The organism is Prosthecobacter sp., assembly GCF_014879935.1.
Taxonomy (GTDB): Bacteria; Verrucomicrobiota; Verrucomicrobiia; order Verrucomicrobiales; family Verrucomicrobiaceae; genus Prosthecobacter.
Window position 1 is genome coordinate 57,672 of sequence record NZ_JACSRD010000138.1, and the last position, 55,296, is coordinate 112,967.

At 61.8% G+C, this 55,296-nt stretch carries 55 protein-coding genes and 1 pseudogene (2 of these 56 running past the window's edge); 22 read left to right on the forward strand and 34 right to left on the reverse strand.

Annotation, left to right across the window (positions count from 1 at the left end; all coding sequences use genetic code 11):
• The 5 genes from IAE77_RS12040 to IAE77_RS12060 all read left to right on the forward strand — a co-directional run.
• A protein-coding gene (locus IAE77_RS12040; protein WP_294226695.1) for a cytochrome C oxidase subunit IV family protein crosses the window boundary here: on the forward strand, positions 1-250 show its 3' portion. The gene continues 77 nt to the left of window position 1, outside the view; the window shows 250 of its 327 coding nt (coding positions 78-327); its start codon lies off the left edge, out of view; its stop codon occupies positions 248-250.
• Positions 251-270: 20 nt separating this feature from the next.
• Complete coding sequence (locus tag IAE77_RS12045; RefSeq protein WP_294226698.1) at positions 271-477, forward strand: hypothetical protein; 207 nt, start codon at positions 271-273, stop codon at positions 475-477.
• A 1-nt stretch (position 478) separates the two neighbouring features.
• Entirely contained in the window at positions 479-679 is a 201-nt protein-coding gene (locus IAE77_RS12050) for a hypothetical protein (protein ID WP_294226701.1), read from the forward strand.
• A gap of 49 nt (positions 680-728) precedes the next feature.
• Entirely contained in the window at positions 729-1,583 is an 855-nt protein-coding gene (locus tag IAE77_RS12055) for a cytochrome c oxidase subunit II (protein ID WP_294226704.1), read from the forward strand.
• A 137-nt stretch (positions 1,584-1,720) separates the two neighbouring features.
• A complete protein-coding gene (locus tag IAE77_RS12060; RefSeq protein ID WP_294226709.1) occupies positions 1,721-2,803 on the forward strand; it encodes a COX15/CtaA family protein in 1,083 nt (360 codons plus the stop codon).
• Here the strand turns inward: IAE77_RS12060 and IAE77_RS12065 are convergent, their stop codons facing one another.
• Together IAE77_RS12065 and IAE77_RS12070 are read right to left on the reverse strand one after the other, a co-directional pair.
• On the reverse strand, positions 2,804-6,046 hold the full coding sequence (locus IAE77_RS12065; RefSeq protein ID WP_294226712.1) for a tetratricopeptide repeat protein: 3,243 nt from the start codon (positions 6,044-6,046) through the stop codon (positions 2,804-2,806). It lies immediately after the preceding gene.
• 92 nt (positions 6,047-6,138) lie between these two features.
• Positions 6,139-7,422, reverse strand: a complete 1,284-nt coding sequence (locus IAE77_RS12070) for a GDSL-type esterase/lipase family protein (protein ID WP_294226713.1) — start codon at positions 7,420-7,422, stop codon at positions 6,139-6,141.
• Between the two features lie 155 nt (positions 7,423-7,577).
• Here IAE77_RS12070 and IAE77_RS12075 point away from each other — a divergent pair, with 155 nt between their 5' ends.
• The gene (locus IAE77_RS12075) at positions 7,578-8,588 is read left to right on the forward strand and encodes a dihydrodipicolinate synthase family protein (RefSeq protein WP_294226716.1); all 1,011 of its coding nucleotides are present in this window, start codon (positions 7,578-7,580) and stop codon (positions 8,586-8,588) included.
• A gap of 17 nt (positions 8,589-8,605) precedes the next feature.
• Positions 8,606-9,325 (forward strand): GNAT family N-acetyltransferase, encoded by a 720-nt coding sequence (locus tag IAE77_RS12080; RefSeq protein WP_294226718.1) that lies wholly within the window; start codon positions 8,606-8,608, stop codon positions 9,323-9,325.
• Here the strand turns inward: IAE77_RS12080 and IAE77_RS12085 are convergent, their stop codons facing one another.
• The 12 genes from IAE77_RS12085 to infA all read right to left on the reverse strand — a co-directional run bounded on the left by IAE77_RS12085 (position 9,326) and on the right by infA (position 19,411).
• Positions 9,326-10,336 carry an NlpC/P60 family protein gene (locus IAE77_RS12085; protein WP_294226721.1) on the reverse strand — a complete coding sequence of 337 codons (1,011 nt, stop codon included), beginning with the start codon at positions 10,334-10,336 and terminating at the stop codon, positions 9,326-9,328.
• Between the two features lie 271 nt (positions 10,337-10,607).
• Positions 10,608-11,555: an AEC family transporter gene (locus IAE77_RS12090; protein ID WP_294226724.1), complete on the reverse strand. Its 948-nt coding sequence runs from the start codon at positions 11,553-11,555 to the stop codon at positions 10,608-10,610.
• Positions 11,556-11,621: 66 nt separating this feature from the next.
• Positions 11,622-12,227: a class I SAM-dependent methyltransferase gene (locus IAE77_RS12095; RefSeq protein ID WP_294226726.1), complete on the reverse strand. Its 606-nt coding sequence runs from the start codon at positions 12,225-12,227 to the stop codon at positions 11,622-11,624.
• A 5-nt stretch (positions 12,228-12,232) separates the two neighbouring features.
• Positions 12,233-12,634: a PIN domain-containing protein gene (locus IAE77_RS12100; RefSeq protein ID WP_294226729.1), complete on the reverse strand. Its 402-nt coding sequence runs from the start codon at positions 12,632-12,634 to the stop codon at positions 12,233-12,235.
• Positions 12,618-12,833, reverse strand: coding sequence for a hypothetical protein (locus tag IAE77_RS12105; RefSeq protein WP_294226730.1), 216 nt, complete (start codon positions 12,831-12,833; stop codon positions 12,618-12,620). The genes IAE77_RS12100 and IAE77_RS12105 overlap by 17 nt, the downstream gene beginning before the upstream one ends.
• A gap of 59 nt (positions 12,834-12,892) precedes the next feature.
• A complete protein-coding gene (locus IAE77_RS12110; RefSeq protein ID WP_294226733.1) occupies positions 12,893-13,942 on the reverse strand; it encodes an FAD-dependent oxidoreductase in 1,050 nt (349 codons plus the stop codon).
• Positions 13,943-13,960: 18 nt separating this feature from the next.
• Positions 13,961-14,770 carry a hypothetical protein gene (locus IAE77_RS12115; RefSeq protein ID WP_294226736.1) on the reverse strand — a complete coding sequence of 270 codons (810 nt, stop codon included), beginning with the start codon at positions 14,768-14,770 and terminating at the stop codon, positions 13,961-13,963.
• A gap of 27 nt (positions 14,771-14,797) precedes the next feature.
• Positions 14,798-16,651, reverse strand: coding sequence for a glutamine--fructose-6-phosphate transaminase (isomerizing) (glmS, locus tag IAE77_RS12120; RefSeq protein WP_294226739.1), 1,854 nt, complete (start codon positions 16,649-16,651; stop codon positions 14,798-14,800).
• Positions 16,652-16,778: 127 nt separating this feature from the next.
• Complete coding sequence (locus IAE77_RS12125) at positions 16,779-18,191, reverse strand: DUF1501 domain-containing protein (RefSeq protein WP_294226742.1); 1,413 nt, start codon at positions 18,189-18,191, stop codon at positions 16,779-16,781.
• 42 nt (positions 18,192-18,233) lie between these two features.
• The gene (locus IAE77_RS12130; RefSeq protein WP_294226745.1) at positions 18,234-18,644 is read right to left on the reverse strand and encodes a hypothetical protein; all 411 of its coding nucleotides are present in this window, start codon (positions 18,642-18,644) and stop codon (positions 18,234-18,236) included.
• Complete coding sequence (locus IAE77_RS12135) at positions 18,644-19,189, reverse strand: ribonuclease H-like domain-containing protein (protein ID WP_294226747.1); 546 nt, start codon at positions 19,187-19,189, stop codon at positions 18,644-18,646. The genes IAE77_RS12130 and IAE77_RS12135 overlap by 1 nt, the downstream gene beginning before the upstream one ends.
• Positions 19,190-19,210: 21 nt before the next feature.
• The gene (gene infA, locus IAE77_RS12140) at positions 19,211-19,411 is read right to left on the reverse strand and encodes a translation initiation factor IF-1 (RefSeq protein ID WP_294226979.1); all 201 of its coding nucleotides are present in this window, start codon (positions 19,409-19,411) and stop codon (positions 19,211-19,213) included.
• A 364-nt stretch (positions 19,412-19,775) separates the two neighbouring features.
• On the opposite strand from infA, the gene IAE77_RS12145 reads away from it, so the two are divergent.
• Genes IAE77_RS12145 through IAE77_RS12155 form a run of 3 tightly spaced genes read left to right on the forward strand, consistent with a single transcriptional unit; the run spans position 19,776 to position 22,134 of the window.
• On the forward strand, positions 19,776-20,288 hold the full coding sequence (locus IAE77_RS12145; RefSeq protein ID WP_294226749.1) for a sigma-70 family RNA polymerase sigma factor: 513 nt from the start codon (positions 19,776-19,778) through the stop codon (positions 20,286-20,288).
• Positions 20,285-20,575: a hypothetical protein gene (locus IAE77_RS12150; protein WP_294226751.1), complete on the forward strand. Its 291-nt coding sequence runs from the start codon at positions 20,285-20,287 to the stop codon at positions 20,573-20,575. The genes IAE77_RS12145 and IAE77_RS12150 overlap by 4 nt, the downstream gene beginning before the upstream one ends.
• Before the next feature lie 26 nt (positions 20,576-20,601).
• A complete protein-coding gene (locus tag IAE77_RS12155; RefSeq protein ID WP_294226753.1) occupies positions 20,602-22,134 on the forward strand; it encodes a hypothetical protein in 1,533 nt (510 codons plus the stop codon).
• Here IAE77_RS12155 and nadC read toward each other — a convergent pair whose 3' ends face one another.
• Positions 22,135-22,971: a carboxylating nicotinate-nucleotide diphosphorylase gene (nadC, locus tag IAE77_RS12160; RefSeq protein ID WP_294226755.1), complete on the reverse strand. Its 837-nt coding sequence runs from the start codon at positions 22,969-22,971 to the stop codon at positions 22,135-22,137.
• A gap of 152 nt (positions 22,972-23,123) precedes the next feature.
• On the opposite strand from nadC, the gene rplS reads away from it, so the two are divergent.
• Positions 23,124-23,495, forward strand: coding sequence for a 50S ribosomal protein L19 (rplS, locus tag IAE77_RS12165; RefSeq protein ID WP_294226758.1), 372 nt, complete (start codon positions 23,124-23,126; stop codon positions 23,493-23,495).
• A gap of 88 nt (positions 23,496-23,583) precedes the next feature.
• Here the strand turns inward: rplS and IAE77_RS12170 are convergent, their stop codons facing one another.
• The 6 genes and pseudogenes from IAE77_RS12170 to rpmH all read right to left on the reverse strand — a co-directional run.
• Positions 23,584-25,236 (reverse strand): PTPDL family protein, encoded by a 1,653-nt coding sequence (locus tag IAE77_RS12170; RefSeq protein ID WP_294226761.1) that lies wholly within the window; start codon positions 25,234-25,236, stop codon positions 23,584-23,586.
• A 136-nt stretch (positions 25,237-25,372) separates the two neighbouring features.
• Entirely contained in the window at positions 25,373-25,828 is a 456-nt protein-coding gene (locus IAE77_RS12175; RefSeq protein ID WP_294226763.1) for a R3H domain-containing nucleic acid-binding protein, read from the reverse strand.
• Between the two features lie 104 nt (positions 25,829-25,932).
• The gene (gene yidC / locus IAE77_RS12180) at positions 25,933-27,729 is read right to left on the reverse strand and encodes a membrane protein insertase YidC (protein ID WP_294226765.1); all 1,797 of its coding nucleotides are present in this window, start codon (positions 27,727-27,729) and stop codon (positions 25,933-25,935) included.
• 96 nt (positions 27,730-27,825) lie between these two features.
• Positions 27,826-28,074, reverse strand: coding sequence for a membrane protein insertion efficiency factor YidD (gene yidD / locus IAE77_RS12185; protein ID WP_294226768.1), 249 nt, complete (start codon positions 28,072-28,074; stop codon positions 27,826-27,828).
• Positions 28,071-28,442: a ribonuclease P protein component gene (gene rnpA / locus IAE77_RS12190; RefSeq protein WP_294226771.1), complete on the reverse strand. Its 372-nt coding sequence runs from the start codon at positions 28,440-28,442 to the stop codon at positions 28,071-28,073. Before rnpA ends, yidD begins: the two co-directional genes overlap by 4 nt.
• Before the next feature lie 77 nt (positions 28,443-28,519).
• A pseudogene (rpmH, locus tag IAE77_RS12195) lies at positions 28,520-28,654 on the reverse strand (50S ribosomal protein L34); the annotation flags it as partial.
• Between the two features lie 161 nt (positions 28,655-28,815).
• On the opposite strand from rpmH, the gene IAE77_RS12200 reads away from it, so the two are divergent.
• Positions 28,816-29,676, forward strand: coding sequence for an alpha/beta hydrolase (locus tag IAE77_RS12200; protein ID WP_294226775.1), 861 nt, complete (start codon positions 28,816-28,818; stop codon positions 29,674-29,676).
• A gap of 4 nt (positions 29,677-29,680) precedes the next feature.
• Here the strand turns inward: IAE77_RS12200 and IAE77_RS12205 are convergent, their stop codons facing one another.
• From IAE77_RS12205 to IAE77_RS12220, 4 genes are all read right to left on the reverse strand, one after another.
• Entirely contained in the window at positions 29,681-31,012 is a 1,332-nt protein-coding gene (locus tag IAE77_RS12205; RefSeq protein WP_294226778.1) for a sulfatase-like hydrolase/transferase, read from the reverse strand.
• A gap of 54 nt (positions 31,013-31,066) precedes the next feature.
• Positions 31,067-33,865 carry a [protein-PII] uridylyltransferase gene (gene glnD / locus IAE77_RS12210; protein ID WP_294226781.1) on the reverse strand — a complete coding sequence of 933 codons (2,799 nt, stop codon included), beginning with the start codon at positions 33,863-33,865 and terminating at the stop codon, positions 31,067-31,069.
• A gap of 12 nt (positions 33,866-33,877) precedes the next feature.
• Positions 33,878-34,411, reverse strand: a complete 534-nt coding sequence (locus IAE77_RS12215) for an adenine phosphoribosyltransferase (RefSeq protein ID WP_294226784.1) — start codon at positions 34,409-34,411, stop codon at positions 33,878-33,880.
• A 110-nt stretch (positions 34,412-34,521) separates the two neighbouring features.
• Positions 34,522-35,778 carry an NAD(P)/FAD-dependent oxidoreductase gene (locus tag IAE77_RS12220; protein WP_294226789.1) on the reverse strand — a complete coding sequence of 419 codons (1,257 nt, stop codon included), beginning with the start codon at positions 35,776-35,778 and terminating at the stop codon, positions 34,522-34,524.
• A 158-nt stretch (positions 35,779-35,936) separates the two neighbouring features.
• Between IAE77_RS12220 and IAE77_RS12225 the strand changes: the two genes are divergently transcribed.
• Positions 35,937-36,914, forward strand: coding sequence for a DUF3500 domain-containing protein (locus tag IAE77_RS12225; RefSeq protein ID WP_294226792.1), 978 nt, complete (start codon positions 35,937-35,939; stop codon positions 36,912-36,914).
• A 6-nt stretch (positions 36,915-36,920) separates the two neighbouring features.
• On the opposite strand, the gene IAE77_RS12230 is transcribed toward IAE77_RS12225, so the two are convergent.
• On the reverse strand, positions 36,921-38,294 hold the full coding sequence (locus IAE77_RS12230; protein ID WP_294226795.1) for a neutral/alkaline non-lysosomal ceramidase N-terminal domain-containing protein: 1,374 nt from the start codon (positions 38,292-38,294) through the stop codon (positions 36,921-36,923).
• A gap of 22 nt (positions 38,295-38,316) precedes the next feature.
• Positions 38,317-39,801 carry a sulfatase gene (locus IAE77_RS12235; protein ID WP_294226797.1) on the reverse strand — a complete coding sequence of 495 codons (1,485 nt, stop codon included), beginning with the start codon at positions 39,799-39,801 and terminating at the stop codon, positions 38,317-38,319.
• 52 nt (positions 39,802-39,853) lie between these two features.
• On the opposite strand from IAE77_RS12235, the gene IAE77_RS12240 reads away from it, so the two are divergent.
• The 3 genes from IAE77_RS12240 (at position 39,854) to IAE77_RS12250 (ending at position 42,767) form a co-directional block, all read left to right on the forward strand.
• The gene (locus tag IAE77_RS12240) at positions 39,854-40,636 is read left to right on the forward strand and encodes an SDR family oxidoreductase (protein WP_294226801.1); all 783 of its coding nucleotides are present in this window, start codon (positions 39,854-39,856) and stop codon (positions 40,634-40,636) included.
• Positions 40,637-40,698: 62 nt separating this feature from the next.
• Complete coding sequence (locus IAE77_RS12245; protein ID WP_294226803.1) at positions 40,699-41,841, forward strand: DUF4143 domain-containing protein; 1,143 nt, start codon at positions 40,699-40,701, stop codon at positions 41,839-41,841.
• 8 nt (positions 41,842-41,849) lie between these two features.
• Positions 41,850-42,767 carry a dihydrodipicolinate synthase family protein gene (locus IAE77_RS12250; RefSeq protein ID WP_294226805.1) on the forward strand — a complete coding sequence of 306 codons (918 nt, stop codon included), beginning with the start codon at positions 41,850-41,852 and terminating at the stop codon, positions 42,765-42,767.
• On the opposite strand, the gene IAE77_RS12255 is transcribed toward IAE77_RS12250, so the two are convergent.
• Together IAE77_RS12255 and IAE77_RS12260 are read right to left on the reverse strand one after the other, a co-directional pair.
• Entirely contained in the window at positions 42,706-44,091 is a 1,386-nt protein-coding gene (locus IAE77_RS12255; RefSeq protein ID WP_294226807.1) for a sulfatase, read from the reverse strand. The genes IAE77_RS12250 and IAE77_RS12255 overlap by 62 nt on opposite strands.
• A 36-nt stretch (positions 44,092-44,127) precedes the next feature.
• Complete coding sequence (locus tag IAE77_RS12260) at positions 44,128-47,604, reverse strand: HEAT repeat domain-containing protein (protein ID WP_294226808.1); 3,477 nt, start codon at positions 47,602-47,604, stop codon at positions 44,128-44,130.
• 109 nt (positions 47,605-47,713) lie between these two features.
• Between IAE77_RS12260 and IAE77_RS12265 the strand changes: the two genes are divergently transcribed.
• Positions 47,714-48,640 (forward strand): hypothetical protein, encoded by a 927-nt coding sequence (locus tag IAE77_RS12265; protein ID WP_294226810.1) that lies wholly within the window; start codon positions 47,714-47,716, stop codon positions 48,638-48,640.
• A 56-nt stretch (positions 48,641-48,696) separates the two neighbouring features.
• On the forward strand, positions 48,697-49,296 hold the full coding sequence (locus IAE77_RS12270) for a cyclic nucleotide-binding domain-containing protein (protein ID WP_294226811.1): 600 nt from the start codon (positions 48,697-48,699) through the stop codon (positions 49,294-49,296).
• Here IAE77_RS12270 and mtnA read toward each other — a convergent pair.
• The 4 genes from mtnA to rlmN are packed head-to-tail and all read right to left on the reverse strand — an operon-like array spanning position 49,262 to position 52,170.
• Complete coding sequence (gene mtnA / locus IAE77_RS12275; RefSeq protein WP_294226812.1) at positions 49,262-50,368, reverse strand: S-methyl-5-thioribose-1-phosphate isomerase; 1,107 nt, start codon at positions 50,366-50,368, stop codon at positions 49,262-49,264. The genes IAE77_RS12270 and mtnA overlap by 35 nt on opposite strands.
• Before the next feature lie 3 nt (positions 50,369-50,371).
• The gene (locus IAE77_RS12280; protein WP_294226815.1) at positions 50,372-50,797 is read right to left on the reverse strand and encodes a type II toxin-antitoxin system VapC family toxin; all 426 of its coding nucleotides are present in this window, start codon (positions 50,795-50,797) and stop codon (positions 50,372-50,374) included.
• The gene (locus IAE77_RS12285) at positions 50,794-51,000 is read right to left on the reverse strand and encodes a hypothetical protein (RefSeq protein ID WP_294226818.1); all 207 of its coding nucleotides are present in this window, start codon (positions 50,998-51,000) and stop codon (positions 50,794-50,796) included. The genes IAE77_RS12280 and IAE77_RS12285 overlap by 4 nt, the downstream gene beginning before the upstream one ends.
• 45 nt (positions 51,001-51,045) lie before the next feature.
• On the reverse strand, positions 51,046-52,170 hold the full coding sequence (rlmN, locus tag IAE77_RS12290; RefSeq protein ID WP_294226821.1) for a 23S rRNA (adenine(2503)-C(2))-methyltransferase RlmN: 1,125 nt from the start codon (positions 52,168-52,170) through the stop codon (positions 51,046-51,048).
• 62 nt (positions 52,171-52,232) lie between these two features.
• Between rlmN and IAE77_RS12295 the strand changes: the two genes are divergently transcribed.
• Complete coding sequence (locus IAE77_RS12295) at positions 52,233-52,625, forward strand: hypothetical protein (RefSeq protein WP_294226823.1); 393 nt, start codon at positions 52,233-52,235, stop codon at positions 52,623-52,625.
• Between the two features lie 177 nt (positions 52,626-52,802).
• On the opposite strand, the gene IAE77_RS12300 is transcribed toward IAE77_RS12295, so the two are convergent.
• Entirely contained in the window at positions 52,803-53,666 is an 864-nt protein-coding gene (locus IAE77_RS12300; protein WP_294226826.1) for an AraC family transcriptional regulator, read from the reverse strand.
• A 159-nt stretch (positions 53,667-53,825) separates the two neighbouring features.
• Between IAE77_RS12300 and IAE77_RS12305 the strand changes: the two genes are divergently transcribed.
• The 3 genes in view from IAE77_RS12305 to IAE77_RS12315 are tightly spaced (at most 28 nt apart) and all read left to right on the forward strand, a layout consistent with a single transcriptional unit that may run on beyond the window.
• A complete protein-coding gene (locus tag IAE77_RS12305) occupies positions 53,826-54,179 on the forward strand; it encodes an FmdB family zinc ribbon protein (RefSeq protein ID WP_294226828.1) in 354 nt (117 codons plus the stop codon).
• A 28-nt stretch (positions 54,180-54,207) separates the two neighbouring features.
• Positions 54,208-54,780 carry a hypothetical protein gene (locus tag IAE77_RS12310; protein WP_294226833.1) on the forward strand — a complete coding sequence of 191 codons (573 nt, stop codon included), beginning with the start codon at positions 54,208-54,210 and terminating at the stop codon, positions 54,778-54,780.
• Positions 54,777-55,296, forward strand: the 5' end (the start) of a protein-coding gene (locus IAE77_RS12315) for a hypothetical protein (RefSeq protein ID WP_294226836.1). The gene runs 2,168 nt beyond the window's last position; the window shows 520 of its 2,688 coding nt (coding positions 1-520); its start codon is at positions 54,777-54,779; its stop codon lies off the right edge, out of view. Before IAE77_RS12310 ends, IAE77_RS12315 begins: the two co-directional genes overlap by 4 nt.

The window sequence follows — 55,296 nt, forward strand, 5'->3', positions numbered from 1 at the left end:
CGCCATCACCGTGTGGCTCTCCACCGTGGAGCTCCCCACCCACGGCCTGAACATCCTGGTCGGCATGATTGTGGCCACGTTCAAAGCAGGGCTCGTCGCGCTCATCTTCATGCATCTCAATCACGAGCGTCCCATCATCTACAAGGTGCTGGCCTTCACCGCCGTGTTTGCCATCGTGCTTTTCGTTCTTTTCTACTTCAGCAAGCAGGACCCGCTTGTGTTTGAAGGCTTCTACAGCATTCCCGAGTAACCGTCAGCTCGTCGCGTAGCATGTCGCTCAAGCACTTCCACATCGTTTTCCTCGCCTTCGCAGTCCTCTGCGATGCGGGTATCTGGCTGTGGATTCACCTCGTGCCTGAGGACGCCGCCCGCGCCGGAGCTCTCCCATTGAAGCCCTACGTCGGACTCATCTGTGTGGCCCTGCTCGCCTACGGCGGCTGGTACATCTTCAAAAAAATGCGCAACATCATCGTCTGACATGATCTCCGCGCCGTCCTCCATTCTCGCCTGCGCCACCTGTCTTGCCGACAAAGGCAGTCTCATCGGTCAGGCCCAGGGCTTTGCCATTCTGTTCATGCTCGGCGTGCTCGCCTTCATGTTCGCCTGCGCGGGCGGCATCATCTTTGCCATGGTTCGTCAGCAGCGCAAAGCCGCCCGCCAGGAGCTGGCGGCCGCCTGAAGTCCTCCCTCACTCTTTCCTCAGTCCCGAATTTCCCCCATCTCAACTCATGAGCGTCTCTCAAATCAACGAATTCTTCGGCCAGACACAGGTTGCCTCCGAACATGGCGGCCTCGTTGACCACATGCTTGGGTTTGTGCACTGGTTCATGGTCGTTCTCGCCATCGGCTGGAGCATCTACCTCTGCATCGCCTTCTATCGCTTCCGCCAGAAGAAGACCGCCAATGCTGACTATCATGGCTTCCGCGGTCACGCCACGACCCACATCGAAATCGGTGTTGTCATTGTCGAAGCCATTCTTCTTCTCGGTTTCGCCTTCCCGCTTTGGTCCCGTCAGGCCGACGAGTATCCGACTTCGCCGGACACCATCCGCATGCGTGCGCTGGGTGAGAAGTTCCTCTGGAATTTCCAGTATCCAGGCAGCGACGGCATGCTCAGCACCTGGGATCTTCGCAATGTGACCGGTGCTGACAATCCGACGGGCATTGATCGTCACGACCCGAACAGCAAGGATGACTTCGTCAATCCCGGCACCATGAAGCTGCCGGTGAATCGCCCGGTGATCGTCGATGTCGCCTCCAAGGACGTCATTCACAACCTCGCCCTCGTGCCGATGCGTGCCGCACAAGACGCCACCCCCGGCGTGAAGTCCCACATGTGGTTCAAGCCGACCAAAACCGGCACCTGGGACATCATTTGCGGCCAGCTCTGCGGCCCCGGCCACGCCCAGATGAAGGCCATCCTCGAAGTCATCGATGGCAAGGAGTTTGATGACTGGTCCAAGGAGCAGTCCGCTGGTTCTTTGAAGAACTCCCCGGCTCCTTCGTCCGATGCCGCTCCTGTGGGCGCGGCTCCCGCCACTCCGACCGGCGCTCCCTCCGGCACCGCACCGCCCGCACGCTGAGCGGATTTGTGCTTCGCTGCTGACGGGATGCGTGGTGGGAAAGACAATCTGGGGCGTCTTCACTTCCGAACCGACGCCGTTTGTTTCTGACCCGGGGACAGTGGCGATCTGCATTCCATCCGTTCGCCGCCATCACCATGTCCCGCGCATTCCACCGCTACTCGCTGCTGACCCTCGCCGTGGGCGTCGTGCTTGTCTGGTGGGGTGCGGCAGTCACCACGGAAGACGTCGGTCTCGCCGTGCCCGACTGGCCCTTGTGCTACGGGAAAATCAATCCCGAAGGCTGGTATAAAGTCCCCGCCTTGCTGCTCGAACACGGTCATCGCTGGATCGCCATGACCATCGGCTGGCTGGTGCTGGGGATGTATTACTGGCAGTTCGCCAAATTCAAACCCGGGCTGCTGGAAGGCGTGGGCATCATCCTCTGCTCCCTCGGTTTTCTCATTCTTATCTACATGGGGGCCATTCTGGCAGCTTCCATCATCGCCCTGCTCGGTTTCTCCTGGCTTGTTTTGAAGTGGTACAGCCAGCGATGGCCGCTGCTGCGCGGCTTGACCACCCTGGCCCTGCTGCTTGTCGTGGTGCAGGCCTCCTTGGGTGGTCTCCGTGTGCTCAAAATGTCCGATCCGCTCGGCGTGACCCACGGCACCCTCGGCCAGGTTTTCTATTGCCTGCTGGTCTTCATCGCTTTCGCCTCTTCCCGCACATGGACGGAAGGAAGATTGATCCTGCCGGCAAAACAGGCGGCCAAAGCACGATTCTGGACGCTCGCCTTGTTCCTTTGTGTCTTCGGCCAGCTCGTCCTGGGTGCCACGCTACGTCACACGCAGCGCACCCATCTCGCCGCAGGTGACATCCTCACCACGAAAGGCCACTGGGTGCCACCAGTCTCGCCGCCGGATGTGTTTTTGCTCTTTGCACACAAGTACTGGGGCTTCTTCGTCGCCATCCTCATTCTCTTCGTCGCTGTCCGGGCACGTTCCTGGCTCGTCACACTGCCCAAGGTGCGTGTGGTCGCCAGTCTGCTCATGATCATGCCCACCATCCAGGTGGCTCTTGGCATCTTCGTCATTCTCACCGGCAAAAGCTTCTGGGTCACCAATTTCCACGTCCTCAATGGACTCGCCCTCCTCGCGCTCAGCAGCCTGCTCGTCGCCACCTTTTGGGGTGACACGCTCAGTCGTGACCAGATCGATGACGAGGATGCAGTTGCCGCCTGATCACTGCCCCGCCACTTGCTGACCGCCCTCGAGTTGCGCCATGCGTTGTTTCAAGAGGACCGTCTCGCTCAAACCTCCGGTCGCTTCCGTGAATTGCGTCATGCGTGCGAGCGCTTCACGCAAATGCGGCATCGCCTCCCTTGGCAGTTCGGTGCCGAACGCATTCAAGCCCTCGTAGCCTGAGCGCAGCAACGTCCCGGCCTCCGCAAATCTTTTCTGCGCCAGCAAACTGCCTCCCAGCAGGCTTTCAGTGCTGAAACGCAGCCAGTGGCCGGGATTGTGTTTGCGACGCAGGTCAAGGCACTCCCGCAGTATGGTCTCCGCCTCCCCAAACCGGCCGTTTTCCAGCCAGAAACGGCCCAGGCTCGCGGTCGCTTCTGCCATTGCGCCGGCATCGCCCCCCGGTTGCGCCCGCAGTGTCGTCAGCACCTGCTGATGCAGCCTCTCCGCCTCGTCCAGCCGCCCTTGGTGCTGGTAGGTGGATGCCAGCGCGGTCAAAGTCCGCAGCGTTTCCGCATTCGCCGGACCGAGTGTGCGCATTTGAATCTGAAGCAGGTCCTGAAACATCGTCTCCGCTTCCGCCAAACGCCCATGACGGTCATGCATCAACGCGATCACATGCATCTGTCCCAGCACATCAGGATCGCCCGGTCCGTAGGCCGTTCTCATGCTTTCCAAAGTCTGGAGGTGCAGTGTCCGGGCCTCCTCCGCACGACCGGCGGCATCATAGGCCATCGCCAGCTCCTGCATGGAGCGCAAGGTCTGCGGATGCGAGCTGCCCAGCCTGCGCTGCCGCGCGGCCAAAGTCTGCCGGCGTAAAGTGCCCGCCTCCGCTGGCTTCTCGTGCCGTTCATACGTTGCTGCCACCGTGTCCATCTGCTCCAGGATCTCCGCATGCTCCGGCGGGAAGACGGCCTTCAGGCTCTCCAGCACATCGAGCTGGTGGCTCTCCGCCTCCACCAGTTTCCCCTGCGCCTCATACTCATCCGCCAGATGCCTCATCGACAGCAATGTCTGCGGATGTTCCGGTCCCAAAACACGCCTCTTCGCCTCCAGACTCTGCCGGTGCAGTTGAATGCCCTCGTTGTGCCTGCCGCGTCTTCCCACCATCAGCGCTGCCTTGTCCAATTGCTCCAGAGTGTCCGGGTGTTCGACCCCCAATGCCTGCTTCATGATCTCAAGCGCCCCGAAATACAGCTTCTCCGCCTCCGATGGCATGCCGCCTGCCTCGCAAGCCTCCGCCGTGAGATTCATCGTCACGATCGTTCGCGGATCACGCGCCTTCACCACCTTGCGCGTGCCGGCCAGTTGTTCGTTCCGCAGCCTCATCGCCTCCGCTGCCTTCCCCTGCGCCGTGCAGCACGACGCCAGATTGCCGATGGTCGCCAGCGTGTCGAGGTGGTCCGGGCCCAGCACGCGTTTCTGCACCTGCCAGAGCTGGAGAAAAAGAGTCTCCGCCTCCGCATGCTTCTCCTGCGCGTCACAAACGGCCGCCAGCACCGTGATGGTGACAAACGTGTCCGGATGATCCGGGCCCAGCGCACGCTGCTGGCCCGAGAGAGCGCGGCGCAGCATCAGTTCCGAGTCCGCATGCCGTCCCTGCTCCTTCAAAGCCACCGCCAGGTCCTTCATCGCCCGCAACGTGTCACGATGTGTGCCGCCGAGCGCCAGCTTGCGCTTTTCCAACGCGCCTTGCAGTTGCCGGTGCGCGTCGTCAGGCTGCGAGATCGCCAGATAGGTCAATCCGATCGTCTCCTGCGTCCGCGCACCCGCCTCAGGGTTCGACGCCAGCGTGTCGAGGTTCCCGGCGGCTTCATCCAGCATGTTCTTCAGCAGCGTCGTGTCATGCCCCTCCGCCTTTTCCGCCGTCAGTGTCGCGAACATGTCGTGGAAGAACCGTGCGGTCATCGCACCCGACTCCTCGTTGCGCTTTCGGGCCGCTTCGGCCGTTTCCTTGCGATCCTTCACGATCAACCAGCCGATGAGCACCATCACCGTCGTCGCCACCAGCACCAGGCAGGCTGCCAGCGTGCACAGACCCGGATGATCGCGGAAGAAGCTGTTCGTGACTGGCTTCTGATCCTGCGGCTTCTCCTCCACCGCCGCCGCCTCCGTCACGTAACGCTGAAAATCGTTCACCAGCGCGTTCACCGTGCCGTAGCGTTCCTGCGGCCGCTTGTCGAGCGCTCGCATGACGATCCAGTCAAAGTGCTCCTCCATCAGCCCGATGATGCCGGCAGGCGCCACCTGGCGGGCCAGCGAGACACCCGTCAACTGGGCCTTCGGCATGGCCGAAAGACAGGTGGAAGGCTTCGGAGGAGGCAGATCACACACCCGCTGCCGGATCTCCTCCACATGCTCCTCATCTTCCTTGGGCATCTGGAAGGGCGGCCGGCCCGTGATCAGCTCATACAGCAGCACCCCGAGCGCATACACATCACTTCGCGCGTCGATCCCCGCTCCGCGCACGTGTTCCGGAGAAAGATAAGCCGCTGGCGTGCGGAACACGCCTTCGGGCGTGAGCAGCGCATGATTCATCGCCTTCGAGACTCCGAAATCCGTCACCTTCACCACTGGCTTGCCGTTTTCATCCCACCGTGCCAGGAAGTTCGAAGGTTTCAGGCCGCCATGCACCACGCCGTGCTGATGCGCGTGCTGCACGGCATCACAGGCCTGCGCGAACAGGCGCACGCGTTGCAGCATCGAGAGCTTCTGCTCATCACAGAACTGTGTGACCGGCGTCCCATGCACCAGCTCCATCACCAGATAAGGTTTTCCGCCCGCCGTCATGCCGCCGCTGTGCGGCCGGGCGATGCCTGGATGATCCAGCAGCGCCAGCGAATGCTTCTGCGCTTCGTATCGCATCAGAAAATCGTTCGCGCCTGCATGCACCACCTTGATCGCGACAAAATCCGCCACACGCTGGTTTCGCTCCGCCATCCACATCACGCTGCACACGCTTTCGTCGATGACCTGCAGCAGCCGGTAGGGGCCGACCATGTCGCCCGGCTTCTCCAGCGCCATGCCATTGGGCGGCGTCTTGGCCACCTTGATCCCGCGTGTGCGTCGCTGCCGGCCTCCGGTGGCCTCCGTCACCGGCCGGTTCCGCAGGCGGTCCCACACCTCGTTCCACAGGGCGGTGTCATTCCCGCACGCCGCCGTCAGAAACACATGCCGTTCGATGTGATTGGCACGTTCCAGTGCTTCGTTGAAGAGTTGCTCGACGCGGGCGGAGTCGTTCATGGGGCGGGGAGCGGTGGCTCCGCCGCCATCATAAGATCCTTCACCGTGCCCGGTATTGAATGTGGCCTTAAACCACGCCTAATCCCCCGCGCTCACTTGATAATCTCGCCCACCAGAAGAATCGCGCCCGGATAAAACGCTGTTCCATCAAAGCGCTCGGGCTTGTCGATCTTGTTGCCGTTCTTCGCGAGGATCTTCGCCTTGTCGGGAACCTCAGGGCTGATCTCGATCTTCACGGTGTGAATCGCATCCGGCAGTTCGCTGCCGAGCGATAGTGTGGCCAGACGATGATAGGTGCAGTAAGCGTCGATGCGCGGCACAAGCTTCGCGGGCTGGTCATCGACGGTGACGCTCACCTGGCCGCAATCAGGCCCGATGATGTCGTAGATCGACGCACGGGTGCCTTTGAACTTGAAGGTGATTGAATCCCCGGCGCTCCCGGCTCTGTGCAGGGCGCTCATCCGATTGCTCCAGCGCTTCGCGAACTCGGCTGGCGCCGGCTGAAACCCGCTGGAGAGCGTGGCATCGGTGATGGGCACCAGCTTGGCCTGCTCGTAGTTTGTGGCAATGAACGGAGCGCCCAACGGGTGAGCTGTGGGTGCTTTCGAGGCTGCCTTGATCGGCTCCATTGAGCGCACGATGGCTTCGAGATACAACTCATGACCCGTTTCCGGATGGGGATGCACGCTGTCGGGCGCGAACACGAACTTGCCCTCGAGCGCCTTCTTCTCCTCGTCTGTTTTCGGCAGTTTCGCCCTCCATACGAGCTTGCCTTCCTTCGCCAGTTTCGCCACTTCCATCCCCATGTGGATCGTCGGGATGCCGTAGTGATCGGCGATCTTCTCCATCGCACTCGCCGAACGCTGGAACTTGCCGTCGAGCATCGCAGGCGCGAGCGCCTCGGTCAGCGTATAGACAAAACAGATGTCGCACTCCGGCAGCGCTTTCCAGGTCTGGCGCACGATGCCTTCCATGCAGCGGAAGATCTGTTCAGGCTGCGCTCCACCATCGTTCACGGCGAATTCGACAAACATGAGATCCGGTTTGTGATCCAGCACGTCCTGCTTCAGCCGGAACACGCCCAGGTCCGAGCCCGTGCCCCCGATCGCCGCGTTGATCTCGTTGAACTTCGCCTGCGGAAACGTCTTCTGAAGATACGCCAACGTCTTCGGCCTCCAGCCGCTCTGCGCCGTGATCGAACCACCGAGATAACCAATCTTTACCTCCGCACCCGGCGTGTTCGCCTTCGCGAGGAAATTCGGCAGCCCGTTCCGCGGACGGCATTCCTTGGCCTCGACGAGCGGAAATTCATCCGCAGCGAAGGACGTGGTCGTGAATGAAACGAAGCAAAGCAGGGCAGGAAGGAACGATTTCATGGCGGGACATTCATAGTGGGCCATGACTGCAGCGGCGCAAAGAATTCGTTGTTCCTGCGTGACGAAACGTCGTCCTGTTCTCGTGGTAGAGGGACGCTTAACGGACGAACCGCTCCTTTCCTCTTTCGTGTGTTTCGTGTATGCCGTGGTCAGCCATGAGTTTCCGCCAGCAGCTTCAACACGGCGTCGCCATTCCCGCGCATCCGCTTGCGCTGAATGCGCAGCGCAAACTCGACGAACGTCGCCAGCGGGCGCTCTCTCGTTACTACATCGCTGCTGGTGTTGGCGGACTCGCTGTCGGTGTGCATACGACACAGTTTGCGATCCGCGATCCGAAGGTCGGTTTGTTTCGTCCCGTGCTCGAACTGGCGAAAGAGGAGATGGATCGCGCTGCAAAACCGCTGGTGCGTATCGGCGGCATCTGCGGAACGACGAAACAGGCCGCAAGCGAGGCCGAGCTGCTGCGCGTGCTCGGCTATCATGCCGGTTTGCTGAGCCTCGGCGCGATGCGTGAGGCCTCCGAGGACGAAATGATCGCGCATTGCCGTGCGGTGGCTGACGTGCTGCCGGTCGTGGGCTTTTATCTTCAGCCAAGCGTCGGCGGGCGTGTGCTGCGCCATTCATTCTGGCGTCGCTTCGCCGAAATCGACAATATCGTCGCCATCAAGATCGCGCCGTTCAACCGCTACCAGACACTCGACGTCGTGCGTGCCGTGATCGAGGCCGGACGCGATGACATCGCGCTCTACACCGGCAACGACGACAGCATCGTGGCTGATTTTCTCACGCCGTTCCGCTTCGATGGCAAGGAGCGCCGCATCGTCGGCGGTCTGCTCGGTCATTGGTCGGTGTGGACGCACCGTGCGGTCGAACTGCTCGAACGCTGTCGCAACGCCGATGCCACGCCCGAGTTGCTTCGCCTCGGCGTCGAGGTCACGGACAGCAACGCGGCCTTCTTCGACGCAGCGAATCGATTCCGCGGCTGCATTGCCGGTTTGCACGAAGTTCTGCGCCGTCAAGGCCTGCTGGAAGGCCTCTGGTGCCTCGACGAGCACGAATCCCTCAGCCCTGGCCAGCTTGAAGAAATCGACCGCGTTTATGCTGCCTATCCGCAGCTCAACGACGACGATTTCGTCGCTGGGCATCGCGATGAATGGCTGCGGTAGGTTCGTTTCCCCACCTCATGACTTTTTCCCGCGACACGTGGCTCCAGCACCTGTGGCGTCGTTTCCGATTCGGTTTCCGGCTGCCGCATCCACGTTATCTGGTCGAGCATCAGATGCTGCCCCCGCGAATTCAGGGGGTCGTGCTGCGTCGCTACGAAGACAAAGATTTTGAAGCCTGCCGGGCCTTGCATGACCTCAATGCAACGGACCGCTTTCCGCAGGACAGCGCCTTTGATCAGATCCGTTACCTGCGTTCATCGCCCCGGACGAACCTGGTTGCGGAGGTGAATGGCGAGGTGATCGGCTGCGGCGGCTACCAACTGCATCATCCAGACTTCGCCACCTTTGTGTATGGCCTCGTGCATCCCCGGTGCCAGGGGGCGGGCATCGGTCGTCTGCTCGTCTTTGCACGTGTGGCCCAGTTGCCGCTGATCAAGACGGAGACCTGTGTGCAGATTGCCACGGTAAAACGTGCCATGTCATACTACGCACAGTTTGCCTTCCAGTCGTCAGGCCTCACCTGGAAAGATTCGAAGGGCGTCGAACATCCCCACGCCACGCTTGGCCTGAATGCCTACATCATCTCCATGGCACGACGCTACCTCGAGACATTGGGCGTTCCCTTCCCCGACTTGAGAGATGAGCCGCCGATGAATCCGCAGCTTGTCCGGGAAGCGAATGCCGCGGACGGCCACAGTGCAGTCTCTTCCGGCAACAGCCTGCCTTACGAGCAGTGATCACTGGCGGAAGAAGCGTCGCACGGAGTTCACGGCGTTATCGACGGACCTCTCAAGCTGGCTTTTCGGCGGTGCGGGAGGCGTTTTGCGACGAGTCGCCGACGAGGCACTGCTGCTTTTGCTCGTGCTCGTGGATTTGGGTTTCGCTGTCGTGCTTGCGGCCACGGTCTTCTTCAGCTCCGGCTTGGTTTCCGTCTTTGAGCTTTTCAAGCTGTCTTCGGTCTTTGTGGCTGCCTCGGATTTGGATGCCGGGACGACGACAATCACTTTCTTGGGATCAGGCATCCTTTCTGAAGCGGCTGCGGGCTCATTGGCGATGGCCACGGCCTTCCGCACTTCTTCTTTGGCCTCCGGTTTCGCCACTGTTTGAGGTGCAGTTTTTTCGATGGTCACCGGTTTTTCGACCGGCTTGGAGCTGGCGGCGATGATGACCGGTTCTGGTTGTGCGGGCAGCAGACCGGGCGCGGCACCGTAGCCGTGAAAATGTGTGGTGCCTTCCGGCTTTGGCAGATGAAAGTCAAACACACTGACACCACTACGACGTTGTCCCTCAAAGCTGCGGCCGTCGCTGGCGCCGAAGACGATGCGCTTGCCGGTCTTCTTCTGCTTGCCGAGGTAAATCATGACGTGTGTCACCGGCAGTTTGCGTTTGGTCTCAGTCGTGTTGGTCCAGAATAGCAGATCACCGGGCTTCAAGGCGGCAAATTCGGCGCTGTCGAAGCTGGTGGCGGTGGGTGTGAGGTGGAGCTGCGTCTTCTTTTCCACCCACTGGCACATTTCGTCTGACTGTCGCGGCACGTCCTTCAGGCCCTGGAACTTGAGCACGTGGTAAACGGTGCCGGAACAGTCCATGCCGCCTTTGGCTGGTTCGTGGGAGCCATACAGATAGCCCAGCTCAAGATGCGTCAGGGCGAGTGCGCTTTGCACGAGGCTTTGCACCTGCCTCGGATAATCCTCGAATCCGCTGATGTCCTCGATGCTCATCGTGGAGACCGCGGCTGGACGGGGCAAGACTGGGTCTGTAGGCGAGCCTGCAGGTGACCGGATGGGATCGTTTGCGGACTTGGCGGTGGCCTTGTCTTTTTCAGAAGCCTTCGAAGGCGTTTTGTCTTTCGCTGCCTGCGAATGTGTCTCGCCTTGAGATTCCACCGTCCATGCTGCGAAAAGGATGAACAACAAAAGTCGCTGGGATGTTTTCATGGGCTCAGGAAGTTGAGTGCGATCCTGGTTTGACGCGCTGACGGTGGATTTGATCAATGATGGGGCCTGCGGTGGCCTCGTTTCACGCCCCGGCCAGTTTCAGGCCCCAGGCGATGACCAGTGGTGTGGTAAAGCAACTCACCACCGTCGTGGCGATCACCACCTGTACCGCCGTGGGCGCGTGTCCGCCGTAGAGCTTGGCGATCATGATGTTGAACACGGCGGAAGGCATGGCCCCCTGCACGATGATCACGCGCTTCAGTTCCGTCGAGACCGGCAGCCAGCAAGCTGCGGCGAGAAACGCGAGCGGAATGATGCCGAGGCGCAGAACAGGGCTGAGCAACGCCACATTCCACCGCATGGCCTCCTGTCCCCAGAGATCCGCGATCGACGCTCCGATGAGCAGCACCGCCAGCGGCACCGCGCAGGCTCCCAGCATGGTGAAGGTGTTGTGCGCAAGCTGCGGCACATGCGCGTGCAGCCCGGTGAAGTTCAGCATCAGCGATGTGAGGATCGTGATGACCGGCACATTCAGCGCCAGGCGCCATGGGGCCTTGTCAAATCCCGTCAGCATGCCGACTCCGGCCGTCCAACAGGCGATTTCCACGCCGAGGGTGAAGGTGAACAGCACCCCGAGCGTGCCTTTGTCCGGAAACAAAGCCGTGACGATGGGAATGGCCACGAAACCGTAGTTTTGCAGCCCGCAGGCCACGCTGAACGTGCGGCGGCCCTCGCCGCGCTTCAATCCGATGAGCGGGGCCACGAAATAGGTGAACGCGATCCCCAGCACGACCAGCGTGAATCCAAGGCCCGCCGCGATCACGACGGGCATGGGCTCCATCACGGAAGGATTGCCAACGACGCGCTCGATGATCAGCGCCGGTGTCAGCAGCATGACGGACAGCTTCATCAGGCTGGTGTCCGCCTCCGGCTTCAACAGTCCTGTGCGCCGTGCCATCGCTCCCGCGGCCATGGTGAGATACACCGGCACGGCCACCGAGAGAATGCTGAGGTAGTCGAGATTCGACATGCGCGTCCCTTAGCTAGGCCGCGAAGGGGGCTCGTGCAAGCTTGAGGGGATTCATGTTTGCGGCATTCAGCCGCGCCTCCACACGACCCAAAGCTCTGGTGGCGTGGCCGAGCGATTGATCGGGCGCAGGTGCTGGGCCTCGTAGTGCCGCGAGTTCAGTGCTGCCGCCCAGTCGGCGACACACCGGCCCTCATCGGCACCGCCGTCATGGCCGGGATACACGACGATGGTGAGGATGCCGCCCGGCTTCAGCAGCTCCAGTGCCTGCCAGACAGCCAGCATCGTCGTGTCCGTGTGCGTGATGAGCGTTTTGTCCGTCCCCGGCAGATAACCGAGGTTGAACATCACCGCGCTGATGCTGCCATGAAGCTCCGCAGGCACATGCTCCTTCATCGTTTCATGCCCGGCGTGGATCAAGGTGGTCACCTCCGCCGGAACACGCTTCCGCGTCTCCTCCAGCGCCTTCTCCTGCACATCAAAGGCATACACATGCCCGCCCGGAGCCACGCACTGCGTCAGAAACAGCGTGTCATGTCCATTGCCCATCGTGGCATCGACCACCACGTCGCCCGGCCGCAGACGATCGCGCAGAATCAACTGCGCCCACAGCACCGATGACGGCAGGCCGCCATTGGGACTGGCGAGGTGGGGAAGTTCTGTCTGGCTGTTCATGGGCGTCAGGCCTGGATGATCGTCATCCACTCCGCAAGTTCATCGAAATGGGCGTCCATGCAGTAAAGCGGCAGGCCATGACTCTTGGCAGTCGCAGCAATCCACAAATCGTTTTCCGGGATGGGGCGGCCTTTGGCGGCGAGCGCTTGTTTCAGCTCGGCATACGCGGTGGCGGTGGCGTCATCTGGCTGCAGCACCACGACCTCGCGTGAAAAACGTTCCCACTGTTCGACAGCCCGCCGGCTGTTGCCCACACGTTGGATGCCAAAGCGCATTTCTCCCAGTGCAGTGAGCGGCAGATAAAGCTCTGTGGCCGCCTTCAGCCGGGAGGCAATCGCAACATCCCCGGTCCGCATGTGACGGACGATCACGCTGCTGTCCAGGGCAAGGCTACCAGGCGCTTTCATCGACGGTGCTGCATTCAGCGAGGGCCGTTTCGAGTGCCTCGCCGTCTTCTCCGACCAGACTCCCGGCGGTGGCGTCGATCATGGCTTCACGGCTGCGACGGCGATCCTTGAGCAAGGTGTGAATGAAATCGGCTGTCTCCTCCAACTGGTCGGCTGGGAGGCGGCGCAAATCATCGAGAAATGGCAGCACGGATGTCATGGTGGCGAGAATACGTCCGAGGCAGCCTCATGTCGATGGCCTTTTGCCCGACCAGCCGCTCAAATGTCGTTCTCCTGCAAATCGAAGGCCTCATCAAGCATCGCCCCATCGAGGAGATGCTCGATGAGATGACGGGCCAGCCAGGGGGCGCGGAGAGAGCCTTTGGAACCGAGGCCGTTGAGGAAAGCGACGCGTGGATGGGTGGGATGTGTGCCCATCAGGGCCTGACGGCCTTTGATGATGGGGCGCACGGCGCTTTGGGCGGTGATGATGTCAGCAGGCGTGTGCAGCAGCGTGCCGAGGGTGGCTTCGAGCTGTGCGACTTGCTCCGGCGATGGCGTGTTCGGATCGGTGAAAGTCCATTCGTAGGTGGAGCCGGCACGGCAGGTGCCGTCGTTGCGTGGCAGCAGCCAGCAACCTCGGTTCACGATGCGCTTGTCGCCGTGCAGATCGGCTTTGACGGTCAAAATCGTGCCGAGGGCGGATTGAAACGGCACCCAGCTGAGCAGCGGATGCTGCGCTGCGTTCCAGCCGTTCGCCCAGATCACGTGCGAAAAGCGTTCGCCCCTCCAATCGATGCCATTGGCATCGTCCAGCACCTCAGAGGGACTTGCATCGGCCTGCCGCCATGAATCCAGCGAGTCAAAGAAGCGGCGGCTGGCCTCCAGGAAGGCGGTGGTGTCCAGCCAGGCGGCGTGCCGTTGCTGAAAGCCGTTTTGCGGGTCACGAAACACGTCTGCGCTCAGTTTCGGCTCTCGCGGGTGGAGGAAGCCCTGCATGTCGGCATCGTGACGGCGCTTTTGCCACTTCGTCACCTCCTGCTCGCTCTTCAGCAGACGGACGTAGCCGCGGGGGAAGAAGAAGCGCTGCCGCAGTTGCTTCCCACGCTGGCGATAGAATCGCAGTGCTTCTCGATAAAACATCGCGTAGCGCCAGCTCACAGTGAGGCGCATGCCGGTGATCGGCGTGATCAAGCCGGCGGCGACTTTGGAGCAGGTGACCGGTTCGTCGCGATCCACGATCAGAAACGGCACGCCGCGCTCCCACAACCGCCACGCCAGCGCCGTGCCGGCGAGTCCCTGGCCGATGATGAGGATGCGGGATGCCATTCTCCTGCCGAGTCGGGATTACTTCGTCACCATCTCCTGCATCAGCGCCTTGAGCTTCTCGCTGGTCTCCGCCGCCTGTTCTTGGGTAAGCGGGGTCGCTTCCACATTTTTCCAGGCCTGGCTGGTCTGATCGACCGTGGAGCGAATCCGCGTGAGCAACGGCAGTTCACGCCTTTCCGCACTGATGCGGCCGCAGTTCTCGCGCAAATCTTGAAGCAGGTCCGGCGTGCCGCTGCACAGGCCGCGCACATCGCTTTCCGGGGCGGCGACGATGATGGCGGAGACGATTTCCATGAGGCGCAGACCGACTCCGATGTCGATCAGCAGGGCCAGATCCTCATCCATCTGCTCGCGCAACAGACGCAGCGCCTCCTGATGACCCTCGACCAGCTCCTGCCGCAGCTCCTTCCACGCGTTCTGCTCAGCCAGGTTTCCCTGCGTCATCAATCGCGGCAAAAGCTTTTCTCCCAGGCCAAGCGTGCGGCAGTAGGCGAGCACTTCCTGGTTGTTGTTGCGGAACTGCTGCGCGTCGGTGGCCTGCAAGACGAGGAAACTGTCCCCCAGCAAGGTCCCCAGCACCAAGGCGGAGCGATGGCGCTCAGCGGAAGGCGTCGGCGGTGGCGGGCGAAACAGAAGACGCCAGCGCGCCTTCGTGTGCATCCCCACGGTGTCGAGAAAATCGGCCGGACTCGGCGTGGCCGGAACGGCAGGTGCAGCCGCAGGCTTTTCCTCGGCGGGTTTGTTCTCAACAGCCTGCGAGGGGCTCACAACGCCACCCAGCACGACAAAAAGGGTCACGCGAAGGAAGCGGGCGAGGTCGGCAGGCATGTGTGAGCAGGAGGATAAACCTCATTATTACTCAACGGTCACGCTTTTTGCCAGATTTCTCGGCTTATCAACATCGCAACCGCGGGCGACGGCGGTGTAGTAGCTGAGGAGCTGGAGCGGAATGACATTCAGGATCGGCGTGAGGTAGCTGGGGCAGTCAGGGACGTAGATGACGTCCTGAGTGAGGCGCTCCAGCTCCGTGCGGCCCTCAGTCGTGACGGCGATGACGGGGCCTTTGCGGGCGAGGACCTCCTCGATGTTGCTCACGTTCTTGTCGAAGACGGCGTCGTCGGGCGCGATGAAGATGGAAGGCATGTCCGGCTTCACCAACGCGATCACGCCATGCTTCAGCTCGGCACTCGGATGGCCGCTGGCGTAGATATAGCTGATCTCCTTCATCTTCAGCGCTCCTTCGAGAGCCACGGGATAGTTCGCCTGGCGCCCCATGAACAGCATGCCCTCGGCGTGGCAGTGCTTCTCCGCGATGGCTTTGATCTTGTCGGCCTGTTTGAGGATGGTGACGATCTTGTCCGGCAGCGCTTCGAGCTGATCGATCATTTCGAGGCCATCCACGCTCGAAAGGTGGTGGATGCGGCCGAGAAGCAGGCTGAGCAGCGTGAGAATCGTCACTTGCGATGTGAAGGTCTTCGTCGCCGCCACGCCGATTTCCGGCCCAGCGTGAATGTAAACACCGCCATCGCTCTCGCGGGCAATCGTGCTGCCGACGGTGTTCACGATACCGAGGCAGCGGATGCCTTTGCGCTGGCCCTCACGCATGGCGGCGAGCGTGTCGATCGTCTCGCCGCTCTGGCTCATCACGAACTGCAGCGTGTTCTTGTTCGCCGGAACGTTGCGATAGCGGAACTCGCTGGCGATCTCGACCTCGGTGGGCACGCGGGCGAGCGTTTCGATCAAGTACTCACCCACCATCGCCGCATGATACGCTGTACCGCAGCCAGCGAGGATGATGCGATCAATTTGAGCCAGCTCACGCGGGGTCATGTTCAATCCGCCGAGCACGGCGGTGCATTCATCGCGGGAAAGACGGCCGCGCATCGCGTTGCGGAGGCTTTGCGGCTGCTCGTAGATTTCCTTGAGCATGTAGTGCGGGAAGTCGCCCTTCTCCGCATCGTCGGCGCTAAATTCCACACGGCTGACTTTCACCTCCGTGGGCGTGCCTTGATGCGATTGCACGTCGTAGCTGTCCTTGGTGATCGTGACGATGTCGTAGTCGTTCAGATAGACGACATCGCGCGTGTGATTCACCACCGCCGCCACGTCGCTGGCCAGGAAATGCTCGTTTTTGCCGAGACCGACGATCAACGGGCTGCCAAGACGTGCGCCGACGATCACGCCGGGCAGGTCCGCGTGCATCACGGCGATGCCGTAGGTGCCTTTGACGCGGCTGAGCGCTGCTTTGACGGCACCGACGAGACGTTGCGTGCCGTCTTTCTCCTTGGATTCGTCAAAGAAGGTGCCGACGAGATGGGAAAGGACTTCCGTGTCCGTCTGCGAGTGGAAAACATGGCCTTTGGCGGCCAATTGATCGCGGATCGACTGGTAATTCTCGATCACGCCGTTGTGCACCAGCACCAGGTTGCCGCCCTGGTCGGGATGCGGATGGGCGTTTTCATCGGTGGCAGGGCCGTGCGTGGCCCAGCGGGTGTGGGAGATGCCCATCGTGCCTTCCGGTTTCGCTTCATCGACGGCCTGGCGCAGATTGTCGATGCGACCGGCCTTTTTCACGATCCTCAGCCCGGCCGGGCCGCCGCAAAGCGCCACGCCAGCGGAGTCATAGCCGCGATATTCGAGACGCCGAAGTCCGTCGAGAAGAATGGGGCTGGCCTGACGATTGCCGATGTATCCAACGATGCCGCACATGGGAGAAATAAGGGGGAGTTTGAGGGAGCCTGCCGTGTGACAGGTCCGTACGATACCGCCCTGCAAATTCCACGCCAGCAGTTCATGGCACGACCCTTTTTCTTTATTGGAACGAAGTCTTCACGGCTCACCCCATGATCCCCGGCACCAGCTCGCCGTGGATGTCGGTGAGGCGGTAGTCGCGGCCTTGGTAGCGGAAGGTGAGACGTTCGTGGTCGAGGCCGAGCAGGTTCAGCACGGTGGCATTCAGATCGTGCGTGTGGACGGGATTTTCGGCGATGTTGAAGCCGAAGTCGTCGGTCTTGCCGTAAACCGTGCCCGGTTTGATGCCGCCGCCGGCCATCCACATGGTGTAGGCGTCTTTGTGGTGGTCGCGGCCGGGGGCGGTCTTGGTGCCGTCGCCATTGATGCCCTGACGCAATGGCGTGCGGCCGAATTCGCCGCCCCAAATCACCAGCGTCTCGTCCAGCAGGCCGCGTTGCTTCAAATCACGCACGAGGGCGGCCATGGGACGGTCCACGTCCTTCGCTTTGGCGGTGATGCGTTGCTTGAGGCCGCCGTGGTGGTCCCAGTCGGAGTCAAAGAGCTGCACCATGCGCACGCCGCGTTCGATCAGCCGGCGGGCGAGGACGCAGTTGTTGGCGAAGGAGGCTTTTCCCGGTTCGGCACCATACATGTCGAGCGTGGCCTTGTTTTCCTTCGTGATGTCCATCAGCTCCGGCACACTGGCCTGCATGCGGTAGGCCATTTCATACTGGCTGATGCGGGTGGCGATCTCAGGATCACCCACGACGCCGAGCTGCTGCTCGTTGAGCGCTTTGACGGCATCGAGCACCTTGCGGCGGTCTTTGCTGCTGTGGCCGGCGGGATTGCCCAGAAACAGCACCGGCTCGCCGCTGCCGCGGAATTGAATGCCCTGATACACGCTGGGCAGGAAGCCGGTGCTCCACAGCGAGGTGCCAGCGCCGCCGGGCGGACCGGACAAAAGCACGACGTAGGCGGGCAGATCGCGGTTTTCCGCGCCGAGACCGTAGGTGACCCACGCTCCCATGCTGGGCCGGCCGCCCTGGCCGAAACCGGTGTGCAGAAACATCTGCGCTGGCGCGTGATTGATCTCGTTGGTGTGGAGGGATTTCACCACGCAGATGTCATCGGCCACGGTGCCGAGATTTGGCAGCAGCTCGCTCAATTCGAGTCCGCTTTGGCCATGACGCTGGAATTTGAACTCGGTGCCTGCGAGGGTCATTTCGCCACCGATGAAGGCGAAACGTTTGCCCTTTGTCAGCTCCTCCGGGCACTTCTGGCCGTCCATCTTCTGCAGCAGCGGCTTGTAATCATACAGATCGAGCTGCGAGGGTGCGCCGATCATGTGCAGGTAGATCACATGCTTCGCCTTTGGCGCAAAATGCGGCCGTGGAGCCGGAGCCGCGGGCAGATCCCGCGCCAGCAGTGAACCCAGGGCCGCCGAACCGAGCCCAAGCCCGGACCGGTGGAGAAAATGGCGGCGTGAGACGCGCAGGAAATCAGGCGTGGCAGTCATGATGTGGCTGAAACGGTGCTTTCGGCCCGCAAGTTTCCTGAATCAGGCCTCCGGCCGTCTGGCGAAGCAGCGTGCCCCAAACACGAGCGCCAATGTCGTCATCGCGCCCGTGGCATCCGCGATGAGATCCCGCATGGTTTCGTGGATGCTGTGCTGGATGTGCGTGTGATAGACGACATCGGACAACAGCTCCGCGAACTCCCAGAACAGCCCGACGGTGCAGGCCAGGGCAAAGGTGAAGAGATAACGCGCAAAGGCCGTCAGCGTGCCAAACCACGACGCAAAACAGTCCAGCGCATGCCAGAGGAAGTAGGAGATCGCGACTCCGCCGCTGTAATGCATGACAAAGTCGAGCGGCTGACGCCAAGGTGTGTTGAAGATGACCCGGTGGAAGATCAAGACGGCGACTGGAGCCCAGCCGGCACGTAGCATGAGCCGGATCAGCGGCGTCATCAGGCGGCCCAGTTGACCTTCACGCTTTGTTCGCGGCCGTTGCGGTCGTGATACTTCACGTGGCCGTTCTGCGCGCCGTATTCGTGCACGCACTTGGTCACTTTGACGTCGTAGCAGCAGTATTCGGCGATCTTTGCCACCTCGCCCTGCTGCCACCACTTCAGCGCATCCAGGCCGTCAGCGGTCTTGCCCATGCCCAGCGTGGCGGCGGCGACGGCATCGAGCTTGATGCGATGGCCGAGCGCTTTTTCCAGGTCGATGAGCATGTCGAGGCTGCGCAGTTGATCGCGGAAGTCGAAGATGCTGTGGCCCATGAGCACCTCGTAGTCGAAGCCCACATGGTTGAAGCCGACGACGAGATCGGCCCGACGGAGCTGCTCGATGAGGGCGGAGGATTCATCCTCCGTGTAGATGGTGTACTCGTTCAGCTTTGTGCTGAAGGTGACGGCCACGGAGATGCCCATCATGTGTTTGTTACCCCAGCCGCCCACGTCATTCGCGGTGCGGCGTGTTTCGAGGTCGAAATAAACGATGTCTCCGGCCATGATCGCGATGCAGGGCGAAGATCAGCCGATGCGGTAAACGATGCGTGCCTTGTCCATGTCGTAGGGCGACATCTCGATCTTCACAGCGTCGCCGATCACGAGACGGATGAACTTCTTGCGCATCTTGCCCGAGATGTGGGCGAGCACTTCGTGTCCGTTGCGCAGCTTCACGCGGAACATGGTGCCGGCGAGCACGGCGGTGATGACGCCGTCGAGCTCGATGGCTTCTTCCTTGGCCTTGCCACCTTGTTCGGGTTCCGGCTCACGCGGCGGTGGCGGAGTGTAACGCTGCTGGGGACGCTGGGAGGGGCCGCCGCGATTTGGCGGACCGCCCCGGCCGGGAGGACCACCACGGTTGGGCGGGCCGCTCCGATTTGGGGGACCACTACGGTTGGGTGGGCCACTGCGTGACGGGCCGCGATTTGGAGGAGGAGGCATGCTGGGAAAAAGTAGGCCGTGAGAATGCTGCCACAGACGGGGAATACAAGGGTAAAATTGCCGGGGGCCGGGCGGAGTTGCACTGGTGGGCAGCTCAGGCAGACAAAAACCTCGCCCTCATGCGTCCTGTCCGTGAAACTGTCCTCCGATGCCTGCCGCGCCCACCTTGCCTGAACTCTACGACGCTCATGCGGCCGGGCTGTTTCACTACTTCAGGAGCTTCACGCGTGAAGAGGCCGATGCAAAGGACCTGCTGCATGACTTCTTCATCAAACTGGCCCGGCAGACGATTCCACCGGGCATTTCCAACCTGCGTGCCTGGCTGCTGCGGCTGGCGCATCATCACGCCATCGACTGGCTGCGTCGGCATCGTGTGCGGCGTCGGGCGGAGGACCAGTCGCAGGCCTTGGTGGAAATGTTTGCTCCGCAGAATGATCCGGATCAGGAGGCGCTGGCACGACGCTTGACGCAGGCGCTGGCCATTCTGCCGCTGGAGCAGCGCAGCGTGGCGCAATTGAAGCTCTGGGATGGACTGACCTTTGAGGAGATCGCGGAAGTGCAGGGCATTCCGCTGAACACGGCTGCGAGCCGTTATCGCTACGCCCTGGAAAAGCTGCGCAGCGAGCTGCGGCCGCTCTACGACGAACTGAAACCGTCATGAACATGAATCACGATGCCTTTGAAAACGATCTGCACGCCCTGTGCCGTCGCGAACTGCCCGCTGCCTGGCGTGCGGAGATCCTGGGTGCGGTCAAAACGATCCGGCCGGCCCCACGCACGCCACGCTGGCTTGTCGCAGGCTGGAGCACGGCCTGGGCGGCGATCGTGCTGATGTACTTCACCATGCCGGTTGATTCGGAAACGTCATCGCCATCCGCGCATCGCGCACCGGTCATGCCACTGGATCAACGTGCTGCGCTGATCGATGCGCTGCTGGCTTCCAACTGATCTCCATCCCTTCATTCTCGCTTCTCATGATCCGCAAACTCTTCTCTCGTCGTGCCGCACGTGTTTTGTGCTGGATTCTCGTCACCTTGGTCACTCTCGTCGTGCTTTTGTTCGTGTGGACGAACTGGAGCGGCAAACGTCGCTGGGCGGCGACGAAGGCGATGATTGAGAAAGAGGGCGAAACGCTGGATTTCCGGTCGCTGCTGCCACCAGCACCCCCTGAATCGCAGAACTTGCTGGCGATCAAGCCGCTACAGGGTCTGGCCCACGTTGTCGATGGCGATGCTTCAAAAGGCGAGCCCGGGGCCAAGCGTGCCGCCTTGGCCGCAATGAAGTGGGAGGGTGTCGCCCCTTCGGGCAGCGGTGTCACCGTTGGCAAGGCCTCGGAGATCCAGGCATGGCAGAAGTTTCTGAGCGAGTCGAAGTTCCTCGAACTGCCCGCCAGTTCGCCAACTCCCGGCCGCGACGTGCTGGCTGCGCTCGACGCCAAGTTTCCAGTGCTGAAACAGCTCGCCGATGAAGCCCCCCGTCGGCCGAAAGCGATGTTCACTCCGGCCCTGAGTGAGCGCGAGCTGCCGGACATGCTCTTCAGCCTGAGCATGGCGCACTACACCGGGGCGCAAAACCTGGCCCGGCTGCTGAATCTGCGTGGGAGAGCGGCCGTGGATGCCAAAAATGGCGCTGAGTCGGTCAACAGCATCATCGCGGCACACCGGATTGCTCAAGCCTGCGAACAGGAGCCGCTGCTGATTGGTCTGCTGATCGGCATCGCCATCGAAGCGCAGGCCTCGGAGGTGCTCTGGCTCGGATTGCGGGATCGTGTGTTCACCGAGGCAGAACTGCGGGCGTTGCAGGAGCTTTACACTGGAGCCGATGCTGCGAAAGCACTGCACCACGCGATGCGAGGCGAACTGGCCGCTGGCATGGACACGCTCGAATACATGCAAGATGTGGCGGCCGGCCGGAAGCGAATTGAGAAGCCGCTTGGCGCTGATGGAACGGATCTGAACTCGGCTGCATACGGCTTGCTGCCGAGCGGCTTGTTTGATCACTGGAAAAGCGTTGTCGGTGAGATCGAAGTCAAACACCTCATCCTGCCGTTGAAACAGGGCATTCCTGCCGCCGTTCGTGCCGCCACGGCGCTGGAGCAGGAGATGATGAACCACCACAACTTGCTGCGGCATCCTGACTGGGTGATGGTGCGTCTGATGGTGCCTGCGATGAGAAAGGTCAGCCTGAACGCCTGGCAGACGGCGGCTCGGAATCACCAGGCACTGACGGCGATCGCGTTGGAGCGGTTTTTTGCCAGCAAGGGCCGTTATCCGGCCACTCTGACCGAACTGGTGCCTGAATTCCTTCCTGCGGTACCTGCCGATCCGTGTGATGGCCAGCCGATGCGCTATCGCACGACTCCGGGCGGTCGTTTTGTCCTCTGGTCCGTGGGATTGGATGGCAAAGACGACGCTGGCAAGGTGACCGTGGATGAGAAGAGCTCGGCCAAGCTCAACAAGCCGGACTACCTGGGCGACTGGACCTGGCAGTATGAACCGGTGAAGTGATCAGAACAAATCCAGCGCCAGATCCAGCGCACGAGCGGAATGCGTGAGCGCACCGACAGAAATCGCGTTCACGCCGGTGGCGGCCACGTCTCTGATCGTTTCGAGCGTGATGCCGCCACTGGCTTCGAGCCACAGCCTGCCGTTCACGAGTTTCACGGCCTCGCGTTGCTGGTCGGGCGTCATGTTGTCGAGCAGGAGCATGTCCACGCCTTCGAGCGTGAGAAAATCGGCCACTTGCTTCAAGGTGGCGGCCTCAAGCTGGACGCGGACGCCGGGGCGCTCCGAGCGCAGCTTGCGGATGGCAGCCTGGAGCGCCGGGAGGTCGCTGTTGGCGGCCAGGTGGTTGTCTTTGACCATCGCGTGATCGTAGAGGCCCATGCGGTGGTTCGTGCCGCCACCGTGTTTGACGGCGGCTTTTTCGATCAAACGCCACCCCGGGGTGGTTTTCCGCGTGTCCCAGACCTGGACGGGGTGTGGTTTGACGGCATCCACGTATGTTCGGGTCTGCGTGGCCACTCCGCTGAGGCGCTGGAGGAAGTTCAGGGCCGTCCTTTCGGCGGTGAGAAGGGATCGTGTGCTGCCGGCTGCTTTCATGAGGATGCTGCCGCGCTCGAACGGGCTGCCGTCCGGGATGCAGGTCTCGACTTCCAGGGTCGGGTCGATCTCGTGGAAGACCGTGGCGGCGATTTCGGCTCCGGACACGATTCCGGGCTCCCGGGCCACGATTTCGGCCCTGGAACGTGAGTTTTCGGGGATGAAGTAGAGCGAAGTGACGTCGCCGGTGCCCACATCTTCGGTGATGGCGGCGCGAATCAGGGCAAAAGTCGAGGGTTCCATGGGTGAGGCCCAGTTCTAGGCCCTAAACGGGCCGGTTTCCAGCACAGGGAAAAACCGGTTGCCAAATCGGCGAAACTGTCCACCTTCACCGCCCCCTCGCCCCCGGCCTGACTGATTCACGGCCCTCAATGCGAGGCTCAGGAGAGCGTGTCATGAGCAAAATCATCGAAAAGATCAACCAGGAACAAGTGAAGAAAGAAGTCGCCGCCTTCAATGTGGGCGACACTGTGAAGGTCCATACGCGAGTTGTCGAAGGCGACAAGGAGCGTATCCAGATCTTCGCCGGCATCGTGATCGCCCGTAAAGGCCACGGCATCAATGAGGCCTTCACCGTCCGCAAGATTTCCTATGGTGAAGGCGTGGAGCGCGTTTTCCCGCTGCACAGCCCGAAGGTGGCGAAGATCGAAGTCACGAAGTCAGGCCGCGTCCGCCGTGCCCGCCTGCACTACCTTCGCAAGCGCCAGGGCAAGGAGGCGATGTCTGTGAAGGATCAAACGCAGCAGCAGACCGCCGAGGCGGCTTGACCGGTTTTTTTCAGACCGTGTGTGTTAATCAAAGAAGAAGGGAGGGCCTTGCGGCCCTCCCTTTTTTGGAGTGAAACTGGAAGGTGGCTCAGCCTTTCTTCTTCTTGCCACCTGACAGGGCGGCGATGAGGACGATGACGACGACGCCAGCTCCGATCAGAAGGAGCGTGTTGGTGCTGAGGCCAAGAGTTCCTTCGCTTTCATCAACGGCCGGAGCCGGGGCGACAGGTGCGGGGGCCATCGGCGCACCCGCTGGATAACCGGGCTGCGCCTGAGCCGGATAACCCGGTTGTGCCTGCGCTGGATAACCGGGCTGTGCCTGGGCCGGATAGCCGGGCTGCGCCTGGGTCGGATAACCAGGTTGTGCCTGGGCCGGATAACCTGCCTGAACGCCTGGCTGCACGGCCTGTGCGGCACCTGGTGCCACCGTGCCAGGCATGGCACCTGCGGCGGCGGCGCCTGCGGCAGGCGCTCCAGTGGCTGGCGGCGGGGTGCCACCTGCGGCGGCGGCGAGGGCCGCAGCCACTTTGTCATCCATACCCGGCGTGCCTCCGGTGCCGCCGATGGCGCTGGAGCCGCCTGCGGCCGGGGCTGCGGGGGCCTGACCTTGCGCGGACTGCATGGCGAGCTGCTGCTGGGCGTAGGCATAGCGCTGGCGGTAACCGCCGAAGACGGTCGAGTAGAACTGCCGCGCGTTGGGCTCCGTGATGGCTCCGGCGGCGGTTTCCCCTTCGAGAATGGCCTCACCCATGGTCTTCAGTTCGGCGGCATCCTTTCCAGCCTTGGCATCGGCGCGCATGATGCGTGCGATGGCGTCATTGGCCTTGGTGATGCTGGCGAGGTCGAGCCCCTGGAGGCGGTTCTTCTCGGTCACAATGGCGGTGGAGAGGGCCTTGAGGCTGGGCAGATCGTATTTGTACGGAGTGAACCACTTCCCGGATTTGCGCTCGAGGTCGTAGGTGGTCTTCCACTGTTCCTTTTCACGGGTGATGGCGTCCTTCACCCGGGTGAGATCTGGCTCGATCAGCTTTTTGGTGTTCTCGTCGCGCAGCTTTTGCAGGGTCGGCTGATCTTTGATCATCTGCTCGATCTGCGCCTCGTATTTGGTCAGAACAGCGAGGATCTCCTCGACGGCTTTCGGATAATGAATCGAGGCGACGTAGCCGGTCTGGGGATTGGCCAGCTTGTCGAACTCCTTCAAAGCGCCGCTGTAGTCCTTGGCCTCGGCCTTCTCCAGCATCGCAGCGCGTGCGGCGTAGGCCTTGATGTTGTAGCTCTCTGCTTTCGCTTCGTCGGGCGTGAGCCACTTGCCTTCCATCTTGATGCCGCCGGCAACGACTTTCTCCTTCTCCTCCTGCACCTGGGCGATGAGCTTTTCGACCTCGGCGGCCTCCTTGGTGCCGGGATAGCGGTTCACGAAGGGCCGCAGGCGATCCTGGATCAACTGCTCATACTTCACCGCCGTCATCAGATCGACCGTGGGAAAAAGCTTCTTCAGCTCGATCAGCTCCACCTCCTCAGGCTTCTGTTTGATGATCTCCGCGATCTCGGTGCGGGGGATGTCCTTGTCGTCCCAGATTTTCGGCGTCAGCTTGTAGCGCATGTGGATCGACTGCGGATTCTCCGCAGTGATGCTGCCTTCCAGGCGCTTGCCGTCCTTCAAAACCACGATGTCGGCGTGCAGAAATCCGGCGCTGCAGGCCAGCGCGATCAAGACAGGTCGAAAACGGCTTAATTTCATGAGATGCGGTGTGAGGGTGAAGGGGGGGCTTGGTTGCTGTGCGCGTTGATTCTGCGCGGGTTTTAAAAAATAGCTCAAAACCGCTCGGCGAGTAAAGAACGAACCTGATTTTCCTGCGCTTTGGGCCGCCGGGGGCTCACTTGCTCCGGCGCCGCAGGAAAATGCGTTTGAACCGGGCGGCACCGTCCTGGCTCACGCTCATGACGTCCGGGTCGTTGGCAAAGACGTTGTGAACCAGCCGGCGGTAGTAGCTGTTCATGGGCGGCAGATCGGCGCTCTGGCCGGTGGCCCGCACCCGTTCTCCGAGCTCCCTGGCACGGGCGACCATCTTGTCCTCCCGCATGGAACGATAGAACTCCACATCCACGCGGATGCGTGGTGCGTCCTTGATGTGGCGCTGGAGGACGCGGTTCACCAGGTACTGGATGTCATCCAGCGTCTCGCCCCGGCGGCCGATCAGCGCGTCCGAATCGTCGGTGAGCACCTGGAGCGTGGGGCCATCCGGGCCATTGTCCTCCTCGATCTGGACCACAAAGCCCAGGTAGCCCAGCATGGTGTCGAGAATGTGGCGGGCGTGTTCGATGGGCGTCATGACAAAATTCGCGGTTCGCTGTTCTCTGCTCCCGGTTTACCGCCGCTGGTTCGCGACCACAATCGCGAACTGTGACCGCAGAACCAGGCTCGGGTGCTGTCCGGCTAGCCTCCCAGCTTGGGCGGCTTGGGACCTTTCTTTTTCTCTTTCTGTCCCTGGGAACTGAAGAACGGGTTCTGCGGCGCAGGTCCTTTCGGCTGCTGCCGTGGCGCCACCTTTTCCAGCTTCGGCTCCGGCATGTACAGCTTCATCACCCAGGTCTGGGCGATGCTGAAGATGTTCTGCGTGGACCAGTAGAGCGCCAGCGCGGCTGCGAAGTTGTAGCAGATGAACAGGAAGAAGAACGGCATCAGCATCATGATGCGCTGCTGCGTCTTGTCCACGGTGGCGGGCTGCGGCGTGAGCTTCATCTGGGCGATCATCGTGACCCCCATCAGCAGCGGCAGCGGGTTGATGTCGAAGCCGCCCAGTTGCGCCACTGTGTCGGCGGCGGAGAGGTCATTCACCCACAGGAAACCCTGTCCGCGCAGCTCGGCGGCGTATTCCAGCACCCGGTAGAGGCCGAAGAAGATCGGGATCTGCAGGAACAGCGGCAGGCAGCCGCCCAGCGGGTTCACCCCATAGTCGCGATAGAGCTTCATCACCTCCATCTGCTGCTTCTGCGGGTCGTCCTTGTACTTTTCCTGCAACTCCTTCATCATGGGGCCCAGCAGACCCATGCGCTTCATCGTGTAGGTGGATTTGGCGTGGATCGGCCAGATGCACAGGCGCACAAAGATCGTCAGCAGGACGATCGCCACGCCCCAGTTGCCCGTCACGTCATGCATCCAGCGCATCACCCAGGACAGGAAGATGCTGATCGGTTTGAACCACCCGTAGAACATCGCAAAACTGCGCTGCTTGCCGATCTTGTTCAGCCGGTCGTACTCCTTCGGGCCGAGGTAAATCTGGTAGGTCTCCGTGTGGGTGCCCCCGGGTGCCAGATCGATCGTCGGGAGACCCAGCGAGGCCTCGAAGGCGTGGTCTTCGATCTCCGCCTTTCCTGCGTGCTCCGCATTGATCGGCTTCGCCAGCTTGCGACGGGAGGACCAAACCTTCCCCGGCGCGTCCTTCGCCGCCACACGAGTCACGATGTGGGTGTAAAAGCGTCCCATCACGCCCGCGTAGCGCAGAGCCTCGAAGGATTGACGAAACTCCGTCTTCTGCTCGCTGAACCACGGCTTCGCGTAGTAGTCCGCCTGGTGGAAGTCCGCGTCGCCCGCGTCATTCCAGAAAAAGCCCTCGTAGCGTGCGTCGTCATGCTTCAGCGCGGTCGATGCACCCGCATAGAGATAATATTCCTCCGAGCGATGCTGTGCGGTGCCGGTGTTCTTCAGCGTGATGGCGAGATCGATCAGATGCTCGTCGCTTTCCTCGCCCTCGGTCAGGGTGTACTCCTTCGTCACCTCGATGCCTTCGGCATTGGTGCCCACAAAGGTGGCGCTCTTGTCACTCTTCGCCGTCAGCTTGTAGGAGATCGCATCCAGTCCAGCGGGTTCGCGACGCAGGGCGCCGATGGGCTCCAGCGCGTTCTGGTTCAAGGTCACCTGATCCGTGCCGGCCAGCAGCGCACGGGCGATGCCGCCGCCTTTGGAGGTGAGTTCAAACGTCACGCTCCCGGCTTTCAGCGAGTGCTTTTCCTCCGGAGCCTCCGGCACTGGCGGCTGGGCTGGCGTCGCTGGCGCTGCTGTCTGGGTTGGTGCGGGTTTCGCGGCCGCCTCGGCTGCCTTTTTGGCTTCCTGCTCCTGCTGCTGGCGGGCTGCCTCTGCCTGCGCCGCCTTCTGGTTTTCCTGCATGTAGTGCCAGTTCACCCCCATGAGGATGACACAGAGCGTGACGATGATCCAACCTTTGCGGTCCATGAAACTTGAAGTGGGAGAGGGTTTGAGAATGAAGGGGCGACAGACTGGCAGGCGGGCCGGGTTCTGCCATTGCAAACTGAGCGAAAAATCAATTCATCAGCCAGCGGATGTCTTCCGGGCTGGCACCGGGTCGTGTCCATGTCCGCCCCACGGATGGCAGCGGCCGATGCGGCAGAGGCCCAGCCAGCTCCCACGCAGCACACCGTGAGTCTCCACGGCCTCAAGAAAATACGCCGAGCACGTCGGCGTGTAACGGCAGCCAGAGCCCGGACCTCCGAGGGCGTGGATCACGGGCGAAATGAACACCTGATAGCCGCGAATGAGCAGACGGATGAGCCATTTCATGGAGCGGGGTCGGCGGAGGGCGGCTTTTGCAGCAGATTCATGCGGCGAGCCAGCCGCAGCCAGTCCTTTTCCAGCTCCTCCAGCGTGGCCTGGGGCGCACGCCAGCGGGCGATGACGACCAACTGCCAACCGGGAGCGATCTCGGCGCGATGGGACCGGATCACCTCCCGCAACAAGCGGCGGATGCGGTTGCGCACCACAGCCTTCCCCAGTTTCGCACCCGTGATCAGGCCGAACTGGAACTCCTCCAGCTCCTCCGTCTTCAAAGCACCCAGCACCAGGAATTTCCCGGCCTGGCTGCTGCCCTGCGATTTCACCCGCGCGAAATCACGCGCCAGCTTCATCCGCAGGTTTGAGGGGAGGCGCATGGCAACGGGGCGCCGGGGCAGGATCAGGCGTGCTGCTGCGTGTGACGCTTGAAGTGGATTTCCACGCCCTTCGGCAAGAGACGCTTGCGTCCGGCGGCACGGCGGCGGCGCAGGATGTCGCGGCCGTTCTTGGTCTTCATGCGGGCGCGGAAACCAAACTGCTGCTTGCGCGTGCGCTTGGAGGGCTGGTAGGTCCTGAATGTTTTGGGCATGGGCGTGTGGGGTGGTGAAAACTTTTTGAAATAACAGGCTCAGGCCGGGCAAACCACGACCTCCCTCCGAAAAGGGGGCGGGAGACTAGCGGGAGCCGCTCGTTTGTCAATCAGGCGATCATTTCGCGCGAACTTCGGCCGTTTCAGCGTTAATCCGGCCCATGATCCGCCCCATTCTCGCCCTTTTCACCCTCCAGGCGGCTGTTCTCGCCGCCGAACTGCCCAAAAATCTCCCTCCAGCCATTCCCCTCTGGGAAAAAGGTGCCCCCGGTTCAGAGGCCCGGGCCGCTGAGGCCGAGCAAATCGAAGGCACCAACGTCTGCAACGTCCACAATCCCACCATCACCCCATACGTCCCCGCCGCCGACCAATCGACCGGCACCGCCGTCATCATCTGCCCTGGCGGCGGTCATTCGAAACTCTGCCTCGGTCACGAAGGCTACGCGCTCGCCGAATGGTTCCAGGAGCGCGGCATCGCCGCCTTCGTGCTGAAGTATCGTCTCGCCCGCGAAAAAGGCAGCACCTACACCATCCAGGACCACGCCATGGCCGACGCCCGCCGCGCGATTCGCCTCATCCGCAGTCGTGCAGACGAATGGCACCTCAAAACCGACCGCCTCGGCATCCTCGGCTTCTCCGCTGGCGGAGAACTGGCCGCCTTTGCCGCCATGAAGAACGATCCCGGCCAAAAAGACGCCACTGATCCCATCGAGCGTCAGTCCAGCCGTCCCGATTTCCAAGCCCTCATCTACCCCGGCACCTCCGCCCTCTTCTCCGCCGAAAAAGGCATGCCACCGCTCTTCATCGCCGCCGGTTACAGCGACCGTCCCGACATCTCCGAAGGCATGGCCACCCTCTATCTCAAATACAAAGCCGCCGGCGTGAAGGCCGAAATGCATATGTATGCCAACGCCGGCCACGGCTTCGGCTACAAACCCGACGCCAAACCCAGCGCCGCCGCCCGCTGGCCCGAACGCTTCACCGAATGGCTCACAGATAGCGGTTTGTTGGAAGCGAGGTAAGCGCTCACTCCTTCGCCTTCTTCTTCCGCTTCCCTTTCTTCTGCTCCTTGCGGCTTTCCTCACCATTCCAGCGCTGGTCTTCCCAGCGTGGGGGTTGCATGGCGGCGTTCCATTGGTCGAAGAGCTGTTGCAGGGCCCGGGCTTTCTCCGGCTCCTTTGCGGTGAGGTCGGTTTGCTCGCCGGGATCGGTGGCCAGGTTCACCAGCATCGGCTGCATGTCCTTGGAGGCTTTCACGAGCTTCCAATCGCCCTGCCGCACAGCTTGTTGCACGCCGAAGCGGAAATAGAGTTCACGTGGAGCCAGCTTGTCGGCCTTTCCTTCGAGCAGCGGCAGCAGGTTCACGCCATCGAGCGGGATGTCGGTGCGGGCGGCGGCTGCGGCGAGCGCGGTGGGCAGCACGTCGAGCTGGATGACCGGTTCGTGGCTCACACGACCAGCCGGGATGCGGCCTTTCCAGGCGGCGATCCATGAAACGCGAATGCCGCCTTCCCAGACGAACCACTTGTGGCCGCGCAGGCCGCCCATCTCGGCGCCTTTATAGGCTCCGCCGTTGTCGCTGATCAGAAAGATGAGCGTGTTCTCCTCCTGCTGCGATTCCCGCAGCTTGGTCATCACAGTGCCGACGGCTTCGTCGGCCTCGGCAGCCAGCGCGGCATATTGCGCGTCGTGTTTGGGCAGATGCTGGAACTTTTCGAGCCACTTCGCCGAGGCGACGTGGGGAGAGTGAACCGCATTGAAGGAAAGGTAGAGAAACCAGGGCTTGCCGCGGCTGGCGTCGATGAATTTCACCGATTCCTGCGCATAAAACGGCGAGGTGGCGGGTGCCTCCGGCTGCTCCTCGACCAAATCCTTGCCACGGAAGAAGGACGGGCCTTTTCCCTCGCCCAAATTGCCCACCGTGCCGATGGCGAAGTCGAATCCGCGAGCCAGTGGCATGAACTCGGCGCTGGTGTCGCCGAGGTGCCATTTCCCCACGATGCCGGTGCTGTAGCCGGCGGATTTGAGGTGCTGCGCCATCGTGGTCTCGCTCAGCAGCAGCTCGCGGCCTTCCCGCGTGGGATTCGCATCGTGACCGGTGCGCGCCTGATAGCGGCCGGTCATGAGGCCGACGCGTCCCGGTGAGCAGACGCAGCCGGAGGAGTAGCCGTGGGTGAAACGCACGCCGCCTGCGGCCAGTGCATCGATGTTGGGCGTCGGCGCCATTTTGCCGCCGTAGCAGCCCGGCTGTGCCCAGCCCATGTCATCCAGGTAGAAAATGAGGACATTCGGCTTCGATTCCGCAGCGAGAGCAGAAGACGCGAGCGCGAGGCTGAAAAACAAGGGGATCAGTTTCATGGCGAAGAGCAGTGCGCCCTCCGAACGAAGCCGTGTGGCGGTTATATCAGGGCATCAGGCCAGTTGCGTGTCCGTTCGCAGGTGTGCGGCCACGTGCAGGGCATCGGCCAGCCCGCTCAACTGCTCGCGGTCCGTGATTTTCTGGCCGTGGTCGTCCTGAATGTAGATGGTGTCGATGGCGACACCTTTCTCCGTGTTGATGCGGGCATGCGTGACGCTGTGGCCGAGACGGCCGATGGCCATGAAAAGGTCGTAGAGCAGGCCGAGCCGGTCCACGAGCTGCACCTCCACCACGTTCTGGTTGGGAGAGAGGTTGTTGTTCAGGTAGATGCGCTGCGGGATCTCATCGCCGATTTGATCGAGCATCGTGGCCGATTTGCCCAGCTTTTCAGCGATGGACTGGCTGAAGTCGAAATCCGATCCGCTGAAGGCTTTGCGCACCGACTCCTCAATGCGGTTGCGGGCGCTCTTCGACGTGACGGCGGCGAAGTTCGTGTTGCAGATGCGGAAGATGTCCAGCACGAGGTTGTCGCTGCGCTGGAAGAGGTCGGCGCTGAGAATGTTGATGCTTTCGGCGGCCAGCGCACCGGAGATGCGGGCCAGCAGCAGGTGGCGGTCCCAGCAGACGACGGTGAGCTCGGTGTAGCCCTGGTCCACGTGATCTTCCCACACCATCACCGGCAGCAGCCCGGCCGCGGCTTCCTCGCGGATCAATTGCTCGAAGAAGGTGCGGAAATGCCGGATGTGCGTGGCCACCACGTCCGCCTCGCGGAAATTGAAGTAAGCCGGCGGCATGTGCTGGAAGTGCGCCTCCACCTCGGCCTCGAAATCGCCGCCCAGACGTCGCAGGACGTCGCCCTGCAGCTCATCGAGCGGTGTCTGTACCTGCTTCATGTAATCCGCTGGTGCGTCCATGAAGCGCAGCGTGCTGTGATAGAGCTGGCGGATGGAGGCCTCCTTGTAGCCGGACCAGCTCTTGTCGCTCGTACCCTTTGAATCCGCGTAGGTCATGAGCATCAGCGTGTCCAGATACTCCTTCGTGCGCACCACGGTGACAAACTCCTCGATCACCTGCGGATCTTCCAGGCTCTTCGTCGTCGCGGTGCGGTACATCAGCAGGTGGTTGTCCACCAGGAAGAGCAGCAGGCGGCGGCGTTCGCCTTTGAGCTGGAGACGGCGGCAGACCGCGGCGGCCAGAGTCGTGCTTTCATCGCTGTGCGTCTTCTTGTTCGCCGCACGGCCGGCATCATGCAGCAGCAGCGCAAGATAGAGCACGTACGGCTGCTGCAGGTCATGGAACAACTGCTGGAACAGCTCCACGCCTTTCAGCGTCGGGTCGCTCAACTCGTCCAGCTTGTCGATGGTGCGCAGCGTGTGCTCATCTGCGGTGTAGAGGTGGAAAAACTCGTGCTGCACCAGGTTCGTGAGCGCGCCGAACTCCGGCATGAAACGGCCGAGGAAGCCGACGCGGTGCATCTGCCGCAGCGTGCGGGACGCGTCGCCTTTCTTGGAGAGGATGGTCTCAAAGGTCTCCCGGTTCGCCTTGCTGTAGCGGAAGCTGGTGTCCACCAGCCGGAAGTTCTCCTGGATGAGCTGGAAGAGGTCCGGGCTCAGCCGCAGATGACGCTGCTGCGTGTGCAGAAACAGGCGCATCAGCCGCTGCGGGTCGGCTTTGAAGATGCCGTTGTCCTCCGGATAGACGCGCTCATGCTTGCGGATGAAGCCGTCGAAGCGCTCCTGCTGCTTCTCGGAGCGCTTGCGTGCCAGGAAGCCCATCAGCCGCTTTTTCTGCCCGTCGTGCTCGAGCTGCTCCAGGTGGAAGCGGTCCATGATCTCGCTGCTGCGCTGCAGGATGTCACGGGTGGCGGTGTAATAGTCGTGCATCAGCGCCTCGATGCGGCGCAGCAGTTTTTTATGGCGGTAGCCCAGGTTCGTGGCCACCGGACCCTGCAAACGCAGCGTCAGCAGATCCTCCGCCCGCTTCTCGGTGTAGTGCATCTCATTGCGCACCCGCAGGATGAACTCATACGCCTGCTCCACCTCACGCCAGCCAGATTTCGAAATAAGACCGAGGCCCACGAGGTCCTTCGGGTTCAGCGTCCGATGCTGTGCATACGTCATCCAGATCAGGTTCTGGTAGTCGCGCAGGCCGCCGCAGCCGTTCTTCACGTGCGGTTCCTGCACGAAGGGGGTGCCGCCTTGTTTCTTGTGGCGTGCCGCCAGGTCGATCTGCCGCAGTTTGAGGAACTCCTCGTCACGGCCGTTCATGCATTCCTTGTCAAAACGGGCGCGAAACTCCTCAAACGCCTTCGGCTGGCCGGTCAGGAACCGCCCCTCCATCAGTGCTGTCTTCGTTTCGATGTTCTCGTTCGCCAGATTGATGCACTCGCCCACGCTACGCGAGCCGTGGCCCACCTTGAATTTCAGATCGTAAAAGTAGAGCAGGAAGTCGCGGATCAGTTGCGCCACCTCATTGGACACGCGGCTTGTGTTCCCCGGAAACATGAAGGTCAGGTCCACATCGCTGCCCGGACTCATCACGCGGCGGCCGTAGCCGCCATGCGCCACCACGCTCACGTTCAGCCCGGCCCGCACCGGCTCCGGCAGCGCAGACACGCTCTCCTCCCACAGCACCCGGACCAGGTAGTCGATCACGTCTGAGCGCATGCGGCAGACCTCCGCCCCGCCGCAGTTGCCGCTGCGATGCCGCTGCTTGATGCGCTGCTCCTTGATCTTCAGGAAACGCTTCGCCTGGCGCAGCGCATCGGCCCGGCCACGCGGCAATGCCTCGCCGGGAGGGAAAAAAGCCTGCGCGCTTTTGTTCAGGTGGCGCAGATACTCGCGTTCCGTCATCGCTTTGGGGTGTTAGTAGCTGATGAGCGCGTGCACCGGCCCGTGGCCCCGCAGTTTCTCGCGACCATTGAGGAAGGACAGCTCGATGAAGAACGTGCTGCCCACGATCTTGCCGCCGGATTGCTCGATCAGCGCCAGCGCTGCCCCTGCGGTGCCGCCCGTGGCCAGCAAATCGTCCGCCAGCAGCACCGTCTCGCCCGGCGCAATCGCGTCCTGGTGGATCTCGATCGAATTGGAGCCGTACTCCAGCGAGTAATCCGCGCCCCGGGTCATCCACGGCAGCTTGCCCTTTTTACGCACCGGCACGAAGCCCGCGTTCAGCCGCTGGGCGATCAAAGCGCCAAAAATGAAGCCCCGCGCGTCGATTCCCACCACTTTGTCCACACTCAGGACGCCCGTGGCATCGATCATCCCGTCGATCGAGCGGGCCAGCAGCGCAGGATCGGACAGCACGGGCGTGATGTCCTTGAACAGGATGCCTGGCTTGGGGAAATCCGGCACGTCACGGATCGTGGCGCGGATGTGATCGAGGGTCTGCGAATTCATGCGCCCCGATGATGGAGGAGATGCGTGGATGCGCAAGCCTCATGCACCGCGGATCAAGGCATGAACGATCGACGGTGCGGGCCGGAAATCCGGGCGGCCTCACCAGCCGATCACGCCGCCATCGGCATGCCGTAGGGCAGTTCGTCCGGAATCGGTGCGAACTCGCGGATCTTGGACCACAAACTCGAATAATCCTTGTTCACGTCTCCGCTGAGGCAGTCGGTGATTTCGCCGCCGGCATCGGGATACTTCATCACGACCTCTTTGAAGGAAAAATTCGGGTCGTAGAAGGCATAGACGAGCTTGCGCATGTTCTCGACGCCTTCGCGCATGAGGCGGCTGTACTCCTCGAAACGCTGCGGCGAAAGATCGTTCGCCTGCAAGGCCGCGTGAACCGCATCCGCGGCCAGGACTCCGCTCTTCAACGCCAGCATGACGCCGCTGCTGAAAACGGGATCGAGAAAGGCATACGCGTCGCCCACCAGCAGGAGACCCGGCGAGGCGCCGAACTTCGAATGGAAGCTGTACTCGCTCGTGATCCAGTAGTCGCCTGTCGAGGCGCCCTCGGAGAGATGCTCCTCGATCCATTTGTTCTCGCAGATCTCACGCTCGAACATTTTCTTGGGATCTTTGACTCCCTCGCGGCTGAGGTACTTCCCTTCAGCCACGACGCCGACGCTGACCATGTCATCATGCATCGGAATGTGCCAGAACCAGCCCTTGTTCGGCACAAAGGCGATCGTGGTCGCTCCTTCGTCGATGCCCGTTTCACGCTTGGAGCCTTTGTAGTAGGTCCACACGGCCACTTTGTTGAGGTACGGGTCCTTCATGCGCCAGCCCTCACGCAGGGTGGAGAAGGCTTCCTTCCCGGAGGCGTCGATGACGAGCTTGGCCAGCAGGTGCTCCTTCTTGCCGTCCTTGGTCTGCACTTCGACACCGATCACGCGGCCATTGTCGTCCTTGAGCAGCTTTGTCACGGTCGTTTCTTCACGCACTTCGGCTCCCTTCGCACGCGCGTGGTTCATCAGCATGAGGTCAAACTCCGAGCGCTGCACCTGCCAGGTCTGCGCGATGGTCTCGCGGTCGTAGCGGTTGAAGAAGTAGAAGGGCTGTGAGCGCTTCCCGTCCGGCTGCACAAAGCTGACGCTGTACTTCTTCGTGAAGTGGCTTTTCTTCATCGTGGGGATCAGCCCCAGCCGCTCCAGCGGACCGAAGGTGAACGGGATCAACGACTCGCCAATGTGGTAGCGTGGGAACTTCTCCCGTTCGATGACGAGCACCCGGTGGCCGTGGTCTGCGAGGATGCAGGCGGTGCTGGTCCCGGCAGGACCGCCGCCGATGATGAGGACGTCGTGATGGCTGTTCATATAGATGACAACGCTGTTACGCAGGAAAGCTGTCCGCCGATACCGATGCTCACAATACCATTTCAGCATCGCCTCCATGCCGGTTCGTGATGAGGGCGGTTGCTTGCTGCGGAAAACAAAAACTTCCCACGGCCGGCCGCGTTTGATACAACCCCGCCATGAACACGCACCCAACCTCGCTTTCCCGTCGTGAAATGATCACCCGCGGCGTCCAGGCCGTCACCGCGGGCTTCCTCGGCTCCGCTTTGGCTGAAACCAAGGCCGCCAGCTCCGAAACGCTCGTTCAGCAGCTCTACGGCAGCATGGACGAGGCCCAGCGCAAGACGCTCTGCTTTGCGTGGAGCGACCCGCGTCGCCTGAAGGTCGATAATAACTGGCACATCACCCCGCAGAAGATTCGCGACGTTCTCAAACCCGATCAGCAGGAGCTCGTGCGCGAGATTTTCGACAAGCTTCACAGCGACGAGTACAAATCCGAGGTCTGGCGCCAGTTTGATCACGACAACAAAGGCGACGGCGGCTTCGGCAGCGCCTCCATCGCGCTCTTTGGCGAGCCTGGCACCAGCCAGTTCGAGTTCGTCCTCACCGGACGCCACTGCACGCGTCGCTGCGATGGCGACAGTGAGAAGGGCGTGGCCTTCGGCGGCCCGATCTTTTACGGCCACGCAGCCCAAGGCTTCAACGAGAAGCCGGATCACCCCGGCAACGCCTACTGGTATCAGGCCAAGCGTGCGAATGAGGTCTTCCAGGCGCTCGACGGCAAACAGCGTGATCTGGCCCTCCTCGGCGAATCCCGCGACGAAGACGGCAACGACACCGTGAAGCTCACCGGCAAGACCAAGGGCCTCGAAGGCATTCCGCTGACGGAACTCAGTGCCGATCAGAAGGATCTCGTCAAAAAAGTCATCGCCGACCTTCTGAAGCCCTTCCGCCAGTCTGAACGCGAAGAATCCATGAAGTACATTGAGGCTGGCGGCTTCGACAACCTGCACATGGCCTTCTTCAAGAATCAGGACGTCGGCAAAGACGGCGTCTGGGACGTCTGGCAGATCGAAGGCCCGAACATGGTCTGGTTCTTCCGCGGCGATCCCCACGTCCACTGCTGGGCGCACATTCGTGCGCCGCAGAAGGCGTGATCGCCGTCACTTTGCCGTCTTTGCCTCATTGAGCAGCTTCAGCGCGACCTCGACCAGTTTTTCCCCGCTGCCAGCCTCGCCGCGGGCGCTGACGATCTCGTAGTTGCCCTGCGGGTAGGCTTCCTTGTTGGGCACGTAGCCGATGCTTCCGTTCGAAAGCTCGGCGATGAAGGTGTGCTTGAATGGCGAGGCTTTTTTGAGTGCGAGGCCGAGTTCGACGAAGATCTCACCGGGCAGCGCAACCACAGCGACGTCGTCGCTGATGGCGATGACCTGCACCTCGGCGAGCAGCGGCTTGTCCTTCTTGTCGAGCGTTTCGAGGATGCACACCGTCTCCGCCATCGGCACGGTGCCGAACTTGGTCGTCAGCATGTTCGCCACCATGTCCTTCGCCTTGGCGATTTGTGCCTCTGTGAACGTGCGACGCCTGAGCGTGACCTGCTCGGAGCGGACGCGTGGGGCAAAAGTGCCCACCACTTTGAGATTCGGCCACGCGGCATCCGCCGCATCGGCCAGAGCGGTGCCGAGTTCCAGCGTGCTGCGGCGTTTGCCGGTGATGTAGTCGGTGTGATTGATGTTTCCGCAGGTTCCATTCGCAAAGACGGAGATCATCTCCGGTCCATGGCGTTCGCTGACCAGTTTCGTGAACACACCGGGATAGTCGGCGGAGATTTTCACACCGCCGCCGACCGAGGTGGGATGCATGGCGAAGTTCAGCAGCGACGCGACGGGCGTGGCATCGGTCCCCGCTCCCTGAAACAACAGTACGCCGACCTCGGGATCGACCGGGCCTGCGGGGCGATCCTTCGCCGTGAGCGCCTTTGGCTGCCAGATGGCCTCCTGCTGGCCTTCGCGCAGGATACGGCGGTTGAAACTGATGCCCTCCGCCTTGCCGATGGCGACAGAGGCATTCACCGGCGCGAGCTTCGCCTTCGCCTGCTTCACGGACTCGGTGATGCGTCCCGGCAGGGCGCTCATGTAGGCCACGCCGGGGGGCGAGTTGACCTTCGTCAGGTCATCCATCATCGATCCGCGTGGCTGCTGCGGCCCGGAGTGCGTGTGCGTTCCGGAAATGAGCACGTGGTCGCCTTCGATGCCGCATTGCTCCTGAATCAGCTTCCGCGTGGCCGCCACAATCGGCCGCACCGTGCCAGACAGATCGAGCACGACGATCACCGCGTGTGTGCCGTCCTTCTCCATGACAATCGTCTTCGCATAAAGCGGGTCGAGCACGCCTGCAGAGCCACGAAAGTGATAGTAGCCGCCCAGCGGCGTGCCGTCCTTTGGCGTGATGTCCACACGTGCGGCTCCGACGCGAAAGTCGCCGGCATGAAGTGGGAGTGCGATCAGGGAGAAGCAGAGCAGCAGGCGTGTGGTCATGCGACGAATACGCCTGCGGAAGTCACTTCTTGAACCCCTTCGGTGTGCCAAACCACGCATCCATCTCTTTCGCGAACGGCGCGATGACTTCCGGCGGCTCCGGAATCGCGCCACGGTCGCCTGTTTCGACGATCCAAGTGTCGAGTGCGGCACGCAGTCGCATCAATGCCTCGCGGTGCTCCGGCTTCGTCGAATCGACGAGGTTGGTGATCTCATCGCGATCTGCCTGCGTGTCGTAAAGCTCCTCGCAGGGGCCCGTGCGCTGCATGATCTCCAGCGGCGCTCCTTTGAGCGTGCCTGCGGCCTGCATCTCGCGCATCAGAGGCAGAATGGGGAAGCATTTCTCCTTGTAGCGGTTCAGCGAGGCAAACGTCGGCCCGTTCGTGAAGGTGCGGATGTAATGATAGCGCGCGTCATGCACCGAGCGGATGCACTGCACCGTTTCATCGATGCGATCACGTGCGGCAAAGGCAAACTGGCGCGGTGATTCTGCACGCGGACCGAGGATGACGCGGCCCTGCATCAACGGCGGCTTCGTGATGCCGGCCAAATCGAGTGTCGTCGCCGTGACATCGATCAAACTCACGATCTGATCGCTCACGCTGCCGGCAGCACAGCCTTCGGGCGCGGGGAAGTTTTTCGGCCACTTGATGATCATCGGCACGCGCAGGCCGCAGTCGTAGCACCAATGAATGCCGCGTGGTTCCAGCCGGCCGTTGTCGGCGAAGAAGATCACGATCGTGTCGTCTTCGAGCCCGTCCTGCCGCAGTTGGTCGAGCACCTGGCCGATGCGCACATCCATGCCGGACACGGAGTTCAAGTAGCGTGCCCACTCCTCGCGCACGAGCGGATGATCCGGGTAGTAGGGCGGCGGTGTGACGTTGTCCGGCGTGGCATGCTTCACATGCTCGCGCTCGCCCACCCACTCGACCCGCTCTTTCCTCCAGCTCTGGCGGTCATAGATGTCGTACTCGACCTCGTGCGAGTTGATCTGCGCAAAGAACGGCTGCTTCAATTTCAGCGACGCCCAGTCGTCCGTCTGGTAGATCGGCCCTTCGTTCACAAAGTTCAGATCGAGCTTGCCGGTGCCGACGTTGTGCCCGCCGGCCAGCTTGACGTTCGCCGTCGTGTAACCCGCGTCCTGCAGGCGGTGCGTCATCGGTCGCACGCCCGGTGGCAGCTTGAAATCATCGTCGCGATGCGAGCGCATGTGCTGCGTGTCCGTCGTCGTCTGATACATGCCGACGAGAAAGGCCGAGCGGCTCGGCGCGCAGGCGGGATTCGTCGAAAACACGTTCGTGAAGCGCACGCCGTGCTTCGCAAGTTGGTCGAGATTCGGCGTGTGCACGTTCTTCGCGCCGTAGCAGCCCAGATCATGCGAAAGGTTCTCGCCGACGAGCCAGAGGATGTTGGGCCTGCGCGTTGGAGCCTTGGCGGAATCGGGCTGTTTGGCGTTCAGGCTGCTGATCGCGAAGCAGAGCAGCGTAAGGGGCAAAAGGCGCTTCATGCGCCGATGAAACGCATGAAAGAGTCGTTTCACTCCGCCGATTCCTTGTTCCATGCCCGTCCTCGATCACTTCAACCTCGCCGGCCGCCGTGCCCTGATCACCGGAGGCTCACGTGGACTCGGGCTGGAAATGGCGCGGGCGCTTGCCGAGGCCGGTGCGGAGGTGATCATCACCGGCACGAGCGAGGAGAACCTGCGGCAAGCCTGTGAGTCGATCACTCTGGATCAATGCTGCGCCGTGACCGTCATTCAGGCCGACCTCTCGAAGCCGGAGGAAGCCGAACGCCTCTGCGATGTCGTGCTGCATGATCACGCACCCATCGACATCCTCATCAACAACGTCGGCGGACGTCGCATCAACACGCCCACGGAGGATCTCGCGCTCGAAGACTGGCAGCGCATCGTCGATTTGAACCTCACGCAGGCCTTCATCCTCACGAAACGCATCGGCGCGGCGATGATTCCGCGCCAATGGGGCCGCATCATCAACATCTCCTCCATCAACGCCCTCTGGCCCGGCAAAGCGATGCGCGGCCGCAGCTACGAGACCTCCAAAGGGGCGCTGACGATGTTCACGAAAGCCGTCGCCGCCGATTGGGCCGTGCACGGCATCACCGTGAACGCCATCGCGCCCGGCCCCTTCCTGACGGACGCCAACCGCCGCTGGATCGGCGAAAAGCCCGAGTTTGAAGGCGAAGTCGCCGCCAGCATCCCCATGGGCCGCTGGGGCAGGCCGGAGGAGATCGGCCCGCTCGCCCTCTACCTCGCCAGCGACGCCAGCAGCTACATGACCGGCAGCCTGCTCGTCATTGATGGCGGCAAGCTGCTGTGGTGACGCTTACAACTAAACGAAAGCAGACTTGCGTTTAGTTTAACCAAACGATATTATGGTTTCATATGGTTAAGAGGCGTTTCTGGCTCAATTGCATCGAAAAGCAGTGGAAAGCGCGGCCTGTCCTATGGCTGCGCGGGGTGCGGCGTGCCGGAAAAACCTCGCTCGCCCAATCGCTGGGTGACGTGGAGTATTTTGACTGCGAACTGCCACGCGTGCGCCGGGCGATGGAGGATCCAGAGGAGTTCTTAAAGCAGATGAAAGGGAGACGCATCGTGCTGGATGAGGTGCACCGGTTGCCGAATCCCTCCGAACTGCTCAAGATTGCGGCAGATCACTTTCCAGGCACGCGGGTGCTGGCGACGGGTTCTTCGACCCTGGGGGCGAGCAGCCGTTTTCGTGACACGCTGGCGGGGCGGAAGAGTGAGCTATGGCTCACGCCTATGATCGAGGCCGATTTGGAGGATTTTGACAGCGGTGACTTGAACCAACGGCTGTTGCATGGCGGGCTGCCGCCGTTCTTTCTCTCGCCCGAGCCGCCAGAGCGGGATTTCCAGGAGTGGATGGACGCCTATTGGGCCAAGGACATCCAAGAGCTCTTCCGGTTGGAGAAACGGGTTTCGTTTCAGAAGTTTGTGGAGCTGCTCATGGCACAAAGCGGCGGCATTTTTGAGGCGACGAAGTTCGCGGCACCTTGTGAGGTGTCGCGGGTGACCATCATGAACTACCTCGGTGTGTTGGAGGCAACGTCGGTGGCACTGGTGCTGAGGCCTTTCAGCACGCGTCTGTCGAACGAGATCGTGGCCGCGCCAAAAGTTTATGGCTTCGACACGGGCTTCGTCTGCGCCCACCGCGGCTGGAGCGAACTGCGCAGCGATGACCGCGGGCGGTTGTGGGAGCACTATGTGCTGAATGAAATGAGCGCCCGCGTGCCACTCTCCAGCCTGCATTACTGGCGGGACAAGCAGGCGCACGAGATCGACTTCATCTGGCAGCCGCGCGGCAGGGCGGTGACGGCCATTGAGTGCAAATGGTCGGCGCGGGATTTTGATCCCACGAATTTCCAAATCTTTGCCAAATCGTATCCGAAGGCCACGCTCCTCGTGGTCGCCACAGACGCGAGGCCTTCTTTCACTCGAGAGTACGGCGGCGTGAAGGTGGAATTCATCACGCTGAACACGTTGGTGGAGCGGATCACCTCCAAATGATGTACCACATGAGCACCTCCCACCCACTCCGCGGCGTCCTGCCGGTTTTTCAGACGCCTTGGCTCGAAGACGAGACGCTGGATCTTGAAACCCTCCAGCGGGAGATCGCGTGGCTCTACGAGTGCGGTGCGAACGGCATCGTGATGGCGATGGTGTCCGAAACGTTGCGGCTGGACAGTGAGGAGCGTGAGCAACTCGCTGCTGAGGCATGCAAATTCGGCAAAGACCGCGGTGTCGTCGTCATCAGCGTCGGTGCGGAATCATCCAAGACGGCTGAACGCTATGCGAAGCATGCGGAAGGCGTGGGCGCGGACGCGGTGATGGCGATTCCGCCGGTTTCCATCGGCATCGGCGAGAGTGAACTGCTCGCATATTACACTCGCATCATCAACGCGATCCAAATTCCAGTCATCGTGCAGGATGCGAGCGGCTATGTCGGCAAACCGATGCCCATCGCGATGCAGGCGCGGCTTTTGGACGAGTTCGGACCCGAGCGCGTGCAATACAAGCCCGAGGCGAGTCCCATCGGTCCGAGGCTCTCCGAACTCCGCGACGCGACGAAGGGGCGTGCACGCGTGTTTGAGGGCACGGGCGGCATAGCGCTGGTGGATTCGTTCAAACGCGGCGTGGTGGGCACGATGCCGGGCGCGGATCTGATTCGCGGCCTCGTTCCGCTTTGGAAGGCGCTGGAGGCCGGCGACGCGGAGAAGGCAGATCGCATCCACGGGCCGCTTTCGGCACTGATTTCGATGCAGACGAGCCTCGACGGCTTTCTGGCGGTGGAGAAGCATCTGCTGAAACGGCAGGGCATCTTCAAAAACACCCTCGTCCGCGGTCCGGTGGGCTTCAAACTCGACCCAGAGACTACGCGCGAGGTGGAGCGGCAGTTCGCCCGGATGATGGAAGCCGTAGAACGAGTTTCCTAACTCGTTTCTCAAAGGTCGGAGCGATGGTGCCTTTCTCCCATTCGGCGATGGCGGCGGTGAGCTCCTTCACGATCTCCGGTTTTTCGGCGGCGAGGTTTTTGGTTTCGCCGACATCAGCCGCGAGATCGTAGAGTTCAGGCTCCGCTTTGCCGAGGCGGACGAGCTTCATGCTGCCGCGACGCACGGCGTTGTTGCCGCCGGGACCGCCGCTGCGCCAGAAGAGCAGGTCGTGCGGCGCGGTGGTCTTTTCGCCGGTGAGGAAGGGCAGCAGGTTCACGCCATCGAGGTTCTTCGGCGTCAGGTCGGCCGACTCAGCGGCTGCGAGAGAGGTGGGCAGGAAGTCGAGCGCGATGACTGGCTGGTCGTAGGTGCCCGGTTTGATCTTCGCCGGCCAGCTCACGAGGAACGGCACGCGCATGCCGCCCTCATAGACATCGCCCTTCGCGCCACGGAGCGGCGCGTTGTCGGTGAAATTGGTGAGGCCCCTGAAGGAAAGATTCGGCCCACCGTTGTCGCTGACGAAGAAGATCAGCGTGTTGTCGGTCTGCTTCGTTTCTTCGAGCTTCTTCATCACACCGCCCACGGCTTCATCCATCGCCGCGACCATCGCGGCATAGGTCTGGCGGTTTTTGTCGGCGATCTGGGAAAACTTGTCGAGCCAGGCCTGCGGTGCCTGGAGCGGCGTATGCGGCGCGTTGAAGGCGAGGTAGAGCATCCACGGCTTCACTTCGCCCGCATGACGGCCCACGAAGGCCACGGCCTCGTCGCCGAACTGTTCGGTGAGGTATTTCGTCTGCTTCTCGTCCTTGCCGTTGCGATTGAGCGGGATGGTGTATTCCGCGCCGCCTTTGTCGCCGGGGAAATCCTGATGCCCGCCGCCGAGCGCGCCGAAGTACTCGTCAAAGCCGCGTTGGTTCGGATGGAACTGCGGATGCGCCCCGAGATGCCATTTCCCGACTGCGCCCGTCGTGTAACCGGCCTGCTTCATGAGCTGTGGATAGGTCTTTTCCGTCAGCGGAAGCCCGGCAACGGTGTCATTCGGCAGCCATGCGGGATTGTTCTCATGCCCGAAGCGATGCTGGTAACGCCCGGTCATGATTCCGGCCCGCGTCGGGCTGCAAAACGGGTGCGAGACGTAGCCATTCGTGCAGCGCAGGCTGCGTGCGGCCAGTTTGTCGAGATGCGGTGTGGGAATCTCTTTTGAACCTTGGAAGCCCACGTCGTTGTAGCCGAGGTCGTCGGCGACGATGACCAGCACGTTGGGTTTGGCGGCAAAGGAGGACGCCGTGAGCAGCAAGGAAACGAGAAAAACGAAGGAGCGCATGGTGAGGTGCCGAAACGTGGCGGCTTCAGGCATGTTTCACTTGTCCTTGGTCCTGCTTGGGAGCGGAAAACTGAGCAAATCGCCATTAATTGCGAGAAAGATCGTGTTCGTGCCGGCATCGACCCAAAAATCCATGCTGGTGAAATAAAGGCGCGGGAGTTCGACGAGCTGCGTGAAGGTGAAGCTGCGCAGGTCGTAGCGACCGATGCTGGTGGACCACACATCATCCTGGTCCCGCTTGGGCAAAGCGGCCCAAACCACATTCGGTTCATCCGTGGCTTGCAACGGGCGCCAGGATTCATCTTCCAGAGGACGAAACTCGCCTGTGACACGTTCCAATGAACCATTGGCAGGGTCAAGAAGGTGGTATTCGGGTTTCTCCGGGCCCGCCTCCGGCTCGATCCCTGGAGCATGTTCATCGCGTGAGCGAGAGACGAGGATCCTGCCAGAGTGCGGCAGCCTGGCCACCGGATCGAAATTGTCCGCCGGTGCGAGCTTGAGTGGAATGATTTCACGGGTGGCCACATTGACTCGCACCATGTCATTCGGCTCCGCCCAGGAACTGCCCAGCACACGTCCGGCCACGGCCCAGGCACCGTCCAACGAGGCAATGGGGGTGCCGAATGTTCCTTTCGCAATGAGTTCAGGCTCCTGTTTCTCCCTGCACAGCCAGATGCCGCTCATGTCGTCCTTCTTGCGTCGTTCGGCCCGTAATTGTCCGTCCATGATGGTGCTACGCCAGGAGGTGTTGGGAGAGTACTCGTCCACGGCCAGATGCTCAGTAAAGCCCGCGTCGTGCATCCGCAGCATCGGGCCTCTAACCTGGGATTTCGGTATGAAGGAGCCGTCGGCATTGACGGCCATCCAGCGCCCCTTCCGATCTTCTGGTGCTGCTTTGTTCACCATGAGCACGCCTTCCTGCCGCATCACGGCGTTGATACTCTGCTGCTCGCGCGGAACGACGATCCGCAGCCCTTTCACTTTGTCCGCAATGCCATAAGACACAGTAAGTTTGGATTTGTCCGCCACCAGCTTCTCGAAAAGCTTCACCAAGCAGACATAGACGGAGTCATTCTCGTCTTCGGAGATTTTCTCCTCACCTTGCTCAAGAGCACGCATGGAGTACGAGCCGGGATTGTTCATGAACACACGCCTGCCGCCTTCGGCGGTGAGGTGGACGTACTCGTACTGGATGCCGTCATGCACATCCAGCGTCAGCGGCGGCAGTTCGTCCACACGGTGCCCGGACATGTAAGCGCGAAGCTCGGCGAGTTCGGCCGCCATCAGCGTTCTCGTGCGATACCTCTCTCCGCCTTGATCGTTGACGAGCCGAGCCTTGTCGCCTTCGATCTCGATCCACGTCTGGCCGACATCACCCCAGTAGCCTGCGCTCAGCAGCGCATGAATCTCCAGAGGCTTCCCGGCGGTGAGAACACGCTTGCGCAGCATGTTTTGGAGGCGGCCAAGGTCTCCATACGAATAGTGACCGGGATCATGACGCATGCGGGCGCCGAGAATGCGCGCCTCCCCTTTGAAACGGCGCAGGATGAGCGCTCGCGCCTCCGGGCTGTCCTCCGCCTCCAGAAATCGCTCCGCTCCGCGAGCGCATAGAATGTGCTTGGATTCGAGCAACCGCGCGACTTTTTCCAGAGGAAGAGGCGTGCGCTTCAGCCGGGCGCAGGCCAGTAGCATCGCCTGGGCATCAGGAGCACCCTCATCCAAAATCAGATGCATGCGTTTTTCATCCTTCAACAGCAGCGCAACGATGGCGACGCTGCTTCCAGGCAGTCCTTGAAGCGTTTTGAGTACATCCGCAGGCAGGTGAGTGGTGTGCAGGAGGTCGTGCAGCCAGGATGCGTCATAGCGGCCCTCACGCAGCCGAGACGCCACCAGCCGGATGCCGGCAGGCGTGTGCCAAAGGCTGATCCGCGCTTCAATTGCCTCGGCCAGTTCCTGCTTGTTGTCCTTCCGCAGCTCATCAACTCGTTTGACGAGCGCCTCCGCCAGGGCGGGGGATTGAAATGCAGTTTCGTCAACCAGCACAAGACCTGCGGTCGCCAGCAGCCGCTGCTCCGGGGCGATGATCGACTTCACCTCACGAAAAGGAGGTGAATACCACTCCTCCTGCAAGGCGTCGCGGTTCTCCTTGGTGAGCGTCAGGGATTCATACAGTTCCACCGCCCGAGCCTGCTCTTCGGACGTCAATCCTTCCAGATCGAGCAGAGACTTGGTCAATGATTTCCGATCATGAAGCCCGGCCTCCTGCTCAACTATCTTCCGCAGTCCAGGCACGGCCTGGGTGGCGTGGTAATGGGCCAGCGCGGAGGCGGCCGCCTCCAGTGTATGTTCGGAGTCATGCTCCAACGCCCAGAGCAATCCCTGCACGCTTTCGGGCAGGTTCACCGAGTCCAAGGTCTGCAACAGACGCAGCCGGCCATCGTGATTCTCATCGAGCGCCCATGCGGGATTCGACAACCAAGGCAGCAGCGCTCTCAACGCATCCTCTCGTTTGTTTTCCAGATGGAACTGGGCCAGGCAACGCACGGCATTGTCATGCACAACCCGATTTGGATTTCCCACCCAAGGAATGACCTTCGGCACCCAGAAATCCGGCGCTGACTGCACCATCAAGGCCAGCGGTTCTTCTTTGTCATACTGGTTTACTTGAACGAAGCCGAGGGCGGCGTCCTGGAAGAGGCCCGGCACCCACTCCGCCTTGCCCGGCCATTCCACATTCCGGAGCGCTTTCAAGGCGCGGGCACGGATGACGGCCGGGGCATCGCTGGTGACAAGTGCTTGCAACTCGGCCCGCCAACGGCCGGCCTGCACATCTTGCATGGCATGCAGACGCAGAAGGGCGGTGCAACGTGCGGTGGGCAAGGCCGCTGCCGCTTGTTTTACCAACAGGGCTTTGGCTGCTTCAGGTTCGAACTTTTGATATGCCTCGAAAGCGGCTGCCCGGCCAACGTCGTCGGGCTCAACGAAGTGCGACTCCGCTTCGCGTTGCAATTCATCTCGGAACAGGCCTGCCTCGGTCATCAGCCAGTGGCGCACCTTGGGCAACGCATCCCGGGCCTCCTCGTCTTTTGAGGCAGTGGTGGCGAGGCGGTCATGCAGCTTCAGGATGCGCCGCACCATGCCTTCCTGCGTGGCGGGAAAACGCCCGGCCAGCGTTTCAAACAACGCGGGGTGTTCCTCACAATAGACCAGCAGTCGTTCACGCATGGCTGCGCTCGGCTCACCCATGCTGGGGGACCAGGAGCGGTCAGTCCGCCAGCAGTTGGCGAGCTTGTCGATGTCAGCCGAGTCTTCTGGCGCAAGAGAGGGAAGCGGCGGCGGCACCCAGCCTGCCTGCTTGCGCTTCTTTAGATGTTCCTGCCAGTCCTCCGCAGGAACCGAGTACGAAAGCAGTTCTGAAATGCCCGCGTCTGCACGAACACTGCTGGCAGGTTGTGCCAAAGCTCCGCATCCCAAGCTCGTGAGCAGCAAATGGACAAAGACAGGGAAGCGCATGAGTGCGCAAGTTTGGCGTGAATGCCGCTGACGACGCAATATCAAAGTTCGGGTCACGGGCAGAACTTCAAGCTTGCAACACGGGCCGGATTCCGGCATGCCCGTGGGCATGAAAAGCCGCCATTTGCACCTGCCGCTCGTCGCTTTGTCCATGCTGACGCATTGCGGTGATGAATCGAAGAAATCCGCCGCCTCGCCTGCGCCATCGCCAAAACCGGTCGCAGAAAAGCCTGCCGCGCCTGCTGCCGCCAAGCCGGAGCCGAAAAAGGTCTATTGGACGCAGGAGATGATGCACACGGAGATCAAGTATCACAATCCGGGCTACGAGGGGAACGGGGAGTTCAACATTGAGGGCGGGAATGTGATCGCACTGAGCTTGCGCGGCGCGAAGATCGACAATGTGAAGTTTTTGCAGCACATCGAGCCGCTGGTGCTGGACCTGAGCGAGACACCCATCAACGACCTGCGCCCATTGCAGGGCAAGAAGCTGGTGGAGCTGTATCTGGAGGACACGAAGGTGCGCGACCTCTCGCCGATCCGTGGCATGCCGCTGCAGAAGCTCTACCTGAGCCGCACGCCGGTTGAAAATCTCGGCGCGCTGGAAGGCATGCCGCTGGTGGAATTGAACGCGGTCGGCTGCCCGATCGGCGACATCGCCGGCATCGCCAAATGCCCGATTCAGATGCTCTGGCTGACCGATTGTCCGGTGGAGGACATCCGGGCGCTCAAAACGGTGCCCCTGGTCAGCGTGACCCTGCATCGCACGAAGGTGAAGGACCTCACGCCGCTGAGCGGCACCGCCTTGCAGCGCCTGCACATCGCCGAGACGCCGGTGACAGATCTGTCACCGTTGAAGGGCATGCAGCTCACGCGGCTCGTTTTCACGCCAGCGAACATCACCGCAGGCATCGACGTGGCGAAATCACTCCCGCTCCAGGAGATTGGCACCCGTTTTGACGAGGAAGGCAAGGATTTGCAGCCGCCGCAGAGTTTTTGGGCCGCTTATGACGCGGCGGTGAAGGCCGCCACAAAATGAGCAAGATTTATCTTGTCCCGGAGTGAGGTCTCCTGACAGAATCCCGGGCAAGTACCATGAAAGAATTTGCCTACATTCATGACGCGAAGCAGAACCCGTCGCCCCTGCGCGCGGTGCCTGCGCTCGCCAGTTTCAGCGACGACCAGCTCGACGATGTTTTGAACTCCAGCAGCCTGCTCCAGTGCGAGCCCGGCGACCACATCATCCAGGAGGGCAGCATCGACTCGCGCATCTACGTCCTGCTCAACGGTGAGCTCGAAGTGCGCGTCGGCGGCAAGAAAGTCGCAGCCATCACCCGCATCGGCGAGGTGTTCGGGGAACTGGCGCTGGTGAACCAGGACAAGCGCCTCGCCTCCGTCATCGCCTCCACGAAGGCCGTCTGCCTCGCGGTGGACCAGAAATTTCTCCAGGACATCCATCCGCGCGAGCAGGACCCGGATTTCCACGCCGCGCTGTATGAGTTCGTCGCCCGTCTCGTGGTGCGGAAACTGGAAGCGACGTCGAAACGCCTCGCCGAGGTCGAAAAGGAACTGCGTCAGCTCCGTGAGGCGCAAACGATAGCCCAACCGGCGCCGGTGGCACCTGCGGCGGTTCCGAAGCTCAAGCGGCCGGTGAAACGCGTCAGCGCGGCCCGGAAGCCCGCGAGACGTCGCTGAACGCGGCGCGCAACGCTTCTTCGTCCGCAGGGAAAACGCCACGCTCGGTGATTAAACCGGTCACCAGGCGCGCAGGGGTCACGTCGAAGGCAAAGTTCGCCAGCGGCGCTGCTGCCGGGACGACACGCACGTTGTGCAGTGCGCCGCTGGCGTCGGTTCCCTCCATCCAGGCGACTTCTTCGCCGCCACGCTGCTCGATGGGGATGTTTTTCACGCCGTCAGTGATGGTCCAGTCAAAGGTGGATGACGGCAAGGCGACGTAAAAGGGCACACCGTTGTCCTGTGCCGCCAGCGCCTTCAAGTAAGTGCCGATCTTGTTTGCCACGTCGCCATTCCGCGTCACGCGATCAGCCCCGGTGATGACGAGGTCGACCTGGCCGTGCTGCATGAGATGCCCGCCCGTGTTGTCGGCGATGACGGTGTGCGGCACGCCATGCTGGGCGAGTTCCCAGGCCGTGAGACGCGCACCCTGGTTGCGAGGGCGAGTTTCATCGACCCAGACATGGATTTTGATGCCCGCATCATGCGCGGCGTAGATCGGCGCGGTGGCTGATCCGTGATCCACAAACGCCAGCCAGCCCGCGTTGCAATGCGTGAGCACATTCACGACTTCCCCCGGCTTTTTCGCCGCGATCTCGCGGATGAGTTCGAGGCCGTGCACGCCGATTTGCGCGCAAGCAGCGGCATCTTCGTCGGCAACCGCCTCTGCTTCGCGTTTGGCGATGCTTCCCCACATGGCGACAGGCTGATTTCGCAGCGCGGCGAGCTGCCGATTGACCGCCCAGGCCAGATTCACGGCGGTTGGACGTGTTTCGATCAAGGACCGGGCCAAAGCCTCAAGTTCCGCATCATTTTGCACCTCGATGGCCGCCAAAGCCATGCCGTAGCCCGCTGTCGCACCGATGCAGCCCGCACCACGCACCGCCATGTCACGAATGGCATGCGCCACCTCCGCCACCGACTTCAAATCGATGATTTCAAACGCCCACGGCAGCCGGCGCTGGTCGATGATGCGCACGAGGCCCGGCTCGGGCATCCAGACGGTGCGGTAATGGTGGCCGTGGGCGAGCATGAGTCAGTAAAGCCAGTTTTCGAAACGCAGGCCGGGGACTTGAACGAAGTCGCGGGCATTGGCGGTCAGGAGCAATGCGCCGTGGGCCAAGGCGATCGAAGCAATCTTCAAGTCCATCGTTCCAATGCGCACCCTGGCTTTTCGCAGGGCTGTCGTCGTTGCCGCAGCGGTTTGATCGAACGGAATAATCCTCCAGGCCGAGAAAAAACGCACCAGATCAACCAGCCTTTGATAGTGGGCCGGTTGTCTCATGACATCTACTGTCGAATGAATCTCAGCCAGCCATCCACGCATCTGTTCTTCCAGTGTGACTGCCGACACGACGAAATCCTGGTCTTGAGAGCTGTCGATGCGCATGTGCAGGCGGATGGAAGCCTCGCCGTCACGATACTTCAGGGCTGACCAGTGATCTGTGTCGAGGATGATCATCCTCGTCTGGCTTTACGACCTTCGGAACGCCGAATGGCAGCTCCCTGCGCATCGATGCGCTTCATGAGATCATCTCCATCAAACATGCCGACGGACTTTTTCCAGTCATCACGTCCAGGTTCATGAGGCTGAAGACGGCCCATGAGTGTTTCCATCGTCTTTTCGAGTTTTGCCACACGGGCGGCGAGTGTTACAGTTGCCATGAAAGAAGATGTTTTCGGGAAAACGCATTGCCAGTGGTTTTTGCATCATCCTCCAGCTCCAATCGTGATGCGCTTTGCCGGGATCGGCGATTCGATGATGCCGAGTTCGGTCTCCTGTTTCAGACGGAGCTGGCCGCAGGCGGCGGCGATGTCGTGGCCTTTTTCGCGGCGGAGGGTGGCGGTGACACCGGCTTTCGTCAGCACGTCGAGGAAGGCGTCCTGCTGCGGTTCGCTGGGGCGCACCCACGGCAGGCCTTCGACCGTGTTGTAGGGGATGAGATTGACCTTCGCATTCACGCCGCGGGCGCGTTTCGCGAGCACGCGGGCCTGGTCGAGGCTGTCGTTGATGTTTTCGATGAGGATGAACTCGAAGGTGAGGAACTGCTTCCGGCGTGCATTCCAGTCTTCAAGCGCTTCAAACAGCTCCGCGAGGTTGTGCTTGCGGTTCACCGGCATGATTTTCTCGCGCACCTCGTCGGTGGCGCCGTGCAGGGAGATGGCGAGGCGGATTTGCAGCGGAAAATCAGCGAGTTTCTTGATCTGCGGTGCCAGACCACTGGTGCTGACGGTCATGTGACGTGCGCCGATGCCGATGCCCCAGTCGGCGTTGAGGATTTCGATGGCTTTGGTGACGTTCGAGTAGTTCGCGAGCGGCTCGCCCATGCCCATGAAGACGAGATTGTCCACACGTTCGCCCGCATGGGCCTCGACTTGAACGATCTGCTCCACGATCTCGCCAGCGGTGAGATTGCGCGTGAATCCGGCGAGGCCGCTGGCGCAAAATTTGCAATCGTAAGCACAGCCGACCTGGCTGGAGACGCAGAGCGTGCGGCGGTCGGATTTGCCGCCGTAAAGCGCGGGATTTGCCGGGATGAGCACGGTTTCGACGTAGCGGCCGTCGTGCAGCTTGAGGAGGAATTTGCGCGTGGTGTCGGCCGAACCGGTCACTTTGGCGATCTGCATCGAGCGCGTGACAAATCGCGTCGCCAGGGCTTCGCGCGTCGCCTTAGGCAGGTTCGTCATTTCATCGAAACTGGCGGCGCGTTTGGCGAAAACCCACTCCACGAGCTGTTTCGCGCGAAACGCCGGCTGTCCGAGCTCCGCGAACACGGCGGCGATCTCCTCCGGCTTCATGCCGAGGAGCGCTTGGGGCGTGTTTGCGATGCTCATTCGATGACAGTGGCAATGAAATGACGATTTGAAATTCGAGATTTGAGTTTGATGCTCGCCCCATGGGAATCCCGGGCCTCATCCTGCTGCTGGTCATGCTTGTGCTGATCGGTGTGGGCATCGCCGTGGGTTTGTTCGCCTGTGCGATCGCGGCGGCACTGGTCACGCTGGGCGTGGTGTCGAGTTCGGTGGCACTGGGCTTTTTCACCAAGCGACCGGAGACGGCGGTGCGCGCGTTTCTGCTGCAATGTGGAGTGCTGGCAGGCATCCCGGCGGGTGCGGTGACGGCATGGCTCGGACGTGCGCTGCTCGAAAAAGCGGACCAAAGCTGGTTGGTGGCCGTCTATGGCGGCATCGGCGGCGCTTTCGCGGGTGCCTTGTTGGCACTGCTGCTGGATTTCATCTTCCGCCGCACGCATGCGTGGGTCGAGCAGCGTGTGAATGCGGCGGCGTAGGCGGATGTGTTCGGCGTGTGAGACGAGGCTGCTGGAAGGGTTCTCTTTGCCGAACCATCCGGCTTCGAGGTGTGCGCAAACCGGGCTGCCAGGCGCGACCACCCAGCGCCGGATAGTTTGGCGAAGGATGCTGACGCGGCAGCGCCGACCTTTCCCGCCAAACACATCCGGCCTGCTTTACGGCTGCCGTTCCTGCTCACGGAACTGCGTGGGCGTGAGCTTGGTCATCTTCTTGAAGTCCTTGCTGAAGAAAAACTGGTCGTGGTAGCCGACCTGGCGGGCGATTTCCTTCACCGGGTCGTCGGATTCGATGAGACGGCGCTTCGCCTGGTTGATGCGTTCGCGGCGCAGCCAGTCGATGGGGCTGGTGCCGATGGCGGCCTTGAACTGGCGGCTGAAATGGCTCTCGCTCATGCCGCTGAGGTTGGCCAGTTCGGCGACACGCATCGGCAGGTGGAAGTAGAGCCGCATGCGTTCAAGCGCCTTGGCAACGGCAGTCGGGAGTTCCGGCTGCACGAGGCCGGGTTCGGAAAGTCGCACGTGGAAGGCGAGGCCGATCAGGGCGGCGACGGCGGCGCTGGCGAGCGCGGCATCGCTCGGGCGCGTGCCGCTCATGAACTGGAAGGCGTTTTCAAATTCACGCACCACAGCCTGCTCGTTCACGCCTTCCAGCACGGGCTGGGAGCGCACCTGGAGCAGTTCGGCGATGCGATCCAGCGGTCTGCCTTCGACACGCAGCCAGAAGAGCTCCCAGGGATCGCGATTGTAAGCGCCGTAGAGGTGCGGGTGGTGGCAGTTCACCCAGACGAGGGCACCAGGGCCCACATCATGGCGTTTGCCGCCCACTTGGACCCAGCCGCGGCCGCGGAGGCAGAAGATAAGCTCGTGGCCGGGGTAGGTTTCGCGCTCGATGCGGTGCTCGCAGCCTGCCCGGAGGTGGCCGCCACGGACCACTGAATAAAACAAATCGCGCTGCCAGTCCGCAGGAGTGGCATAGAGATTCTTCAGGAAGACGGTTTCCTGGAACAGCGTGACGGCCATGGCCGGATAATACATTCACCACCACTTCCCTGTCGAGCGCAGATTGCATGCTGCAAAGCGGGCGCGGGGAAAATCCTTTGCAGCCCAGTTCCCGGCACGGCATAATCGCCGCCCTTTGTTGCGCGTCACCCAAACCCCCGCGCACGATCTTCTGAACCTATGCCCACCTACGATTACGAGTGCCAGACGTGCGGCCACCAGTTCGAGGCCAAGCAGTCCATGAAAGACCCGCACCTCACCGATTGCCCGCAGCAGGACTGCGCCGGTCCGGTGAAGCGCAAGATCGGCGTTGGCGCCGGTTTCATCTTCAAAGGCAACGGCTTCTACATCACCGACTACCGCAGCGATTCCTACAAGGCGGCGGCGAAAAAGGATGCCGAAAGCGCCTCGGCTTCATCCAGTGCGAGCACGGCGGCCAGTTCCACCAGCGCGAGCAGCAGCGGCAGCAGTAGTTCCGGCGGTTCGTCGGCAGGCAGCAGTGCCGCGCCGGCAAAGACGGGTGCGGCGGCCTGAGCCTGCGGTCATTCATCCCGACACTGACGTGAAACACCGCCTCCTCCAGACATTCCGGCTGCTGATCATCAGTGCGCTGGCTGGAGCCGTGTGGGTGGCGCATCGTCCTGAGACACTGCCACGCACTCCGGCGGCAAACAACGCCAAGGGGGATGACATGCTCGACATGCTGCGTCAGTCCGCCATCAAGCGCGCGTCTTTGATGGAGATCACCGAGGCGGAGATCAACCGCCACCTTGCCGCGAATGTCTCCAGCAAGATGGCCGCCATGTTCGGCGGCTGGATCAAGTTTGAAGGCGCACGGGTGGATTTGGAGCCGGAAAGCGCCCGTGTGTTCCTCGTCTGGAACCTGAAGGGCCAGATCCGCACCGCCAGCGTCGATCTCGCCATCAGCCGCGAGGGGGAAAACTTCCACGTCGAGCTGCTGCGCGGCGCCTACGGCCACCTGCGCATGCCCCGGGGCATGATGCGGCCGTTGTATCCGGCCTTGGAGGCAGTCGCTGACACTCTGCAGCCGGAAATCCGCGCCTTGTTTCAGATGACGAAGATCACCATCGCCAAAGACAAGCTCGTGCTCGATCCCCGTTTCCCCTCCGCATGATCTGTCGCCCTTCCATCGCCCAAACCGGTTTTGCGCTGCTCATTGGCACCTGGAGCCTTCACGCCCAAACGCCCGCGCCCCCGGTGCCGCCTACGAAGGAGCAGAAGGAAGCCGCCGCTGCTGTCGAGGCGCCAAAGACCTTCGCGCCACCCCCGCTTCCAGGGCAGCTGCAGAACAGCGCTCCGGCTTCGACGCCGAAGACGCCTGAAATGCCGAAGGCTGCGGTGCCGCCGCCAGTGCCGCCATCGGCACCGGCCAGCAATTCCGCCAGCAAGATGCAGGCGCTGGAGGCCGCCACGCAGGCCCCAGCGGTGAAGGAAGTGCCGCGCGTGACCGCACCCTCGGACAAGCTGCCCATCACCACCTCCACCAGCACCAGCGGCCAGTTTGTGGTGCATGGGAAGGTGTTCGAGACGCGCAGCGCCATGTCCTCCCGCTGTGAGGACATCTCCCAGGAGCTGCGCAAGGTGCTCAACGACAAGGAGCCGCATGTCCTGCCGATCGTGGTCGTGCTCA

Excerpts from the sequence above, each read along its gene's own strand:
- IAE77_RS12045 (WP_294226698.1), top strand. The coding sequence starts at position 271 with ATGTCGCTCAAGCACTTCCACATCGTTTTCCTCGCCTTCGCAGTCCTC.
- IAE77_RS12050 (WP_294226701.1), top strand. The coding sequence starts at position 479 with ATGATCTCCGCGCCGTCCTCCATTCTCGCCTGCGCCACCTGTCTTGCC.
- IAE77_RS12055 (WP_294226704.1), top strand. The coding sequence starts at position 729 with ATGAGCGTCTCTCAAATCAACGAATTCTTCGGCCAGACACAGGTTGCC.
- IAE77_RS12060 (WP_294226709.1), top strand. The coding sequence starts at position 1,721 with ATGTCCCGCGCATTCCACCGCTACTCGCTGCTGACCCTCGCCGTGGGC.
- IAE77_RS12065 (WP_294226712.1), bottom strand. The coding sequence starts at position 6,046 with ATGAACGACTCCGCCCGCGTCGAGCAACTCTTCAACGAAGCACTGGAA.
- IAE77_RS12070 (WP_294226713.1), bottom strand. The coding sequence starts at position 7,422 with ATGAAATCGTTCCTTCCTGCCCTGCTTTGCTTCGTTTCATTCACGACC.
- IAE77_RS12075 (WP_294226716.1), top strand. The coding sequence starts at position 7,578 with ATGAGTTTCCGCCAGCAGCTTCAACACGGCGTCGCCATTCCCGCGCAT.
- IAE77_RS12080 (WP_294226718.1), top strand. The coding sequence starts at position 8,606 with ATGACTTTTTCCCGCGACACGTGGCTCCAGCACCTGTGGCGTCGTTTC.
- IAE77_RS12090 (WP_294226724.1), bottom strand. The coding sequence starts at position 11,555 with ATGTCGAATCTCGACTACCTCAGCATTCTCTCGGTGGCCGTGCCGGTG.
- IAE77_RS12095 (WP_294226726.1), bottom strand. The coding sequence starts at position 12,227 with ATGAACAGCCAGACAGAACTTCCCCACCTCGCCAGTCCCAATGGCGGC.
- IAE77_RS12100 (WP_294226729.1), bottom strand. The coding sequence starts at position 12,634 with ATGAAAGCGCCTGGTAGCCTTGCCCTGGACAGCAGCGTGATCGTCCGT.
- IAE77_RS12105 (WP_294226730.1), bottom strand. The coding sequence starts at position 12,833 with ATGACATCCGTGCTGCCATTTCTCGATGATTTGCGCCGCCTCCCAGCC.
- IAE77_RS12110 (WP_294226733.1), bottom strand. The coding sequence starts at position 13,942 with ATGGCATCCCGCATCCTCATCATCGGCCAGGGACTCGCCGGCACGGCG.
- IAE77_RS12115 (WP_294226736.1), bottom strand. The coding sequence starts at position 14,770 with ATGCCTGCCGACCTCGCCCGCTTCCTTCGCGTGACCCTTTTTGTCGTG.
- glmS (WP_294226739.1), bottom strand. The coding sequence starts at position 16,651 with ATGTGCGGCATCGTTGGATACATCGGCAATCGTCAGGCCAGCCCCATT.
- IAE77_RS12125 (WP_294226742.1), bottom strand. The coding sequence starts at position 18,191 with ATGACTGCCACGCCTGATTTCCTGCGCGTCTCACGCCGCCATTTTCTC.
- IAE77_RS12130 (WP_294226745.1), bottom strand. The coding sequence starts at position 18,644 with ATGACGCCGCTGATCCGGCTCATGCTACGTGCCGGCTGGGCTCCAGTC.
- IAE77_RS12135 (WP_294226747.1), bottom strand. The coding sequence starts at position 19,189 with ATGGCCGGAGACATCGTTTATTTCGACCTCGAAACACGCCGCACCGCG.
- IAE77_RS12145 (WP_294226749.1), top strand. The coding sequence starts at position 19,776 with ATGCCTGCCGCGCCCACCTTGCCTGAACTCTACGACGCTCATGCGGCC.
- IAE77_RS12150 (WP_294226751.1), top strand. The coding sequence starts at position 20,285 with ATGAACATGAATCACGATGCCTTTGAAAACGATCTGCACGCCCTGTGC.
- IAE77_RS12155 (WP_294226753.1), top strand. The coding sequence starts at position 20,602 with ATGATCCGCAAACTCTTCTCTCGTCGTGCCGCACGTGTTTTGTGCTGG.
- nadC (WP_294226755.1), bottom strand. The coding sequence starts at position 22,971 with ATGGAACCCTCGACTTTTGCCCTGATTCGCGCCGCCATCACCGAAGAT.
- rplS (WP_294226758.1), top strand. The coding sequence starts at position 23,124 with ATGAGCAAAATCATCGAAAAGATCAACCAGGAACAAGTGAAGAAAGAA.
- IAE77_RS12170 (WP_294226761.1), bottom strand. The coding sequence starts at position 25,236 with ATGAAATTAAGCCGTTTTCGACCTGTCTTGATCGCGCTGGCCTGCAGC.
- IAE77_RS12175 (WP_294226763.1), bottom strand. The coding sequence starts at position 25,828 with ATGACGCCCATCGAACACGCCCGCCACATTCTCGACACCATGCTGGGC.
- yidC (WP_294226765.1), bottom strand. The coding sequence starts at position 27,729 with ATGGACCGCAAAGGTTGGATCATCGTCACGCTCTGTGTCATCCTCATG.
- yidD (WP_294226768.1), bottom strand. The coding sequence starts at position 28,074 with ATGAAATGGCTCATCCGTCTGCTCATTCGCGGCTATCAGGTGTTCATT.
- rnpA (WP_294226771.1), bottom strand. The coding sequence starts at position 28,442 with ATGCGCCTCCCCTCAAACCTGCGGATGAAGCTGGCGCGTGATTTCGCG.
- IAE77_RS12200 (WP_294226775.1), top strand. The coding sequence starts at position 28,816 with ATGATCCGCCCCATTCTCGCCCTTTTCACCCTCCAGGCGGCTGTTCTC.
- IAE77_RS12205 (WP_294226778.1), bottom strand. The coding sequence starts at position 31,012 with ATGAAACTGATCCCCTTGTTTTTCAGCCTCGCGCTCGCGTCTTCTGCT.
- glnD (WP_294226781.1), bottom strand. The coding sequence starts at position 33,865 with ATGACGGAACGCGAGTATCTGCGCCACCTGAACAAAAGCGCGCAGGCT.
- IAE77_RS12215 (WP_294226784.1), bottom strand. The coding sequence starts at position 34,411 with ATGAATTCGCAGACCCTCGATCACATCCGCGCCACGATCCGTGACGTG.
- IAE77_RS12220 (WP_294226789.1), bottom strand. The coding sequence starts at position 35,778 with ATGAACAGCCATCACGACGTCCTCATCATCGGCGGCGGTCCTGCCGGG.
- IAE77_RS12225 (WP_294226792.1), top strand. The coding sequence starts at position 35,937 with ATGAACACGCACCCAACCTCGCTTTCCCGTCGTGAAATGATCACCCGC.
- IAE77_RS12230 (WP_294226795.1), bottom strand. The coding sequence starts at position 38,294 with ATGACCACACGCCTGCTGCTCTGCTTCTCCCTGATCGCACTCCCACTT.
- IAE77_RS12235 (WP_294226797.1), bottom strand. The coding sequence starts at position 39,801 with ATGAAGCGCCTTTTGCCCCTTACGCTGCTCTGCTTCGCGATCAGCAGC.
- IAE77_RS12240 (WP_294226801.1), top strand. The coding sequence starts at position 39,854 with ATGCCCGTCCTCGATCACTTCAACCTCGCCGGCCGCCGTGCCCTGATC.
- IAE77_RS12245 (WP_294226803.1), top strand. The coding sequence starts at position 40,699 with ATGGTTAAGAGGCGTTTCTGGCTCAATTGCATCGAAAAGCAGTGGAAA.
- IAE77_RS12250 (WP_294226805.1), top strand. The coding sequence starts at position 41,850 with ATGAGCACCTCCCACCCACTCCGCGGCGTCCTGCCGGTTTTTCAGACG.
- IAE77_RS12255 (WP_294226807.1), bottom strand. The coding sequence starts at position 44,091 with ATGCGCTCCTTCGTTTTTCTCGTTTCCTTGCTGCTCACGGCGTCCTCC.
- IAE77_RS12260 (WP_294226808.1), bottom strand. The coding sequence starts at position 47,604 with ATGCGCTTCCCTGTCTTTGTCCATTTGCTGCTCACGAGCTTGGGATGC.
- IAE77_RS12265 (WP_294226810.1), top strand. The coding sequence starts at position 47,714 with ATGAAAAGCCGCCATTTGCACCTGCCGCTCGTCGCTTTGTCCATGCTG.
- IAE77_RS12270 (WP_294226811.1), top strand. The coding sequence starts at position 48,697 with ATGAAAGAATTTGCCTACATTCATGACGCGAAGCAGAACCCGTCGCCC.
- mtnA (WP_294226812.1), bottom strand. The coding sequence starts at position 50,368 with ATGCTCGCCCACGGCCACCATTACCGCACCGTCTGGATGCCCGAGCCG.
- IAE77_RS12280 (WP_294226815.1), bottom strand. The coding sequence starts at position 50,797 with ATGATCATCCTCGACACAGATCACTGGTCAGCCCTGAAGTATCGTGAC.
- IAE77_RS12285 (WP_294226818.1), bottom strand. The coding sequence starts at position 51,000 with ATGGCAACTGTAACACTCGCCGCCCGTGTGGCAAAACTCGAAAAGACG.
- rlmN (WP_294226821.1), bottom strand. The coding sequence starts at position 52,170 with ATGAGCATCGCAAACACGCCCCAAGCGCTCCTCGGCATGAAGCCGGAG.
- IAE77_RS12295 (WP_294226823.1), top strand. The coding sequence starts at position 52,233 with ATGGGAATCCCGGGCCTCATCCTGCTGCTGGTCATGCTTGTGCTGATC.
- IAE77_RS12300 (WP_294226826.1), bottom strand. The coding sequence starts at position 53,666 with ATGGCCGTCACGCTGTTCCAGGAAACCGTCTTCCTGAAGAATCTCTAT.
- IAE77_RS12305 (WP_294226828.1), top strand. The coding sequence starts at position 53,826 with ATGCCCACCTACGATTACGAGTGCCAGACGTGCGGCCACCAGTTCGAG.